The organism is Moorena sp. SIO3I8 (genome assembly GCF_010692325.1).
Classification (GTDB): Bacteria; Cyanobacteriota; Cyanobacteriia; order Cyanobacteriales; family Coleofasciculaceae; genus Moorena.
Genome location: NZ_JAAHHW010000022.1, coordinates 57,672 through 99,716 on the forward strand (window position 1 = coordinate 57,672; position 42,045 = coordinate 99,716).

The 42,045-nt window shown below is 43.7% G+C and carries 40 protein-coding genes, 2 tRNA genes and 2 pseudogenes (1 of these 44 cut by a window edge); 24 read left to right on the top strand and 20 right to left on the bottom strand.

What is annotated here, in order from left to right:
- Positions 1–1,657, bottom strand: the 5' portion of a protein-coding gene (locus F6K51_RS11325) for a HAMP domain-containing sensor histidine kinase (RefSeq protein WP_365939943.1). 74 nt of this gene lie to the left of the window's left edge; the window shows 1,657 of its 1,731 coding nt (coding positions 1–1,657); its start codon is at positions 1,655–1,657; the stop codon falls past the left edge of the window.
- A gap of 294 nt (positions 1,658–1,951) precedes the next feature.
- Here F6K51_RS11325 and F6K51_RS11330 point away from each other — a divergent pair, with 294 nt between their 5' ends.
- The 3 genes from F6K51_RS11330 to F6K51_RS11340 all read left to right on the top strand — a co-directional run bounded on the left by F6K51_RS11330 (position 1,952) and on the right by F6K51_RS11340 (position 5,512).
- Entirely contained in the window at positions 1,952–3,136 is a 1,185-nt protein-coding gene (locus tag F6K51_RS11330; protein WP_293020374.1) for an NAD(P)H-quinone oxidoreductase subunit H, read from the top strand.
- A gap of 215 nt (positions 3,137–3,351) precedes the next feature.
- Positions 3,352–3,696: a hypothetical protein gene (locus F6K51_RS11335; RefSeq protein WP_293020376.1), complete on the top strand. Its 345-nt coding sequence runs from the start codon at positions 3,352–3,354 to the stop codon at positions 3,694–3,696.
- A 547-nt stretch (positions 3,697–4,243) separates the two neighbouring features.
- Positions 4,244–5,512, top strand: a complete 1,269-nt coding sequence (locus F6K51_RS11340) for an MFS transporter (protein WP_293020378.1) — start codon at positions 4,244–4,246, stop codon at positions 5,510–5,512.
- A gap of 9 nt (positions 5,513–5,521) precedes the next feature.
- Here the strand turns inward: F6K51_RS11340 and F6K51_RS11345 are convergent.
- Positions 5,522–5,595: transfer RNA gene (locus F6K51_RS11345), tRNA-Arg, on the bottom strand.
- 75 nt (positions 5,596–5,670) lie between these two features.
- On the opposite strand from F6K51_RS11345, the gene moaC reads away from it, so the two are divergent.
- Positions 5,671–6,165, top strand: coding sequence for a cyclic pyranopterin monophosphate synthase MoaC (moaC, locus tag F6K51_RS11350; RefSeq protein WP_293020379.1), 495 nt, complete (start codon positions 5,671–5,673; stop codon positions 6,163–6,165).
- 111 nt (positions 6,166–6,276) lie between these two features.
- Here the strand turns inward: moaC and moaB are convergent, their stop codons facing one another.
- Positions 6,277–6,798, bottom strand: a complete 522-nt coding sequence (moaB, locus tag F6K51_RS11355) for a molybdenum cofactor biosynthesis protein B (RefSeq protein ID WP_364301162.1) — start codon at positions 6,796–6,798, stop codon at positions 6,277–6,279.
- A gap of 92 nt (positions 6,799–6,890) precedes the next feature.
- Between moaB and F6K51_RS11360 the strand changes: the two genes are divergently transcribed.
- Both F6K51_RS11360 and F6K51_RS11365 read left to right on the top strand, forming a co-directional pair.
- Positions 6,891–7,169, top strand: coding sequence for a 2TM domain-containing protein (locus F6K51_RS11360; protein ID WP_070390954.1), 279 nt, complete (start codon positions 6,891–6,893; stop codon positions 7,167–7,169).
- A gap of 237 nt (positions 7,170–7,406) precedes the next feature.
- Entirely contained in the window at positions 7,407–7,721 is a 315-nt protein-coding gene (locus F6K51_RS11365) for a DUF3181 family protein (protein ID WP_071103773.1), read from the top strand.
- 136 nt (positions 7,722–7,857) lie between these two features.
- On the opposite strand, the gene fba is transcribed toward F6K51_RS11365, so the two are convergent.
- The 3 genes from fba to F6K51_RS11380 all read right to left on the bottom strand — a co-directional run bounded on the left by fba (position 7,858) and on the right by F6K51_RS11380 (position 10,505).
- Positions 7,858–8,937, bottom strand: coding sequence for a class II fructose-bisphosphate aldolase (fba, locus tag F6K51_RS11370; RefSeq protein ID WP_070390956.1), 1,080 nt, complete (start codon positions 8,935–8,937; stop codon positions 7,858–7,860).
- 560 nt (positions 8,938–9,497) lie between these two features.
- Positions 9,498–9,569, bottom strand: a tRNA-Lys gene (locus tag F6K51_RS11375).
- Positions 9,570–9,635: 66 nt separating this feature from the next.
- Positions 9,636–10,505, bottom strand: coding sequence for an aldose epimerase (locus F6K51_RS11380; protein ID WP_293020385.1), 870 nt, complete (start codon positions 10,503–10,505; stop codon positions 9,636–9,638).
- A gap of 2,167 nt (positions 10,506–12,672) precedes the next feature.
- On the opposite strand from F6K51_RS11380, the gene F6K51_RS11385 reads away from it, so the two are divergent.
- Positions 12,673–12,984 carry a DUF6679 family protein gene (locus F6K51_RS11385; RefSeq protein WP_008182036.1) on the top strand — a complete coding sequence of 104 codons (312 nt, stop codon included), beginning with the start codon at positions 12,673–12,675 and terminating at the stop codon, positions 12,982–12,984.
- Between the two features lie 79 nt (positions 12,985–13,063).
- Here the strand turns inward: F6K51_RS11385 and F6K51_RS11390 are convergent, their stop codons facing one another.
- Both F6K51_RS11390 and F6K51_RS11395 read right to left on the bottom strand, forming a co-directional pair.
- On the bottom strand, positions 13,064–14,698 hold the full coding sequence (locus tag F6K51_RS11390; protein ID WP_293020387.1) for an MBL fold metallo-hydrolase: 1,635 nt from the start codon (positions 14,696–14,698) through the stop codon (positions 13,064–13,066).
- Between the two features lie 10 nt (positions 14,699–14,708).
- Positions 14,709–14,870 carry a hypothetical protein gene (locus F6K51_RS11395; RefSeq protein ID WP_158516950.1) on the bottom strand — a complete coding sequence of 54 codons (162 nt, stop codon included), beginning with the start codon at positions 14,868–14,870 and terminating at the stop codon, positions 14,709–14,711.
- Positions 14,871–16,087: 1,217 nt separating this feature from the next.
- On the opposite strand from F6K51_RS11395, the gene F6K51_RS11400 reads away from it, so the two are divergent.
- From F6K51_RS11400 to F6K51_RS11415, 4 genes are all read left to right on the top strand, one after another.
- Complete coding sequence (locus tag F6K51_RS11400) at positions 16,088–17,140, top strand: ABC transporter substrate-binding protein (protein WP_293020390.1); 1,053 nt, start codon at positions 16,088–16,090, stop codon at positions 17,138–17,140.
- A gap of 243 nt (positions 17,141–17,383) precedes the next feature.
- Positions 17,384–18,142, top strand: coding sequence for an ABC transporter ATP-binding protein (locus F6K51_RS11405; protein WP_293020391.1), 759 nt, complete (start codon positions 17,384–17,386; stop codon positions 18,140–18,142).
- 117 nt (positions 18,143–18,259) lie between these two features.
- Positions 18,260–19,090, top strand: a complete 831-nt coding sequence (locus F6K51_RS11410) for an ABC transporter permease (RefSeq protein ID WP_293020392.1) — start codon at positions 18,260–18,262, stop codon at positions 19,088–19,090.
- Positions 19,091–19,177: 87 nt separating this feature from the next.
- On the top strand, positions 19,178–20,065 hold the full coding sequence (locus F6K51_RS11415) for a glycosyltransferase family 2 protein (RefSeq protein WP_293020393.1): 888 nt from the start codon (positions 19,178–19,180) through the stop codon (positions 20,063–20,065).
- A gap of 302 nt (positions 20,066–20,367) precedes the next feature.
- Here F6K51_RS11415 and F6K51_RS11420 read toward each other — a convergent pair whose 3' ends face one another.
- A complete protein-coding gene (locus F6K51_RS11420) occupies positions 20,368–21,090 on the bottom strand; it encodes an SDR family NAD(P)-dependent oxidoreductase (protein WP_293020395.1) in 723 nt (240 codons plus the stop codon).
- 176 nt (positions 21,091–21,266) lie between these two features.
- On the opposite strand from F6K51_RS11420, the gene F6K51_RS11425 reads away from it, so the two are divergent.
- The 3 genes from F6K51_RS11425 to folK all read left to right on the top strand — a co-directional run bounded on the left by F6K51_RS11425 (position 21,267) and on the right by folK (position 22,365).
- Positions 21,267–21,434: a transposase gene (locus F6K51_RS11425; RefSeq protein ID WP_293020396.1), complete on the top strand. Its 168-nt coding sequence runs from the start codon at positions 21,267–21,269 to the stop codon at positions 21,432–21,434.
- 161 nt (positions 21,435–21,595) lie between these two features.
- Entirely contained in the window at positions 21,596–21,763 is a 168-nt protein-coding gene (locus F6K51_RS11430; RefSeq protein ID WP_293020397.1) for a hypothetical protein, read from the top strand.
- Positions 21,764–21,822: 59 nt separating this feature from the next.
- The gene (gene folK / locus F6K51_RS11435) at positions 21,823–22,365 is read left to right on the top strand and encodes a 2-amino-4-hydroxy-6-hydroxymethyldihydropteridine diphosphokinase (RefSeq protein WP_293020399.1); all 543 of its coding nucleotides are present in this window, start codon (positions 21,823–21,825) and stop codon (positions 22,363–22,365) included.
- 95 nt (positions 22,366–22,460) lie between these two features.
- Here folK and F6K51_RS11440 read toward each other — a convergent pair whose 3' ends face one another.
- The 3 genes from F6K51_RS11440 to clpP form a co-directional block, all read right to left on the bottom strand.
- A complete protein-coding gene (locus F6K51_RS11440; RefSeq protein ID WP_293020400.1) occupies positions 22,461–22,925 on the bottom strand; it encodes an NUDIX domain-containing protein in 465 nt (154 codons plus the stop codon).
- Positions 22,926–23,308: 383 nt separating this feature from the next.
- Complete coding sequence (locus tag F6K51_RS11445; RefSeq protein ID WP_293020401.1) at positions 23,309–23,461, bottom strand: hypothetical protein; 153 nt, start codon at positions 23,459–23,461, stop codon at positions 23,309–23,311.
- A 39-nt stretch (positions 23,462–23,500) separates the two neighbouring features.
- Entirely contained in the window at positions 23,501–24,103 is a 603-nt protein-coding gene (gene clpP / locus F6K51_RS11450) for an ATP-dependent Clp endopeptidase proteolytic subunit ClpP (protein ID WP_008182028.1), read from the bottom strand.
- An 820-nt stretch (positions 24,104–24,923) separates the two neighbouring features.
- Between clpP and F6K51_RS11455 the strand changes: the two genes are divergently transcribed.
- The 3 genes from F6K51_RS11455 (at position 24,924) to F6K51_RS11465 (ending at position 27,598) form a co-directional block, all read left to right on the top strand.
- Complete coding sequence (locus F6K51_RS11455) at positions 24,924–25,064, top strand: hypothetical protein (protein WP_293020403.1); 141 nt, start codon at positions 24,924–24,926, stop codon at positions 25,062–25,064.
- Positions 25,065–25,333: 269 nt separating this feature from the next.
- The gene (gene lpxD / locus F6K51_RS11460; RefSeq protein WP_293020405.1) at positions 25,334–26,386 is read left to right on the top strand and encodes a UDP-3-O-(3-hydroxymyristoyl)glucosamine N-acyltransferase; all 1,053 of its coding nucleotides are present in this window, start codon (positions 25,334–25,336) and stop codon (positions 26,384–26,386) included.
- 426 nt (positions 26,387–26,812) lie between these two features.
- On the top strand, positions 26,813–27,598 hold the full coding sequence (locus F6K51_RS11465) for a hypothetical protein (RefSeq protein WP_293020407.1): 786 nt from the start codon (positions 26,813–26,815) through the stop codon (positions 27,596–27,598).
- A gap of 161 nt (positions 27,599–27,759) precedes the next feature.
- Here F6K51_RS11465 and F6K51_RS11470 read toward each other — a convergent pair whose 3' ends face one another.
- Positions 27,760–28,317, bottom strand: coding sequence for a peroxiredoxin (locus tag F6K51_RS11470; RefSeq protein ID WP_293020409.1), 558 nt, complete (start codon positions 28,315–28,317; stop codon positions 27,760–27,762).
- 169 nt (positions 28,318–28,486) lie between these two features.
- Here F6K51_RS11470 and F6K51_RS11475 point away from each other — a divergent pair, with 169 nt between their 5' ends.
- A complete protein-coding gene (locus F6K51_RS11475; RefSeq protein WP_070390973.1) occupies positions 28,487–28,639 on the top strand; it encodes a chlorophyll a/b-binding protein in 153 nt (50 codons plus the stop codon).
- Between the two features lie 423 nt (positions 28,640–29,062).
- Here F6K51_RS11475 and rpoD read toward each other — a convergent pair whose 3' ends face one another.
- Together rpoD and F6K51_RS11485 are read right to left on the bottom strand one after the other, a co-directional pair.
- Positions 29,063–30,184 (bottom strand): RNA polymerase sigma factor RpoD, encoded by a 1,122-nt coding sequence (gene rpoD / locus F6K51_RS11480; protein ID WP_071102452.1) that lies wholly within the window; start codon positions 30,182–30,184, stop codon positions 29,063–29,065.
- Between the two features lie 921 nt (positions 30,185–31,105).
- Positions 31,106–31,774, bottom strand: a complete 669-nt coding sequence (locus F6K51_RS11485; protein ID WP_293020414.1) for a polysaccharide deacetylase family protein — start codon at positions 31,772–31,774, stop codon at positions 31,106–31,108.
- Positions 31,775–31,800: 26 nt separating this feature from the next.
- On the opposite strand from F6K51_RS11485, the gene F6K51_RS11490 reads away from it, so the two are divergent.
- Positions 31,801–32,349: a hypothetical protein gene (locus F6K51_RS11490; RefSeq protein WP_293020416.1), complete on the top strand. Its 549-nt coding sequence runs from the start codon at positions 31,801–31,803 to the stop codon at positions 32,347–32,349.
- An 81-nt stretch (positions 32,350–32,430) separates the two neighbouring features.
- On the opposite strand, the gene F6K51_RS11495 is transcribed toward F6K51_RS11490, so the two are convergent.
- Positions 32,431–32,952 carry a DUF4330 domain-containing protein gene (locus tag F6K51_RS11495; protein WP_293020418.1) on the bottom strand — a complete coding sequence of 174 codons (522 nt, stop codon included), beginning with the start codon at positions 32,950–32,952 and terminating at the stop codon, positions 32,431–32,433.
- A gap of 431 nt (positions 32,953–33,383) precedes the next feature.
- On the opposite strand from F6K51_RS11495, the gene F6K51_RS11500 reads away from it, so the two are divergent.
- Positions 33,384–34,292, top strand: coding sequence for a M48 family metallopeptidase (locus F6K51_RS11500; RefSeq protein WP_293020419.1), 909 nt, complete (start codon positions 33,384–33,386; stop codon positions 34,290–34,292).
- 61 nt (positions 34,293–34,353) lie between these two features.
- Here F6K51_RS11500 and F6K51_RS11505 read toward each other — a convergent pair whose 3' ends face one another.
- Positions 34,354–35,100 carry a metallophosphoesterase family protein gene (locus F6K51_RS11505; protein ID WP_293020420.1) on the bottom strand — a complete coding sequence of 249 codons (747 nt, stop codon included), beginning with the start codon at positions 35,098–35,100 and terminating at the stop codon, positions 34,354–34,356.
- Between the two features lie 585 nt (positions 35,101–35,685).
- On the opposite strand from F6K51_RS11505, the gene miaE reads away from it, so the two are divergent.
- Positions 35,686–36,285 carry a tRNA isopentenyl-2-thiomethyl-A-37 hydroxylase MiaE gene (gene miaE, locus F6K51_RS11510; RefSeq protein WP_293020421.1) on the top strand — a complete coding sequence of 200 codons (600 nt, stop codon included), beginning with the start codon at positions 35,686–35,688 and terminating at the stop codon, positions 36,283–36,285.
- 120 nt (positions 36,286–36,405) lie between these two features.
- Here the strand turns inward: miaE and F6K51_RS11515 are convergent, their stop codons facing one another.
- The gene (locus F6K51_RS11515; RefSeq protein WP_293020422.1) at positions 36,406–37,059 is read right to left on the bottom strand and encodes an HAD family hydrolase; all 654 of its coding nucleotides are present in this window, start codon (positions 37,057–37,059) and stop codon (positions 36,406–36,408) included.
- A gap of 362 nt (positions 37,060–37,421) precedes the next feature.
- Positions 37,422–38,618 carry an NAD(P)/FAD-dependent oxidoreductase gene (locus tag F6K51_RS11520; protein ID WP_293020423.1) on the bottom strand — a complete coding sequence of 399 codons (1,197 nt, stop codon included), beginning with the start codon at positions 38,616–38,618 and terminating at the stop codon, positions 37,422–37,424.
- 130 nt (positions 38,619–38,748) lie between these two features.
- Between F6K51_RS11520 and F6K51_RS11525 the strand changes: the two genes are divergently transcribed.
- Positions 38,749–38,943, top strand: a complete 195-nt coding sequence (locus F6K51_RS11525) for a hypothetical protein (RefSeq protein WP_293020424.1) — start codon at positions 38,749–38,751, stop codon at positions 38,941–38,943.
- A gap of 52 nt (positions 38,944–38,995) precedes the next feature.
- Positions 38,996–39,640: a sporulation/spore germination protein gene (locus tag F6K51_RS11530; RefSeq protein WP_293020426.1), complete on the top strand. Its 645-nt coding sequence runs from the start codon at positions 38,996–38,998 to the stop codon at positions 39,638–39,640.
- A gap of 524 nt (positions 39,641–40,164) precedes the next feature.
- On the opposite strand, the pseudogene F6K51_RS11535 reads toward F6K51_RS11530, so the two are convergent.
- A pseudogene (locus F6K51_RS11535) lies at positions 40,165–40,332 on the bottom strand (IS701 family transposase); the annotation flags it as partial.
- A 207-nt stretch (positions 40,333–40,539) separates the two neighbouring features.
- Here F6K51_RS11535 and F6K51_RS11540 point away from each other — a divergent pair.
- A pseudogene (locus F6K51_RS11540) lies at positions 40,540–41,700 on the top strand (ISAs1 family transposase).
- The last annotated feature ends 345 nt before the right edge of the window (positions 41,701–42,045 follow it).

Below are 42,045 nucleotides of genomic sequence, written 5' to 3' on the forward strand. Positions count from 1 at the left end.
GGGGACGTTGCTTAACAATTAGTTTACCCCCCAACGCCTGGAATAGATTTTTGGTCACATTCAAATTCAAACTGATACTACCGGTTTCTGGCTGGAAAGTCAGCAGCTGACCAAGGGACTTCAATGTCGGGCAATGGTTGTCAGCAATTGTTTCCCGATTAATCTGAGACTGGAATTGTAACTTCAGCTGGTTTCCAGCAGGTGTAACCTGTAACTGGATATGACCCCCTGTTGGAATAGACCGGGTGAAATTTTCCATCAAGCCAGTTAGTACCTGATCTAACAAGGCGGGATGGCTGACCACTGTTGGCAACTGTTGCGGTAAGACTACATCTAGGGTTAAATTACGCCGCTGTGCTTGTTTTTGCCAGCGGGGGATGCTGTTGTGAAAAACCCGAGCCAGAGATATACAGGTCAGGCTAACAGGGGTTTGCTTGGCTGCTGTGGTTTCTAATTCTACTGCCCGGAAAATCAACTCCATGCGGTTGATTTGTTCGCTACACTCATGGTCAATAATTTCTATACGCCGCATGACTTCTGGAGGCAAGTCACGACGTCTAAGCAGTAGTTTAGTCAGGGTGTGAATTGTAGTTAGGGGTGTCCGGATTTCATGGGTCAAAGCTCGGAGCAGCTCAACGTCAGGTGTAGCTTCAGAATTTTCTTTTGGGTGAACAGCAGAGATTCTAGGAAAGCCTCGCGCTTCATTTTTCACCAATCGTTGCCAGTTAGGCTCGCTTCCTTTCTGTTTCTTGGCAAAGGGTGTACTAGAAGACCCATTTTGTGAGTGACTACCAGTTTTGACCGTATCCCTCTGATGCTGAGGTTGTCTTGGCTGAACCATTGTTGACTCGGATATTGTAACCGGTATAGTATGGCTCAGTGCTACTGAAGGCAGTTCTGGTAAATTCTTCAGAAGCCCACGACCAAAGTTCATTACAATGCGGTAATCGGGGGGCTTTGGCACAAATTTTTCGATTAAAGCTTCCAACTGCCTCAGATGATGAGAACTGCTCAGTAATAGTCTACGGCGCAGTGATGCCCAAACACGTTGGATATCTTCTGGATCAAAGGAGAATTGAAAGCCTGGAACCCCAAAGTGGTCTTCCCCAGAGACCATGACTAAGCTAAAGTCTTTGGTAAAAACTAAACAAAACTGCTCGTTAGCTAAGGGGTCTCCTGGAAACAGGGGTAACCTGTAGGTCGTATTTTCTACCAATGGAGTAGTCTCAGGTTGAGCCGGAGGTAGCTGGAAGGGCATAAAAGCCCAAGCATTCAAAGCGTTGTTCGTAAAAATCCCAGTCTCGAAACTTGCCAGTAGCTCTGGATCACTTAAGACTGGAGCAGGACCAGCTAGAATTAATCCTTGCTTCGACGAGTGTTCGGGATTATGGCTTGTTGTTGATGGCTTGCCTGAAACCCCTGGCAACAGCAACTGTTCCAAGGTAGCGATCGCACTTTGCCATTCCCCTTGAGCTTTAGCTGCTGCTGCCCGATGCTTGGGGCTAGCCCCTTCTCTTGTCCTTTGACTGCTAGCACCTACTGAACAAGTGTCAATCACAGTGGCTTGCTCTACTGAAACAGCAACCTTGTCATCGCTTTCAATTAATTCCTGTTGGGATAAAATTTGACTTATACTTGGTAATAACCACCTTGGCACCACAATCCACCCCCGATGCACAGCTAGTGCAGTAATTCAAACTATCAACTCCTTTGATAAAGATGGTAATGTGATTGCTGATAGTTTAAGGATCGTAGAACCGAACTTCTACGTAGCAATTCCCGTTAACCTAGGCATTGGCAAGAAGGAGCTTAAACAGGAATTAACAGTTTTAATCAAGAATATCAAATTTTTCTGGCAAACAAGATAGACTACCTTCCTGCCTCTGTTTTGGTAAGCTAATAGCTAGCGGCTAACAGCTAGCAGCTAAAAGTTGGGGCAATTAATCAAAATATGGCAAAGATCGAGACCAGAACCGAACCCATGGTGATCAACATGGGTCCCCACCATCCCTCCATGCACGGCGTTCTCCGCTTAATTGTCACCCTGGATGGGGAGGATGTGATAGATTGTGAGCCGGTAATTGGCTACCTGCATCGAGGCATGGAGAAAATTGCCGAGAATCGCACTAACATCATGTATGTCCCTTACGTGAGCCGATGGGACTATGCAGCAGGGATGTTCAACGAGGCAATTACAGTCAATGCCCCAGAGAAATTAGCAGATATTCCGGTACCCAAACGTGCCAGCTACATCCGTGTGATCATGCTGGAGTTGAATCGGATTGCCAATCACCTGCTGTGGCTTGGACCATTCCTAGCAGATGTAGGTGCCCAAACCCCATTCTTCTATATCTTCCGGGAAAGGGAGATGATTTATGACCTATGGGAAGCTGCCACTGGACAACGGTTAATTAACAACAACTACTTCCGTATTGGTGGAGTTGCGGTTGACCTACCCTATGGATGGATAGATAAGTGCGAAGACTTCTGTGACTACTTTGACCCTAAAGTTGATGAGTACGAACGGTTAATCACCAACAACCCTATCTTCCGCCGTCGAGTTGAAGGTATCGGTACCATTAGTCGGGATGAAGCCATTAACTGGGGACTTTCTGGCCCAATGCTACGAGGTTCTGGAGTCAAGTGGGACTTACGCAAAGTTGACCACTACGAATGCTACGACGACTTCGATTGGGAAGTACACTGGGAAACCGGGGGTGATTGTTTTGCCCGGTATGTGGTGCGGATTAGGGAAATGCGGGAGTCAGTTAAGATTATCCGTCAAGCATTAAAAGGACTTCCTGGTGGTCCTTACGAAAACCTAGAAGCCAAGAGGATGGCAGAGGGCCGCAAATCCCAGTGGAACGACTTCGATTATCAGTTCATGGGCAAGAAAATTGCCCCTACCTTCAAGATTCCCAAGGGCGAACACTATGTCCGTCTTGAGTCTGGTAAAGGAGAACTAGGAATTTTCATTATTGGTGATGATAATGTCTTTCCTTGGCGTTGGAAGATTCGTGCACCCGATTTCAATAACTTACAGATTCTGCCCCATATCCTCACAGGAGTCAAAGTTGCCGATATTATGGCGATTCTCGGTAGTATTGACATCATTATGGGGTCAGTAGACCGTTAAATTAGCTTCCGGCAAAAGAAGCTAAGGTATTCCTCCTATTCTTTGCTAAAGTGGGAGGAATTTTTGATATTAGGTGCCCTTTCCGCATCTAATTATTAAATTCGCGTGGAGGCGCACCAACGGCAAGCGCACCTTTTGTAAAACTGTGACGTTAAGACAGCATTTAGGGAATTCTAGGAATGTAGCTCCAAAGATGAAGAGTAAATTGGCTGTCTATGAGTGAAAATCCCCCACCTATTAAAGTATTACGTCAGCGCCATGTAGGCTGGGATAAGCCTACCGAGGAAAATCTCAAAACTATTAAAACTATTGAGTTATTATGGAGTAATTTGTTCGAGGCAATTTTTGATCCCACTGAAGATAACTGGTTAGACCATTGGCAAAAGCTATACAAAACGATTTTAGAGCTTTGTTCTGATAACGAAGAGCGCCGCATTACTCTAGTCTACCTGAGCAATGTTAAGGATTTGACAAAAGAAGCTAGAGAATGGAAAATGCTGGTGACTTACCTTGAGAATACTAAAGACTGGGCTAGAAAATCGATTATTAGAGGCTCGTGAACTGTTAAATAAAATAGTCAAAATGGTGACGTTTCCCGTAAGCCACAGGCTCCGTCAAAATTATCTTTGATAAAGTAAAACCTGTAAAGTTAATCACAGCAAGACCGCTATCCCTTCTAAAAACGCTTTCGGGAATACTTTTCTGATAATACTGAGCGCTACATTATGCGCTACCAGTAGCCAAGCTTGAGCTTAGTTATTGCTGCGTTCGCGTAGCGGCTCTTTCAGAGCATCGCAATCCTAATTAATTTGTGAACAAAAACCGGTTGTAATATTCTTCCCCCAACGCCGATCACCCCATCACCCTGTCTAAGCCTCTGGGCAAAATGTTAAGAAGAGTAAACTAGAGAAGTAATATTAAGTCCGGTTAATCACTTCCCAAATAGTTCCTGGATTGTTGGATGTTAGCCCTTTGGCTGATGGGTAATTGACAATTACCCATCAGCCAAAGGGCAAATACTGATTACCCCATAAGGACTATGATGATTATTCAATCGGATGTGATCTAACTATCTCAAGTGCCAGTTTGGTCAGGATTATAGAGCGCGTGAAAGTTTTTCAGACCCTGGAAGGGCAGCAACGTCAAAGTTTGCTGATTTTATTTACTGTTGGTCTACTATTTTGGTCAAGCCTATCGTCTTTGTTGCCAACCCTGCCGCAATATATTCAAGACGTGGGTGGAACCAAGCAACAGGTGGGGCTAGTAATGGGTTGCTTTGCCATTGGTCTGTTGCTGTTTAGAAACCCACTGGGGCGTATGGCAGACCTGCGCGGTCGCAAGCTGGTAGTAATTATTGGTACTAGCGCTGTAGCTCTAGCGCCTTTGGGCTATCTATTTACCCAGTCGATTAGCCTGTTGATGCTGGTGCGAATGTTTCATGGCATCAGTATTGCAGCCTTTACCATCGGTTATTTGGCTCTAGTCACCGATTTGTCCCCTGTTGAGAAGCGGGGTGAGTTAATTGGTTACATGAGTTTGGCAACATCGATTGGTTTAGGTCTCGGACCAGCGCTGGGGGGTTTTCTACAACAAGAGGTTAGCTACACTGTTTTATTCTTAGTGTCTGCGGCTCTAGGTGGGCTGGGTGTGCTGTTAGGGAGTCAGATTCGTGAACCAATTAGGTCTGCTAGACCTGAGCAGGAACAATCAAAATCTTGGTTAAACTCGATTTGGCAGCTATTGGTCAAACTATGGCAGTTGTTAACCAGCCCTGCTCTTGGAATTCCAGCTTTGGTAATGCTGTTGTTCGGTATAGTATTTGGAACAAAAGTTAGCTTTGTCTCTCTGTTTATTCGAGAGACTGGTATTAATCTCAATCCAGGATTGTTTTTCACAGCTGCTGCGATCGCTAGTTTCGTGATTCGTGCATTAACTGGTCAGGCATCTGATCGGTATGGACGAGGACTTTTTATCACCGTTAGTGTGGTTTGCTATATCATCTCAATGTTGATGATTTCCCAGGCTGATACGGAAGTTGGATTTTTACTAGCTGGTTTATTAGAAGGAGCTGGCACTGGATTATTCATACCGATGATGACTGCTTTGATGGCTGACCGCTCCTCTGCTGACGAACGGGGTCAGGTATTCGCTGTCTGCATTAGTGGGTTTGATTTAGGGATTGGCCTAGCTGGGCCGATCTTTGGTTATGTCGCCGACCTGTTAGGATATCGAGGAATTTTCTCCTGTAGTGCTGGTATAGCATTTTTGGCACTGATTATCTTTATGACCCAGTCCAACAAAAATTTATCCCGTTCCCTCAGATTCTCCATCGGTCGTGAACGGGATTTATATGCTATAGACACTAGAATGCCTTAGCTTAGTAAACGGGCTAGGAGGGATTCGAACCCCCGACACCGTGGTCCGTAGCCACGTGCTCTAGTCCACTGAGCTACAAGCCCTTAACTGCTGCCACTTTTCTGTGGCTCAACAGTTACTTATCATAACACATAGATCAAAAATTTTGCAATACTCTTGTGGAAATCAATCGCTCGCTATCCCATCTCGATAGTCAAGGTCAAGCTCAGATGGTCGATGTTTCTGGCAAAGAGCTTACCAAACGTCAGGCAGTAGCCGCTGCTCAGGTACGGATGAAAACCACAACCTTCAACACCATCCAAGCTGGTAATGCCCCCAAGGGTGATGTCTTAGGAACCGCTAGGCTGGCTGGGATTATCGCAGCAAAGCAAACTTCCCAACTGATTCCTCTGTGTCATCCCTTGCCCCTACACAAGATCGAAGTTCAAGTCGAACCTGACCCCCAACTACCGGGATACCAGATTCAGGCATCTGTGACTACTAAAGCTGAAACTGGTGTCGAAATGGAAGCACTAACAGCAGTTTCTGTTGCGGCTTTGACCCTTTACGATATGGCCAAAGCGTTGGAAAAGTCTATCGCGATTGAATCGATTCGCCTGTTGAGTAAGACCGGAGGTAAATCCGGGGATTACCAAATATCAGGCGATTGCTAAGTTAAGGAATGATCTCAAGTTAAGTTGGATCAGCACTTAGCACTCTCCGCACTCAGCACGCTCAGCACTCAGTTAACCATTACCCTTTCAACAGGAAATCTATGGCTAAGATTAGGTTTCTCGCAAACGTGGCATCAGTTCCACGAGATTACAGGGGGAATTGCCCAAATCGAGTTGCTCTTTGATAATCTGCTCCCAACCTGTCCGACAAGCTCCAGAAGATCCTGGCAGACAAAAGATGTATGTTCCGTTAGCCACACCAGCCAGGGCACGAGATTGGATAGTAGAAGTCTTAATCTCTTGGTAGGAAATCATGCGGAAAATTTCACCAAAGCCCTGGATTTCCTTATCCAGCAGGGGTTGAATCGCTTCTGGTGTACCATCTCGACCTGTAACACCAGTTCCTCCTGTAGTCAACACTACCTGTACCGATTCATCAGCAATCCATCGGGAAACCACCTCACGGATTTTGTAGATGTTGTCTGGAACAATAACCTTTTCCGCTAAGTGATGCCCCGCCTGGGTTAAACTCTCAACCAGCAGCTTACCCGACTTATCCGTGGCTTCGGTACGGGAATCGGACACCGTCATGACTGCAATATTTAAGGGAACAAACTGTTTGGTTCGGATCATCTTCAATCCAACATTAGGTTCTAAAATTAAATTAACTGACTAGGGTTGGTATCAGACCAAGCCGTTACACAACTAAAAACTGACAAATATCTATGCCTCCTCGTTGGCCTCGTAAACCTGACCGACGTGATCCAGCCTACCGTCGTCTAGATGACCGCATGAACTTTGCTGTACATGTGGCAATTTTTGCTGCTTGTAATTCCGGAGTGTGGTTCTTCAGAACTATACAGTATGCTCAATGGACTTGGGCATACTGGTTTACTGGTCTGTGGGGATTGATTTTAGTAGGACATGGGGTTTATATATTTGCGATCGCAAACTATACCCCCCTGCCTACTCAAGAACCTCCAACCGAATCCCCTCAAGGATGAAATCACCGAAGATAATTGTAGTAATTGATTTTTTCTTGACTGTTGACGGTTAACTGTTGACGGTTAACTGTTGACGGTTAACTGTTGACGGTTAACTGTTGACGGTTAACTGTTGACGGTTAACAGAAAGCCAGCAAATAAACTTTAGTTAAACTTTCAACTTTCAACTTTCAACCATCAACTTTAGTTATACCTTAGATATCCCAACATGTAATTAATTAGAAACAGCTAATTACCATGGCTAATCCAACTTCTACAGAAGCAATTGAAACTCTCGCTGCTGAAATTGGCGACAAGGTATATATTGATGTAGCCAAATGGCATCTCTACCTTAGGGATGCCCATCTACATACCACTTTGGCTGAACAATTTTATCCCCTACTAATCGATAACACTAATACAATCACAGAAGACCAGATGATGCCAATCCTGCAAAGCATTCAGGTCAAGCTAGGTGGTGGTAAACGGCAAGTTCCCCTAGCAGATTTGCTACCCATGCAGTGTCAGATGGATCTAATCGATATTCTCGAAGAGTATCAAAGACAGCTGTAGGTGTCTTAAAATAGCAAATTTTCTAATAACTAATCACTAATAACAAAAAATTGGGTAACTTTAACAGCTACCCAAATAATTCTGCTTGTTTTTGGTTCACCAAAACAGCAAAGGTTTTCCTGTGAAGCGTTAGAAACTAGGCAGTTACAGCCTTTTTCGCCACAGCACTTAACTCACCGTTGGCATACTTAGTTGCAAAAACATCGATAGTCGCTTGCTTGATCTTGCTAGCATTACCAGCAGTACCAAAGGCTTCGTAACGCTTCAAGCAAACCTGCTTCATATACTTGATAGAAGGCTTGAGGAAGTGACGGGGGTCAAAGTTAGAAGGATCTTTGGCAGCAGCTTCCCGGATAGCAGCAGTGATAGCCAAGCGGTTGTCTGTGTCGATGTTAACCTTACGAACACCGCTCTTAATACCCTTTTGAATTTCTTCAAGGGGTACACCATAGGTTTCAGGAATAGAACCACCGTACTGGTTGATCATGTCAAGCCACTCTTGAGGCACAGAGGAAGAACCGTGCATCACCAAGTGAGTGTTAGGCAAACGCTTATGAATTTCTTCAATGCGACTAATGGCAAGAATTTCTCCAGTCGGCTTGCGGGTGAACTTGTAAGCACCGTGGCTAGTACCAATAGCTACAGCTAGAGCATCAACTTGGGTGCGCTCAACAAATTCAACTGCTTCGTCGGGGTCGGTCAATAGTTGGTCGCGACTCAGAGTTCCTTCAAATCCGTGACCATCTTCTTTGTCACCTTTACCGGTTTCGAGTGAACCTAGGCAACCCAGTTCCCCTTCAACACTAACACCGATAGCATGGGCAACTTTTACTACTTCGGCAGTAACACTGACGTTGTAATCGAAGCTGGCTGGAGTCTTAGCATCAGCTTCCAAGGAGCCATCCATCATCACACTGGTGAAGCCGTTACGAATTGCCGAATAGCAGGTGGCTGGGCTATTGCCATGGTCTTGGTGCATGGCAATGGGAATATGAGGGTAGGATTCCACCGCTGCTGTGACCAGATGGCGGAGGAAGTTCTCACCTGCATATTTGCGGGCACCACGAGAAGCTTGTAAGATTACCGGACTATCCGCTTCTTCAGCAGCCTGCATGATAGACAGGATTTGTTCCATGTTGTTAACGTTGTATGCTGGAATCCCGTAGCCGTTCTCAGCTGCGTGATCCAACAGTAGCCGCATGGGTACAAGTGCCATATTATATTCCTCCTAACTTTGTTTGTTAGCTATTCCGGCGAGAAGCCTCACGTCTGACACTCCCTAGTGACTCGTGAACAGAATCGCCAGTCCAGACATGTCAATCTAGTTGCTTCTAGACAGCGATGCAGCGAGGTCTTGGGGGTTTCCCCCATGAGCGACTGCATCAAGACAGGTTAATTCTTTAGATAATCTTAAGATATTTTGCAGCTTTTATTCAAATTTCTTGATCAGATCATCTAGACAAAGCTTAGTCTATAAAACTTGACAAAAATTACCAAATCTAGAAAATAATCCCCAAGCACCCCTAGTAAAAATCTGGATAAACAGTAAAGTATAGGTAGTTTTGCTAAGAGTTTTGAGAAGAGCTCCTAAGCTTTCTGATGGGATCAAGAATTTAAGGTTCGTTGGCGAGTGCGGGTTCTGACAAGCCCAGGAAGTATCCCTCTTAAAGCACAGAGGCGGTCAACTGCCCATCTTGTACCTAGTACCTAATACCTACCTAGTACCTAGAATTTGTATCAATAGACATATGCGGCTAACTAACAGTTAGCTAAAAATGGGTCGCCCGGGACTCGAACCCGGAACTAATCGGTTAAAAGCCGAGTACTCTACCATTGAGTTAGCGACCCGGTAAGCTTTTTTGAAACATACCTTTACTAAGAATATCACATTGATAAGGAAATGTCTAGGGAAATTTAGAAAAATTTCGCCGTTAGCCTCACCGATGCCTCACTACTCTCTCCGGGAGCTAAGTGAGTTAAATTTTTCCCAGTGTTAAGAGCGTTACGGGGAGCACTCCAAGGTTCAAGGCAATAAAAGTCCTTGCCTTGAACTGTCCAAAAGACCAACGTCGAGAAAACATCAGTGTAGGTCAATGCGATCGCTAATCCCCTTTCGGGATCAGTAACACTGGCACTCTTATCACTAAGTTGCCCAAACGCTACATCAATTTCATCACAGCTAAAATCAAAATTGCCAGTGAAAGGATGTACTGCTTGAGTTTGCTTCTCCTGATACTCCGATGCAGGAATATCAAACTCGAGTTTAGTTTTGTCAGACGTCAAGAAGTAGGGATGGAAACCTGTGGAAAAGGGCATCGGTTCAGCGGAATGATTAGTATAGCGCTGATCAATGTCTAGGGTGTTACCCTTTAATCGATAGGTAAAGGTAACTTCGAAGTCAAAGGGATAGACAGAGCGAGTTTGATCATTACTCTTGAGGGTGAGAGTCAACACTGCCATGTCATTCGTTGCACTATCAGTCACCTGCCAAGGCAAATTACGGGCAAAGCCGTGTTGTTTGAGAGTATAGTCTTTGCCAAGGTATGTATAAGTATCATTAACTAAGTTTCCACAGATGGGGAAGAGGATGGGAATGCCACCCCGTACACTCAGATTGGGATCTTTAAAGCGTTCCGCATCAAGATAAAAAATCTCCTGACCTTGGATATTCCACCGAGTGACAATGGCACCCCGTTCAGGAACCACTTCTAATCGAGACTGGGCATTGTGGTCAGTGAGAATGTAAGTTTCGTATTGGTCTTGACTGCGTACGATCTCAAACACTGGCTTTTCTCCCTTACGATTTAAAATCAGCTTTATCTATTGAGTGCCTAAGCACTTTTGGTCACAGCAAGAGCCTATTTTTGAGTGACTCTGACTGCGACCGATGGCAGGTTGGCAGATTGGCAGTTTTTTTTTCAAAATTCATGCTTAGTGCCAAGCAATTACAGGGATTAGCTTTCGGCAAAAGAATCCCCAAATCGGCGACCCTTGGCACCCTATGGGGGCCAAGCTACGGGAATGGCCACGGGTGCGCGTTCGCGCTTTCTTGTGGGATGAATTTTGCACAGGGTCTTTTTAAAAATGTTATATTCTATTTACTAGCAAGCAAAGCCGAGAATGCTGGTTTGTTTGCTTACAGCAAAACAAGCCCCACATCTCAGTGCTTCGCTATGAGTGTGGGATGCATTTTGCACAGGTTATGCATGGAATTGCTATAATATATGTACTGATAAACAAAGCCGTTCGCGTAGCGTGGCCTACGGCCTTAAATGCTGGTTTGTCAGCACAACAGTCTTAAAAAAAAGACCAAGAAAACAGAGCGGCAGGGTTTGAAGTTACCGTAAGATAGGGTCGCCTTAATCAAAAAGTTTTAACCCTTTTATGCATAGCCGACTAACCATAAAGGCGACCCTATCTAAGGTTTCGTCTCTCGGCAGTCCGTTCTTAAAGCGCAACGCCTCCTCAGCAATAGCCGGATTGGTTGCGTTCGCGGAGCGTGGCCAAAGGCCAAGCCTAAACTAATTCTTTAGAATAAGTTTAGGATCTGTCACTATGTCACAATGATTGGTATTTCAAACCTCTAGACACCTACCAAAATGTTGGCTTCTTGGATCAGAAGGCTTTATCCAGGCCGATGTTAATAAGCAGTAGGATTTATCCTGTTGTATCCTATAAATAGCCAAGTCGGTGAGAAACCTAACAGGTAACAAGACTAAAGGTAACGGCACAGCTCTTTTTGAGCTGAGGTCGTTTCTAGTGTGTTTAAACCACCACAGCAGTATGAGTCAAATCCTACTGTGAACGTTGCTAGTAGCCGGTTTTTAACCGCTTGAGCAACATCCGCTCATAATCCCCTATGTTTAACTTGGGGTATTTTTGAAATTCTTACTCCATTCTCTGGATAGGAATGCTAGTGGAATCTAAGTTTACAAATAACTATAGAGTAACCATACCCCCAAAAACCATCTCTTAAAGACTACAGCACCATTGCTGGCAAGCAGGAGAAATGGGTTAGGGCTCTGTAGGTTAGTGAATTAAGGGATGTAGCGCCGACCTGAGGGGGTTTCCCCAACTCGCGTTCTGCATCAAGACAATGCATAAAAACAATGCATAAAAAAAGTAATCAATGACATGAGCAGCGTTGATCAACTCAAACTCAAGCTCGCTTCTAATGCATGCCTTACTCTCAAGCAATGAACATAAAAGACTATTAAGCTATTTTAATCTTTAACAAGGAATAGACAAACCCGCTTGATTCCATGTTAAGTTAACCAAAAATGATTTCAAGCCAACCCCTACCCTTTAGGGCTGGGGATACGAGGAGTGAGCTACAATTATTGCTAATCCTTTAAATTCTTGGAATTTATTTTTGCTGCTGATGGCGGCTCGACTACTCAAGTAAATGGTATTTTAGTCGCCAGAGCCAACAAACAAAGGATCTGGAGTATTCCTACTCTGGTGGTTCAGGTTTATTATAACCTTCCATTGTATCTCATCATCACAATGATGGAGAGAATCCCGCCAATTATATTCGTGGGAAGTATGTCAAAAGAAAGTTGTTTCTAAAGAAACAGAAAAGCCACGAGCGAGAGTTAGCCACCCTGGCGAGGGATTGCTCGCCAGGGTGGGCGTGGAGCGTATCGGGATTTATCCCGTTACTAAAAGTAGCGACACAGCTAGAAATCAACCTAGCCAAGGTCAGTAGGGCATCTTTGAACGTGCCGCAACGATATGGATTGGAGTCTCTATCCAGGTCATATCGTAAGCGTTGCGAAGAGGCGCGACCCAAGGCGAATCTTATTCGCCATTGGAAAGCGCGCCAAGCGCGGTTTCAAGCCGCGTAGCAACATCAGCTTAGAATCCCCGTGTTTTTAAACCGGGGAGAGTTCAAGCAACCGCTTACTTCACCAGTAAAACGAAGAGTTATCTGCAACAGGAGAAGCCGAATATGCTACACCGCAAGATTTATCAACTCTGCTGCGATGGTCGTGAGGTCTGCGTTTTCTTGCGGGATCAGCAACGTTGGATTGAACACGCCCGCATTGTTGATATCGAGGGAGATTTAGTCACAATTCGTTATGAAACAGACGAAGAGGATGAGATCAGTTCCTGGGAAGAAATGGTCCGCTTGGAAAGCATAGGCTCTGTGAGTCACAAGCTAGCTTCTGTTTTCCGAGGTAATGTTGATCCGATAGTCTCTGATGATTGTCCGGAGGCTGAACAAATTCACCCCCGCTCCCAAGACTTAAATCAGGACTAGATTGTTCATTGTTAATGGACAACTGTTAAGGGCAAATTGATAACTCACAACTAGCTAGCAATTTGCCCTTAACTATTCGTTACTCAAGGGGTTCTATCCGTTCAAAAACTGGACAGTACCCCTCCAGTGTTACTTTAAAACCATAGAGAGCTGAGGCTGGATTCCAGCAGCGCTGGCCTCTTTGGTATAGACAATTACCACAACACTCGATATTAATTGGTATCTTGGCTTTACCCCCTTGTTTGAGTAGTTCTCGTTGTGACAATCCCCGCAAGACCAGTTCTTCTCCTTGCCAGCGGGCTTCTACTAAACCAGTATCAGCGAAATTTTGCCAACGAGGATCCGTTGCGATCGCCCTTGAAAGAGTGATATAGACAAGTGTATCTAATTCATTCAACTCTCCTTCATAGTTCGTTTCCGTTGGTAGAGCTGGTCTGATAAAGGTATCACCAATGGGAAGTTCTACGAGTGTTCCTGCTGCTGGCGTATGGAGGTGATATCGATTTTGTAACTCTTCCAAACCGGCAAGATCAGCTAGGTAGGTAGGGGAGCCGTGAACAAAAATCACATGTTGAGGTCGAAGATTATGAATCAACTGGGTGGTTCCCAGACAATCCCCATGTTGAGCCAGCAGATAAGTTTCAACCTTAAGCCATCCGTAGTCATCCGTTAGATCCTCCAAAGATTTAAGATGTTCCGGTTGCAGGACAACCCAAGAACGGTTCTCTTGCTGCGAGTACTCCCTCCAATCTATGTTTAAGTCAGTGAGGATAATACAGGGAGATTTACCGATAGCATCTCGCTGCTGGGGATCTAACCGCCGCACCCGAGGACGTACCCGCTCATCCCAAAACAAGGCTTGATGTCTGGCAAAATTTTGTACTGAGCTGGGAAAGTGAGACAGCAGTTCTAAGTAAGCATTACAACCAGCAGCCACGGTTCCATTGACCCAAATATCAAGGTCGCGTCCTGTAAAGTTGTGATGAGAGCGCAGGAGCATCAGGATTTCTTGACCTAGGCCTAAGGTAGGCACTGGCAACACAACTGAGTTATTGGTAGCAATGGCCTGCTCAATACGCTCTACTAGTTGATTTTCTTGTTGCCGCCGATGGGGATGTCGAGCAGTGCCATAACTGCCTTCTACAATTACCACATCCGGCTGTGTCCCCCTGAGCGATTCAAGGGATAATCCCTCCACCAGCCGTGAGTTAGACAGGAAAAAGTCACCGGTGTAAAGCAGTCGGTAAGTTCGATGGCGAGTTGTGTAAGTGAGTAAAAATGCTGCTGCTCCTGGCAAGTGTCCAGCTGGGAACAATTGAGCAGTGAGTCCCTCACAGAATTCTACAGGGGTAACCCACGGGAGAGCTTGACAAAATGGGAGAATATCCTCAGGAGGCAGTTCCGGCCAGTTGAGTAGTAATAGTTGAGTCGTTACCTCACTGGCGTAGATTGGTAATTGTGGAAAAGTTTGGTGAAGAGCCAGCAATCCCTGACTATGGTCTGAGTGAGCGTGGCTACACAGGACTAAATCTGCTGGTGGTATCCCATCGATCTGTAGGGGGGAAATGTCTTCTAATCCACAATCAAGGAGAATGCGGTGTGGCCCCATCTGCACCAACAAACAAACCCCTTCTGCACCATGACCAACACCGTAAGGAAAGCAGGTTAATCGGTCATCCTGATCAGAGGATGCTACTGGGCGTTGATTGCTCATGAGCTTCAACTTAAATTTTAGCTAATCTGGCTCCGTTAACCCACGTCTTACTAATCAGGGAAGGGTGAATGATTAAGCCTTGGAAGAGGCAGACAGCATCGGCGATCGCCAACGGAAAATAAGGTGGAACTATTTTTACTAAGGCTGCATCTTCCTTGAACGGAAAATTCAACGGATTCTTCCCCAGTCAAAACAAACGTGGTAGAGTTGTCACTCCGTAGCAATTTAGAGGGGTTTGTATGCTGGATATACCCTATAGGTCACTCTGGAGTCTATGAAAATCCCACACCCTACCCCTTAGGGTGGGTGTGGGTAGTTCTCAACTAGTTTCCCTTCTTTCGAGGTCAGAGTCAAGAGGGGATAAGGGCTGCCAACAACATCACCACAGTAGGGAGTTAAGTAGGCATGGACTGGCGAAGTTCCTATAACCTCTAAGTGAGGATTTTAATTTTTTGACACTCCCGATCCCTAGAAGGCAGGGGCTTGGGAAAACCCCCGTGAGCCCCCTTACACTCCCCGCTCTAAGGCCTTTGGCCACGCTTCGCGATCGGTCAGCATCTAGACTTTAGCCTCTGCTTTGATGCCAGATGCATGGATTTTTCCAAGGCTAAACGATGAAGGCTTTTTGAAAGCTCAGCAGCTGACCGCTAAAGTAAATACTGGAAGCTTAGTGTGCAGAGCCGTTGCCGTGATAATCGTCTGAATCATAAAATCCGTTCTTAGTCCCAAAAAACAGGCACAAAGCAGTAAAAGCAATTGTTAGTACCACTAAAACCAGTTTTACTTCCATTTTCTTAATAACTCCTCATGGCTGTCAGAAAAAACCGTCACGTTCATTGTAACTCCCTCTTTCGTCGAGAACCTACCTCAATCCCCTGCCTAAGCTGTCACGCACTTAATTTTTGGGTTGAGGCGGATGGGGAGATGGGGAAATGGAGGTGGGGAGAGGGTTTCATGGTTTGTTTCATAAGATGAACAGATTCAATTTAGATGCGTGTTAGCTTAAAAGCCATGGCTACTGTAATATTTTTATATTGCTATATGATTATATTTAATTAATTAGAGCGAGTATGGTATTATTTCTATCAGTGTGTTTGTTGGGGTTTAAACGCGAAAGTGATAGTGAGCTTATAAAAAATGGCAAGTACAAAGTACCAGCTTAGTGAGTACAGCTTAGTGAGTACAGCTTAGGGAGTAGCAGCTTAATGCGATCGCTATCGGTAGTAACTTAGGTAAATTACGCACTATCATAGAAGCTGCTAATCGCGAACCTATACCAAACTCAAGGTTTTTCCCTACCAGACCGTTCTAGTTTGCCTAAAGCTGCACCATTTCAAACCACCACAACCAGATCATCTCAATTACTGCTCTAGCCGGTTGAAGTTTTATATGAAAGAAATCTATAAAATTAAGCGTCGCCAATTACTTAAACTTAGCTCCATCACTCTTGGTAGTAGTGTTTTGGCAGCTTGTAATAATCAAACCTCTACACCATTAACTACAGAAAAAAAAGGTAAATTAGATCAAATAAAATTTGCTTTGGGGTGGAAAGCTGAAGCAGAATACGGTGGTTTTTATCAGGCTGTCGCTACTGGCATTTATCAAAATTATGACCTAGATGTTATTATACAACCAACAGGTCCTCAGAGCAATCCCACCCAATTATTACTGGGGGGAGTAGTTGATTTAAGTATGGGACAGGCTGTTGATGCTATTAGAGCAGTGCAACAAGGCATTCCCAAAATTACTGTAGCAAGTATCTTCCAAAAAGAAATACGAATTCTATTGGCTCATCCAGGGGTAGGCAATGACTCTCTGGCACAATTAAAAGGTAAACCAATTTTTATGGCTCCTGGAGCTATCACAACCTATTGGCCCCTACTCAAGGCAAAATACGGTTTTACAGATGACCAGAAACGCCCCTACAACTTCAATGTTAGCCCTTTTTTAGTAGATAAAAATTCAGCCCAACAGGGGATTTTGACCTCTGAACCATACATTATAGAAAAAGAAGGAGGCTTTAAGCCCAATATATTATCCTTAGCAGAGGCTGGTTATAATCCCTATACTTTCACCATTGAAACCACGAAGAAACTCGTTGAAACTAACCCCGATATGGTTCAGCGATTTGTTGATGCATCAATCAAAGGATGGTATAGCTATCTAGAGAATCCCGAACCAGCCAATGAGCTGATCAAAAAAGATAATCCAGAGATGAAGGATGACCTCATTGCCTATGGTCTGGATAAGCTTAAAGACTATGGTATTATCATCTCTGGCGATGCCGAAAAACTTGGCATTGGGGCAATGACCGATGAACGTTGGGAAAGTTTGTTCAATGAGTTAGTTACGGTTGGTGTACTTGATGCAAAGACTGATTACAAACAAGCCTACACCTTGGAATTTGTCAATAAAGGAGTAGATTTTTATACAAAAAATTAGTTAACATTATATATTAGTTATATACATGTTAATATCCAAGTTAATTAGATATTGTTATTATAGATTAATTTATATCTAGTCTTGCCAAGCCAGATTGATAAGTTCAAATATTAACCGATTCTTAAGCAATGATTATACCTCTTGCAAAAGTATTTTTATGATACTGTTTTTATAAATTTTTTTCCGCTGTTACCTGTTACTTCCGACTTCTGCAAGAAGTCTATTGCTACTAACTGACAATAGATGAACCAAAAACCAGCTATTTCTCTTACCCATGTCAATAAAACTTTTGACAATGGTACTGTAGCGCTAAAAGACCTAAATCTCAACATCAATAAGTCCGAATTCATCAGTCTGGTAGGACCATCGGGATGTGGCAAGAGTACCCTGCTACGCATCATTGCTGGACTAAGCACTATGAGTTCGGGAAACATAGAATGGAGCGATCGCGCCCACCAAAAGGAGATAGCTTTTGTCTTCCAAGAAGCAGCACTAATGCCTTGGGCAACGGTAATGGGAAATGTTCGTTTGCCTCTTAAATTGGCTGGGGTCTCTAAAAAAGTGGCTGATAATGCTATTAAAGAAGCGCTCCAATTAGTTGGACTGGAAAGTTTTGCCCAATCCTATCCCCGTCAACTCTCCGGTGGCATGAAAATGCGAGTCTCTATTGCCAGAGCTCTTGTTACTTCTCCCAAGGTATTGCTGATGGATGAGCCCTTTGGAGCCTTGGATGATATCACCCGGACTAAGCTGAACCTGGAGTTACTTGATTTGTGGAGTAAGAAACACTGGACTGTGGTTTTTGTGACTCACAATATTTATGAAGCCGTATATCTATCCAATCGGGTGGTAGTAATGGCAGCTCGTCCAGGTCGAGTAGTGGCGGATATAACTATTGATGAACCATCACCACGTAACGAACAGTTTCGTACATCCTTAGTTTATACCAAATATTGTCAGAAGGTTGCTGAGCAGTTGTCAAAAGGGATGAATTATGAGTGATAATTTATAAATTATTATTTAGACATAACTGATAAATTATGATTATCAAAAATATGAATATAAATTTTACAGCTATAATTTTACAGCTATATTAAACGGTATATAATAATTTTATTTATGAAAAAAAATAAAGCATTCGTTCTGGCAAAGCTAAAATTGAAACGTTTGCTATCTATCGATATTATAGCCCCTGTGGCAGTGGGAATCCTGGTGTTGATGGTGTGGGATATCTCTGTTCGAGTGACTAGTACGCCATCCTATATATTACCAGGTCCTTTGCTGATTATCAAGGTATTAATTAGGGACTGGAACAGTTTATTTCAGCCATTGCTGATCACCATAAAAATCACTGTAGCGGCCTTTATAACAGCAGCAGTTTCAGGCTTGCTAATTGCCATGTTAATGGCTCAGAGTAAGTGGATTGAAAAAAGCTTATATCCCTATGCAGTCGTTCTGCAAACAATGCCTATTGCTGCGATCGCGCCTTTAATTATTATTTGGCTGAGGAACAATACCTTTGCTGCTTTGGTAATTTGTGCTTGGATTGTAGCATTCTTCCCGATTATTTCTAATACGACTTTTGGTTTAAATAGTATCGATTCCAACTTAAGTGACCTGTTCCGGCTTTACAAAGCATCTCGCTGGCAGACAATGCTGTATCTGCGATTACCAAGTGCTTTACCCTATTTTTTAGCTGCATTACGTATCAGTGGTGGATTAGCCTTAATCGGAGCAATAGTAGCTGAGTTTGTTGCCGGTACAGGCGGTGCTAATTCAGGAATTGCTTATCAAATGCTAATTGCTGGCTACAATCTCGAAATTCCCCGGATGTTTGCTGCTTTGTTTATGATTAGTAGTCTAGGTATTTTGATTTTTGTACTCTTGACCACCTTATCCAACTTGGTTCTGGGGCAATGGCATGAAAGTTCTATCACCAGAGATAATTGATATGATAATTAATAGTGATAATTAATAGGCAACCAGCTATGAACCTTAATCTTTTCAGTGATTTAATTTCGATAGAGTCAGAAAACTATGCCTGAGAAAAATAAACCCCTAGTCAGCATTATTATTCCAGCATACCAAGCCCAAAATACAATCGCGCAAGCTATCAAAAGCCTTATAGCACAGACCTATTCAAACTGGGAGGTGGCGATCGGTTCGGACGATGGAGTAGACTACTTATCCTTACTATCTCGCCAAGGAATTAACGATCCACGATTGAAACAAGCATTTACAGGAGGGTGTGGCAGTGGAGACGGTCCCGCCCGCAACACGGCGGTAGCAATTTCTACTGGGGAGGTGATTGCCAACCTAGATGCTGATGATGCCTATGAAGCAAACCGTCTAGCAGAAATGGTTCCTCTGGCCATGACCTATGGTGCTGCAATCGACAACACTGGCGTGTACAACACTGACCTAATTATGTACAAGTGTCCCTTCCGCGATCGCACCACGGTTACCTTTGCTACGGCGGACGACATCCTCAAACCTCGTGTGCCTTTTTTCCCAGTTTTCCGCCGGAAATTTTTGGGTCGAGGTTGGACTAAAGTTCCCTTTGCTGCGGACGTTATGTTCAATCTTGAGCTGTTAAGCCGAGTTGGAAAGATAGCAATCGATCCTCAGCCCCTTTACCAATACTACAAGCGTGAGAATTCTATGACGCAATCAGCGACAGCTTTTGAAAGTGCCGAACTAGCCTATCATAAAATTTTGGCACTGCTGGATGCTGGGGAACTTGATCTTACTGAAGATATCCGCAGCGCAGCCATAGAGGAGTTCTCCCAAAATCTACGCCTCAATCGTGTGTTCCGTCAGTATATGCAGTCGGGAAGCTGCCAAAATCTTGAGGAATTTCTCGATATGACTGAGAACGGACATGCTGACTGGCTCAAGTCTGAATTGGAAATGGAACAATTGTAATTTATCAATTCCTAATTCTCAATGCAATGGGAAAGCTTGACAAACCCAGACGCAATCGCGAAAAATATCCTATCTTTTAATATGATTTTATAGTTAAGATGGTTCAGGAATTTTTCCATAACTTTATCAGTAATTGTATCAGTCATTATGGATAAAACGGAATCATCTATTTTCCCGATAAAGTTCAGGTGCCATCCCCTTAAAAATTTCTGCCACCCCAACTCACTGAGAAAGTGACTATGGTGAAAAATACGGTTAAAAATACAGAGGCGATCGCCCCGCCAGCTATTTAAGTAAATATACTAAATATATTGACCACCATCCAGCGTAATCGTGCTACCCGTTAGAAAATCTTGTTCGAGTAAAAACAGGGCGCTGTCCGTCACTACTTTGGTATTTCCAGGGATTTTTAATGGAATAAACTTACGGGCATAATTTTCCATAAAGGCTTGAGGGTCTGGGTCACCTGGAGGTTCGAGAATTTGTCCCAGCGCTAAACCATTTACTGTAATGCGGGGGGCTAATTCCAATGCCATAATTTTTGTCATATCCCACAAGCCCCGTTTGGTAATTCGATAGGCAAAATGGTTAGTATCTGGCTTGGCAATACCAGCATCGTTAATATTAATAATTTTGCCATTCCTATTTTGGGGAAGTTGCTTGGCAAACCCTTGACTGAGTTGGAAGGGGGCACGAAGGTTAATGGCAAAAATTTTATCCCACAGAGCGACATCAGTCTGGGCAAATAGATCTTCTTCTGGGAAGATAGAAGCGCTATTAATCAGGATGTCGATTTTTCCAAAGGTTTCAACTGCTTGAGGGATAATAGTGTCTGTGGCCACGGGGTCGGCGAGATTAGCGGAGTAGGTAATAGCTCGCACTCCCAAGGAATCTGCTTCGGCTTTGACTTCAGCAGCTGCACCAGCAGAGCGTCCGTAATGAATAAAGACATCGCAACCAGCTTTAGCAAGAGCGATAACAAGAGCACGTCCTACCCGAATGCCCCCCCCAGTTATAAGGGCCACTTTTCCCCTTAAGTCCATTGTGTTACTTAGATGATTTCTATTATCAAACCAGAAAACAAACTCTCTGACCAAAAACAGGAGGGCACAAGCCCCAAGTTTCTAATCTACCTTCCGCACTGTGAAGTCCAGAAGGTATATCATGAGTAAGTTAACACAAACAAGGAGGTAAAGCAAGCATGTTGGTACTGGCATACAAGGCTGTAGTCAAAAAAACTCAAGCTAAAGCAATAGATGAAGCTATTCGGACATCTCAATTTGTGCGCAATAAAGTACTTAGATACTGGCTCGACCATCCCCGTGTTGCTAAGAAAAAGCCACACCACTTACAATACTCGATTATGTAGTGAATATGGATGTTCCAAACACCTGAACAGCCATAATACAGCCGAGAAAGATATTAAAGGCTTCCAATGAAAAATTGGCAAAAAGAAGAAGGGGTTATCGGGTACGAACAAAGCTGGTGAAGTTTATGCTCCCAAGCATCATTGAGTAACAAGAAAAAGAAATGAACACACCAACAGATTCTTCCCGTAACGGCGTTGCCAGAAACGTGCTTGAAACTAGAATCCCCAGCCTTCTAGGCATGGGGAGTGTCAAAAACCCCCATACAATAGAACAGGTAATGGGTTCAACCACTTTGGGAAGGGTGAATCTTCTCGTGAATCCAACATAAGTGATACTCAGTCCCATTGAGGCGTGGTCTAAAGCTGCTGTGTCAACCGATGAAGGTCGATGGTCTATAACTCTGGAAAATTGGTAACCACAAAGCTTTCATTGAGCGCGATCGCTCTTGGCAGTAACCTGGGTGACTCTCGTGCCATCCTAGAAGCTGCCCTCAGAAAACTCGACCAAACCCTAGGCGTTACCGTAAAATTGTGCTCTAGTTGGTATAAAACTGCACCAGTTGGACCGCCACAACCTGATTATCTCAATGGTTGTGCCCTTTTGGAGGTGCAACTAAGTCCCCAGAAATTGCTAGAGACTCTGCTAGGAATTGAACAAGAGTTTGGTAGAGTCCGTCAGGAACATTGGGGACCACGAACCCTAGACCTAGATTTACTTTTATTTGATGATTTGATTCTACAGACACCTGAGCTCCAAATCCCTCACCCGCGTATGAGACAGAGAGCTTTTGTGCTAGTTCCCTTGGTAGAAATTGCTCCTGATTGGGTAGAACCAGTCTCGGGACAGAGTATTTTCCAACTCGTTCAAAAGCTAGACTGTTCTGGAGTTAAGTTGTTGTCTGATACTTCCCTAGTAGGTTTTACCAAGTAATTGCTGCTCTGAGAAACCTACTACAAAAATCAGTAAAATCTATCTAGGATTAATTTAAGCAATATTGCCAAATAAAAATTCTATATGTGGCAGACTTAATCAATTTGCCTTTGCAGATAATCCTCAATCAACACGCGAGTATAGGTATTGAGGGGATACTCCATTGCCTGTTGGGGAGTAACCCATACCCATTCCTCAATTTCTTCGTTGGGGGTTATCGTTTCCCTAGCAGAGAATGCATAGTAGTTGACCATAATGAAATGGGCTTCTCGGACAAAGTTAGAGTCTAGCACCGCTTCTTGTAACAACCCAAAGCTCACTTGGGTTAACTCTAGACCAACTTCTTCTCGAAACTCCCTTAGGAGTGCCGATTCTAGCGTTTCGCCCCATTCTACTTTACCTCCCGGTACACCCCATAAACCCTTCCACTTAGTAGTTTTGACAATTAAGACTCTTCTACTAGGATTGACAACAAGTGCCCCTACAGTAGTCAAGGGAAACTGCTTCTGCACGGATACTGGTTTGATTGTGGTTTTATTTGGTGTGCTTTTATTTGGCATCGCTTTGCTTAGCTGATCCTTCCCCAGTCTTATGTAACAGATCGATAGATTTTAAATTAGTTTCCTATTACCAGAAAACCTGGATTGCTTATGGCTAAAATTGTCTCATACTTTTAACTATTCAACGTGATTTCGATAGAACTCAGGTGTCGGTAGATTTAAGGAGCTTCGAGCCAGAAGCCATGAGTCATTATCATTGATAAAATCAATTTTTTAGGATATTATAATAAGCTATTTAACGACGTTCAATTCTGTATTATAACCAATAATTATGAATTCTTATCCTGACTCCTGACTACTGTCTCATGGATTGGAGTCAAAACTTCTGAATTTCTGTCATCGAACTCAGGTTAAGATCATATTCATCACACCAATACCGCCAACTAGTAGGGAAATAACAGAAATCCCTGACAACATAAGCGCTTACGGTAGGTGATTAACTGCCGATTGTTAATTTCGGGAGTCACTTCAGTAATAGTCCGGACTTGGTTAGCGATCGCTTTAGCATCTCCCCAAACTAACGTCTTAGTTGACACTCCCCGTCTATGGGCGAGCAGGGAGTGTCAACTAAGACATTAGTTTGTTGGGAGAGGGGTTGCTATGGGACGTCGCTCAATGACCTGGTCGATTAAACCATAGTCCTTAGCCTCAGTCGCTGACATAAAGAAATCCCGCTCGGTATCCTCCTGAATCTTTTCCAGTGGCTGACCGGTATGTTCTGCTAAATAATTGTTTAGCTGCTGCTTGTGGTACAGGATTTCTTTTGCTTGGATTTCTATATCGCTTGCCTGTCCCTGTGCTCCTCCCAGTGGCTGATGAATCATAATCCGGGAGTGAGGCAAGCTCATGCGTTTACCCTTAGCACCAGCACTGAGTAAGAAAGCCCCCATACTAGCTGCTAGTCCAACACAGATAGTGCATACGTCCGGAGCAACTTGATTCATCGTATCGAAAATGCCCATGCCCGCAGTCACTGAACCGCCAGGAGAGTTGATGTACAGGTAAATATCTTTTTCCTGGTCATCGGCTTCTAGAAAGAGTAATTGGGCAACCACTAAGTTAGCTAAGTCAGAATCAACCTGTTGTCCGAGGAATACAATGCGCTCTCGCAACAAACGAGAGTAAATGTCAAAGGCACGTTCGCCACGACCGGATTGCTCGATAACTGTAGGAATCATAAAAAATAAGCGTGAAATTTGCAAACCCCGTGTATGGGCGACTGGGGAGGAAAAACAAAGGAAAAGGGCGGTTAAAACCGTCTTGGAGCTAATGTGGGGAGAACAGATGCAGTTCATACCCGTTCCTGTTAACAGCCTTCATAGCCTATCGAAGCAGAACCTCATGTTTGCCTCGCGGCTTGTTATCGGTCGGTAATATCCTGTCAGAATGTAGAATGTAGAATTTAGAATTTAGAATTTAAAATTCTTCATTCTTCTGATGGCACTGTCTTACCCCTAGTAGGACTGTTTAACGATCTAGTTAATCAGCTTCGGACTGGCATCCCATCCTAAGGTAGGAACTTTAACCCTTGCCGATAACCTAGACTTCCCATAACCTAGACTTCGCAGGTCTTAGGCTGGTCAGCTATCTTGAATGACTAGGCGAGGGAGTCCTCTCTAGGCAAGAGTAGGGTACTGACCCCAGGTGGGTGCTATATTGGTTTTTCTTTACATTGTAGCGACTAGCAAACTCTTGCTTTGGTTCTAATCTCGGCTACCCCCAATCTATTAAATTACACAGAATGACTTAGGAGCAACCCTTTGCACTGTGCCACTCACTTAGGCGGAACATATAACTTGGCACTTATATGGTTGCTTAAATAAACTGGTAGAGTTAATTACCTTCACGGGTGTATCAATTTTAGAAAGTTCGTATCTCAGTCAAGTAGCATCGTTCTCTTGATGCAAAGCGCGAGTGGGGGAAACCCCCGCATGAAGGCGCTGCATCGTTTTCGATGGTTTCAGCAATACTATATATTAGGAATGAGGAGTGTGGCTCGTGTTTAAAAAAGTTTTTCAGGCACTTACTATCACAATATTGCTCAACTTACTAGTCTATATTAGTCCACCAGATCCTGAACAGTCTGATGGTGTACCGCCGTCACGGCCAACTCCAAAAGTGTTATTAAGTTTACGGTAGCACCACTAAACATGATTGATTAGTCGTTAGTCATTAAACGTTTGAGGTCTTAATTAGTTCCATCTATGGATGGAACTAAAAAACTTGTAGACTAATGACTCAATCATCTAAGAGCAATCGGACTGATGGAATAACTTAAGGGCTAGGAAAACCCCATATAACTAAGGCATGGTGAATCCCATGTAACTAACTCAATAGCAATGGCGGTTAGTGACCAATTTATCCTATCATTCCAGATGTCCAATTCCACACCCACCCATTGCTGAGCCATGAAATTTAGTCTTTTAATAGAACACCTGGGTAATACAGCGTCTTTGTGCCATAGCCTGAATAGCGATACAGAGCTTAACCCTGAAATTACCGGAGTTGCTCCCATCGATAAAGCCACCCCAGGCACTCTCAGTTATATTGAGGGACCCAAGTTTGCCCACATGGTAGAAAAAACCCAGGCGAGTGCCTTAATTTTGTCTCTGGATGAAGCATTACAGGCAAAAGCGACAGAAAGAGGTATTGCTTGGGTAGGGACATCTGAACCGAGATTACTATTTGCTCATGCGATCGCATGTTTCTATCAACCTTTTCAACCAGAACCAGTCATCCACCCCAGTGCAGTGATTGACCCAGATGCTCAGTTAGGAAATGATGTCTATATTGGACCCAACGTCGTAATTTTAGCAGGGGTAAAGATTGGCAATCAGGTTTGTATCCATCCTAATGTAGTAATATATCCTGAAGTAGACATAGGCGATCGCACTGTCTTACATGCCAACTGCACTATTCATGAACGGAGCCACATTGGTAACGATTGTGTGATTCATAGTGGTGCAGTCATTGGTGCTGAAGGGTTTGGCTTTGTTCCAACCCCCCAAGGGTGGTATAAAATGCAACAGTCTGGCTACACGGTCTTAGAAGATGGGGTGGAAGTTGGCTGTAACAGCACTATTGACCGTCCAGCGGTTGGGGAAACCCGCATTGGACGCAACACTAAATTAGATAATTTGGTACATATTGGTCACGGCTCCGAGGTGGGACAAAACTGTGCCTTGGCAGCCCAAGTCGGATTATCTGGAGGAGTGAAAGTGGGTAATCAAGTGCTGCTGGCGGGTCAGGTAGGAATTGCGAATCAAGTGAATGTTGGGGATGGAGCAATTGTGACCGCTAAATCTGGAATCCACAAAGATGTAGAACCCGGAAGTGTAGTGTCTGGCTATCCTGCTATTTCCAACAAACTCTGGCTAAAAATATCTGCCATCTACAATCGGCTTCCAGAAATGTATAAAATCTTGAAGCAACTTGAGCGAAACTTTAACTATAAAAAATAAATAGGAAAACTTTAAAAAAGCTGAACAATCTTTGCTGTTCCTTTTGCTCTGATTTTGGAACAGTAAGGAATTAACCTGAATTGAACAGATTCCTTGACAAAATATTGACATTGGAAGCTTAGTGACAAATCAAAACTATAATTTTAATTTTTCAAGGTTATAGTTAATCGTTTCTTCTCGGAAACTTAATGAATAAATATCCAAATATAAATATCTTGTAAAGATTACCTAGATACATTGACTTTTAAGGAAACAACCGTGTAAAAATTTACACAATACGTTCATTAGTCATTAGACGATCATCAAACTGATCAGATTAATCAGGGTGTTCATACGGTTGGTGCTCATGTCAAAAGTTAAGATTGCCTCTGATTTTTCTGGAATCATCGTCGTTTCAACCTTTAGCGTTCTAGAAAAATTAATTTTATGTCCACGTCTCAAATGCCAAAACAGTCCACTTTAAGAAAAGACATCAACTATCTGGTTGACTCGTCTAGTTTTTCTAGTGCTGAGCAACCAGTTAAACTAGTTAATGGTGGCTTTGAAGAAGGACTTAAAGGCTGGCAAAAGTTAGGACCAGGTGGGATCAAAAGAGCTAGTTTTGGCATTACTCCAACAGAGGGAGAAAAGCAGCTTTTACTAAGAACTAGCAATAAGGAAGTCACCAGAACAGGCCAGCCAAAAGCCCCATCAGCCTCTAAACTAGAGGAGTTTTTATACCTGTCCACAGGAACTCTCGATTGTATTGCCCAGAAAATTTTAGACACCGTTGGCATATGTGGTACTTCTAGCAAGGTAGTCAGAGGTGCTGCTATCCAACAAATGATTACCCCTGGTGTTGGTGATAGCTTAACCTTTGATTGGAATTTTTTCACCAATGAAGACGTGGGAGATGAGGCTATTGTTGCCGACTTCGCTTTCTTCTGCCTTAGTTCTCCCAAGTCCCAAATTGTCTATGAACTAGCTAACCCAATCCTAGGGGTCTTTAGTCAAGCACCGAACAACTTTTACAACCAAACCGGATTTAAAGCATTTACTCATACCTTCACTACTGCTGGAACCTACAGCCTAGGCTTTGGTGTTGTGAATGAATTGAGTAATCAAACTCAGTCTGGACTCATCATTGACAATGTTCAGCTAACCAGCCCTACTGTTGATGATCCGGCTTCAGTACTCAGCCTACTTTCAGTAGCCTCCTTCAAGGATGCTTAAATAGGACTTAGGCACTCAAGCTATATGTACAGCTATATCTAGAAATGAGTTGATTTGGTTAAACTCTATCTATATAAATTAGACCAGAGATATTACACCAGAGATTAGACCTCCTCAGGGCATAAATCTTGTTAAAGCTTAATCGTACGTGGGAAATCAACTCAGAAAGAAGTAGACATTAACTCATCCAGACGAGCCAGTACTTCCTGGCTATGAATTGCTGGTATCACACCAAGGAATATTTCCCGTAGAATGCCTTCTGGATCAATGATATAGGTATGGCGTAGGGACATAATACCTAACCAAGAACCATAAGCCTTGCTGACAGAGCCATCGGTGTCAGCTAAAAGTGGGAAATGTAAACCCTCTGAGTCACAAAACTCCGCGTGAGAATCGACATCATCCACGCTCACCCCTAGGATCTGCGCATTTCTCTCCATATATTTGGGCAAATCTTGCTGAAATCGCTGAGCTTCCAAGGTGCAACCACTAGTAAAGTCTTTGGGGTAGAAATAGAGTACGACCCATTTACCCTGATAATCGGACAGGGACACCTTACCCTTACCAGTATTGGTTGGTAAGGTGAACTCGGGTGCGGGTTTATTGAGAGGAGGTTGTTTGCCACCGAGAGCATGGACAGGGTTGGCAAAATTTATCCAAGCTAGCAAAACTATAAAGCTAGCCAACAGACTGCTGAGAAATGTGCGACGAGAGATCATGATGAAAACAGGAAATTATGCTTCACATAAGTTTACATCATTGATGAACTAAGACTTTATACACAATTCATCCCGCTTGCCTATGCAGATAATTGACATTTAGCCAATAATTTGTTACATTTTTTAATATAAACGGGCTACACAGAGTAAATTCGCGGAGCAAAGAACAATGTCCAATCAAGAGTCTAACGAAGCCAAGTTCGGTTTCACCTCTAAAGCAGAAAACTTAAATGGTCGTCTAGCTATGATCGGCTTCATCGCTGCTTTAGTCACAGAATATATTACTGGTCAAGGTGTACTACACTTTTTGGGCTTAATGTAGTTCCCAATAGTTAGTTAAATTTGTCAATCTCAATAAATAGCTGGAGTTCTAGTGTTGAACTCCAGCTTTCTTATGTGTTTTTAGCTGATTCCATAGTTTGTTCTACGGAATGTCAGCTAAAATACCAAAACGGTGCGACCCGGTAATTTAATTCTTCAAAGGTCAAGCGCACCGGAACTGATTTCTGGATAGGAATTGGGGTAAGGAATGTGATAGAATGCCTGTTTGAATACTTATCATGTTTGGTTGATAGCCAAGTGAAAATTGAAAATTAAAAGTTGTTAGGTGTCAATTGACAATTAACATGCATGGCACCAACCGTATTATATGTGATTAACCAGACTTCATAGTGACTCCCTATTCCCCACCCAGTAGATACAGCGATAACAGAAAACCCTGATTGCTATCAAGCAGCAGGGTTTTCTATCGGATATATTCCTTGAGAATGCTATTGCGATTTGGATGGCGTAGTTTGCGAAGGGCTTTAGCTTCAATTTGTCGAATCCGTTCCCGCGTCACGTTAAAGATTTGGCCAATTTCTTCCAAAGTCTTCATCCGTCCATCATCTAATCCATAGCGTAGACGCAGTACGTCACGTTCCCGGGGACTAAGGGTATCAAGGACACTTTCTAGATCTTCCCGGAGTAGATTTTTGGAAACCTGATCTTCTGGGGTTTCACCATCGGCTTCAATAAAGTCTCCCAAGCGGGAGTCTTCTTCTTTACCAATAGGTGTTTCTAAGGAGATGGGAAGTTGGGCTGATTTGGCAATGAATCGCAACTTCTCGATGGTCATTTCCATCCGATCTGCAATTTCCTCTTCTGTGGGCTTGCGACCCATTTCTTGAGAAAGGAGTTTAGTAGTTTTCTTGATCCGCGAGATGGTTTCATAAAGGTGAACGGGTAAGCGGATAGTCCGGGACTGGTCAGCAATGGCACGAGTAATAGCTTGACGAATCCACCAGGTAGCATAGGTGGAAAACTTGTAGCCTTTTTCGTGGTCAAATTTTTCCGCAGCCCGGATTAAACCTAGAGAACCTTCTTGAATCAAGTCTTGGAATGAGAGTCCTCGATTCATATATTTTTTGGCGATGGAAACCACCAAACGGAGGTTAGACTGCACCATTTTTTCCTTAGCCCGCCGACCGACGTGTAAGCGGTAACGGAAAGCTGGCAGCTCCATATCGACCTCTGTTGCCCATTCCCGATCTCCAGGTTCCCGCTCTAACTGTTCAGACAAGCGCTCCCGCACTCGTTCTAATTCCAACAAATCAGCAATTTTACGGGCTAATTCAATTTCTTCATCAGCTCTGAGTAGACGAATCCTGCCAATTTCCTGCAAATAGAGGCGAATTGAATCTTCTGTATAGTGCTTCTTTTTGCTTTGGGTTCGGCGACGGTTAGATCGCCCCTTACCAGGCTTAGTATTTTCCTCATCCGGTTGAGCGTCCACCAAATCATCTCGGTTCACGTCATCCTCAATCAAGACTTCTAAATCGCTCTGAGGTTGAGCGATTGTTGCGAGTAATTCATTTGCCTGGGTCATGTTTTTTCCTCATGCTCCTTCAGTTTCAGACCAGTAGATGATGTCCGTTGATCTACTTAAGATAGCTTAGTCAGTGAGAACCTTGTTTGTTGCACCCTATGGTGGGTCAATCGCTTCAGCGGTAGGAATTAGATCGACTCTATTTCCTTGGACTTAACTTGCAGTGAATCTACTATCCATTTAAGTGTTAATACTGAATTTTGGGAAGACTTTTTGATTGTAGCCTTATTTACAAAATTTTGCTCTAGTGTTTATCTGAAAAATTTAGCTTATTTATCTAGTCAAAAGCTTTGAGAAAGTGTAGCAATCATTACCCACTTTCCCTTATGCCTATAATATAGTCACTATTTTAGTACTAATGTTCTATAAAACCCAACAGTTGGACTTCACTAGGTTAATTAACTTGTCCTGTATGATAACCATTGACAAGCTCTGGCTCTAGGTAATGATTATTTTGCATTACTCTTGTAACACATAACCCTAGCCAATGTAGTAACACGCTAAGTGAAAGTACTGCCAAGTAAGTTTATTTAACCAGCTCCTAATTCGGTATTCCTCCGTAAGGGAATGGTGAACCAGGGCATCGGAAATACTCCAGAGAAAGACGATAGGAACATTGCGTAGGGGAAGCAAGTCTCCTAGTCCGATGGAGCTTTCGGTTGATCATTATTTTAATTTCTAATTTTAATTTTTACAGTTTGCTCATTGTTTTTAAAATTGATCAGATTAGCTGACCACTACATATAGCGTTAAACTGGATAGTCTACTCTATATGAAGTATATAGAGGAGGTAATTGGATCAAGTAGTTCACTTCACTACAGGAGTAATGAGATGGAAAACCGGTTGCGTCTAGCAAAGCAGTTGTTATAGGAGTTTACGGTGCAGTGAGTGAGAACACCGTAAGTCAATTAACAAAACTACTAATTTTCCTGCCATAGCTGGTCAATGCTAACAAATTTGTAACCTTGGTTCAATAGCTGAGGAATTAACTCAGCCGTAGTTTCAACCACATCTTGTCCTCCATAATAACCATCATGTAGGACGATCAGGGAACCGTTTTGAACCTGCTTTAGGACTCTCTCCACGATTATACTGACACCAGGACGTTTCCAGTCTTCTGGAACAACACTCCACATTACTGATCTATAGTTCCACTGGTGCAGTATATTCAAGGTTCGGGGCGTAAATAATCCGTTAGGGGGACGAACGTCTTGTACCTTGTCTGGGTGAATCTGACAAGCTTTAGCGATCGCGTCTTGGGTAAGGAGCAAACTCTGCTGAAGGGCATCCCGTTTTAAAAAGGGAAAAGACTGATGGTAATATCCATGAAGTCCTAACCAGTGACCTTGTTGGTAAACTTCTCTGGCGACACTGGGGGCTTGGTTTACGCAAACACCCAACCAGAAAAAACTGGCTCTGACTTGGTAGCGGTCTAAGACTTGCAGTAACTTGGGAGTGTAGTGTGGATGGGGTCCATCATCGAAGGTCAGTGCGATCGCAGGTGAATCCCTTGCTCCTGACCACAGGCAATTGGGAAAGGCAGGTTTGATAATTTGGTACAGAATAGGGTAGAGGGGAGCAAATTGCATTTAGTCGTAAGTTTGGATGGGGTGGAGTGAATTTGACTAGTTTCCATGTCCTACTTGATCGCATTTTGCGGCGTCGCCAGATTATCTTGATGTTGATCGGCTTTTGTGTAGCAGTAGTGCTTAGCAGTTGTAACACTGTGATTATTACTGAGTATGAAGCTACAGCACTGACCACCTTAACCTGGCGAGTTGAGTATTCTATTAATTCAACAACTGATAGAGATCCCGATGTTGAGGAGTTTGCTTCCAAGTCCGTAGTCAACCGCAATGGTGAGAAACCAGAAGGTGCTGTAACAGGACCTGATGACAAGGGCTTATGGTGGCCAGTTGTCCCACCAAAACCAACCATTGATGAAGTAGAACAGCGTCAGCCACTTCATCATAAGCCTAGCAAGCCAGAGCTGTTGCGTACAGTTAAATACAATATCACCTATAAAGAGGGGGCACAGACAGTTACACTACCTACTAACTATGACGTTTACCGGCAAGTTGCTAGAGCCTATCCTTACCGGAAACCTCTAAGGCTTACCCTGGGAATCAATGATGCTTCGGTGGAAAAAGCTGATACTAAATGAACTCAAGACCTCCCTTGCGGGTGCGAAGCGTGTGGGGTCTATGGTATAAATTCTTAGTTCAATTGACCCCATCACTCGTGATTATTCTACTCTGACATTAATCACACTGGCGTTGAAGTTATAATCTCTACCTTCTAACTCTACCGGGGTACCAATTTTAATCTTGCTATTGCCCAACACTACTCCATCTTTGGTGATTGTTGCTTTACCACCTAAGGTCAGTAACATATTAATCCCATAAAAGCTAGGTCTGGGATCTGGTAGTTCTTTGATAGAGCCATCTGGTTGTGGCACCAGGACACTTCTACGCAGAATTTTGACAGATTTGACGTCAACCTGACCATAGGGTTGCTTACGAATCACAATATTAGTCTTCTTGGTCTCCTCCAACTGATTGACCAACACATCTGGTTCAAGCAAGCTTAACCCCCGGACAATGATATCTACTTCTACTGGTTTGGTGCTATTGAGTTGGGCAACGGAACCAGACTCACCAGGAAAGAAGAAAATTCCTACAACTACCAACAAAATCACCAAGGCAGCACCGAAGTCGATAATGCTCACCTTGCCAAACAAACGTCCTTTAGAATCTACAATAGCCATAAACTTGCTTAGGTGTTTTTGCGAAAATTGTATAGTGTTAAAGATAACTCCTTAAGGTTCGCTGGCTCTAGGTTGAATGGCTAAGGGGTTTCTAACCTAGTTATCAAGGGCTATTCTTAAAGCAAATCGGCTGTTAACTGCTTTTGATGTACCTAATACCTCATAACTAATACCTATAATACGAGTTATCCATAACTGGTGAGTGAGAATAACAAACACCAGGTTCGTCTGTGGAACATATTACCCTATTTGGGGTTCAACCATAACGAGGAATTTTACTGGTTAGTAATTATGGCAGACAACTCCTAGTAGAGAGTTGACTTATGATGCTAAAGACAAGGCTTGTCTACAGCAAGTCATGGCTGCAAACCCTTTTTAGCAACAAATAGCTAAAATAATCTCTTTTGGATTTAATAATTCATAATTTTGCTATGTTAAGCAATATATTATCGATTTACTCCCGTTATCGACGTCGTTTGTTGTATCCGTTAATCAGCATGCTTCTATCCCTGAGTCTGGTGGTGGGAACAGCTCAGGTTGCCCAAGGGGTTCCCTGGTTAGAGCTGCTATTGCGTGGTATTCAGATTATCCAGTTATCTAATATGTCTGATCAACAGGAAGTCCAAATTGGTCAGCAAATTAATCAGCAACTTGTTAGCAAGCAATTTAAGCTCTATCGCAATCGGGAAATTAATCGCTATGTTGATCAAATTGGTCAGCGACTAGCTAAAAGCAGCGAACGCCCAAATATTAACTATACATTCCAGGTGGTCGATGATGCTAATATTAATGCTTTTGCTACTATGGGAGGATTTGTTTATATTAACACGGGTTTAATCGCAGCAGCAGACAATGAAGCTCAACTGGCAAGTGTGATAGCTCATGAGATTGGTCATATTGTAGCTCGTCATAGTATCCAGCAAATTAGGCAAGCCGCGATCGCTAGAGGTTTAGCAGAAGCGGCTGGAGTTGATAGCAGCACGATGGTTAATCTGGGCGTGGAATTCGCACTACGTCGTCCCAACAGTCGTCAGCATGAATTTGAAGCTGATGAACTAGGTATCAAGAACTTAAAACAAGCAGGCTATGCTCCGATAGGATCAGTAGACTTTATGAAAAAACTCCTCAAGCAAAGAGGCTCTATTCCAGGGTTTTTGAGTACTCATCCGTCAACAGCAGACCGAATTGATTCCTTGGAGCAGTCTATCGATTCAAATAGTGCTTATGTTGGTGATGGATTAAACAATCGGGCTTACAAAAACAAAACTCGTGTAGTCCGCAACCAGAAAAAAGCTGCCCTCAAAAGGACAACAGGTCGTCGAGGGCGAGTGCTCAGATAAGCACAGCTAGCTCAAGAGCAGAAAGCTTGATCAATAGTCTTTTTGTTAACCTATATCACCTTCACGAGGTACTCAATACTTGACGTCGGCATATTTTACTAGGTTCTATCTTGGTCACGGCTTCTTCCAAGGGGAATTGGCGAACATCACCCCGAAAGACGTTAACTTGATAAACAAGATTATTGGTAATGTCTAGACCTGTCATCCAACCACTTTTCGGATGATAAGCACCAGTGTCTATATCTAGCCAACCACAACCTTGGGCTATGGTACCGGGAGCCACTCCTGGTAAGGTGAAAGTCATGGTGTGACCCGTGATGATCAGCTTGTCGAGAAAGTAAGGTTCACGCATACTGTGAAATTCATCCCGAATCCAACAAAATTGCTCAACGGTTTGCTCCTCAATGGTCATGCGAGGATTAACCCCGGCATGAACTAGCCAGGTATCTCCTAAATCAATGTAGGTTGGCAGTGTTTTGATCCAATCTAGGTGATCTTGGCAGACTTTTCCACCATAGCTGTTGATAGTACTTTCACCACCACTATAGAGCCAGGCTTGTCGTGTTGAGTTAGGTACTAAATTGTTACCGATAATTTCTAGTAACATCAGCTCATGATTACCTAATAAACAGGGGTGAGCGTTTTGCTTGACAAATTCGACAACCTGAGAACTCATTGGTCCTCGATCAATCAAGTCTCCAAGAAAATAAACGGTGTCGTCACTAGTGGGTGCGATCGCATCCAATAAGGCCATAAGAGAATTATAGTGACCATGAACGTCACCGATAACAATACGACGGTGTGTCATTACTTTACTTATCCAAATCTAATTTCGTTAAATATCAGGTAGACCCCTTCATATAAAATTTAAGGTTAATGGCTTTAGGCATCAGAGTTCTAGGTTAAATGGCTAAGCGGTTGCGGTTTATGACCAGCCTATGAAGCACACCTCCTCAAGCACAGAGGCTATCAACTGCTTTTGTTGTACCTAATACCTAATACCATTAGCCTCATACCTATTTATAGATATATGCACCAATTCTTTCAGAGTGGTCTTCCTTTTAAGGTATTTGCTATTCCTGAATAGAGTCGTTAAGTGTAATAGTTTGAGGAATAGGCTCAAGTAGCTAGTTTAACTTGTCTTATAAGTGTCTATGCGTAGTGTCTATGTAAATTTATCATGAACTACCCGGATTGGCTACGGGTAAGTCGGGGTTTGAGACCCAACTTGTTGCTACAAAAGCGGGTATTGAACCAATTTTTTGACGAGATTACACCTGCACCTTAACAAGACGGGGATTGACACGATTCAGTTAAAATTAATAGTATCGTCTACCGATACCAAAGCCTGTCTGCAATGAACAAGCCAACTACTTTGATTTGAACAAAAACTGTGTCTTCTTCTGGTCTGCCTTTGATTAATACCCTCAAACACCCTACTAGCCAGGCTTGGATCGAGCAAGCCCTTGGGCACCTTGATGTTATTTTACTCGACCATTCCCATTGTGAACGTAAAGCAGCTGGAGTAGCACTGAATTTAATGTTTCGCTACCCATCCTACAGTAAACTTGTGCGTCAGCTGACGGTCATTGCCCGTGAGGAACTAGAACATTTCGAGCAAGTTAACCAGTGGCTAGAAAGACGTAGCATTCCCTTAGGTCCCCTTTCTTCACCACCCTATGGAGCTGGATTGAAAGCTCAGATTCGCCGACACGAACCAGAACGGTTGTTGGATTCTTTACTAGTTGCTGGACTGATCGAGGCTCGTTCTCACGAACGTTTGGGATTACTAGCAACTCACTGTTGTGATCCATCCTTAGCAAAATTTTATCATAGCTTGATGGCATCTGAGGCTCGTCACTATGGTGTTTACTGGGTACTGGCTGATACCTATTTTGAGCGAGTAATGGTAGCTCAGCGGTTGGATGAGTTAGCAGTTAAAGAAAGTGAGTTGCTGGTTACCCTTTACCCAGAACCAAGAATTCATAGTTAGCAGCCAATATCCTCAAAGAAGCAGTCACACTATACCACAGCAACAGCTATCAAGCAGAAACTGGTGTGGAAACCAATTGGTGCGTTCGCGTAGCGGCGACCTAGGAGCATCGCGTTTAAGTTAAGTCATTGGTTTGCGTTTGATCAAAAATGCTCTCAAGCCAGCTGCCTGAGCACCTTGATAGTCTTCTTTAAAACTATCACCAATATGAAAAGCCTCCTGAGCACTACAGTGATGTTTTTGTAAAGCAGCAGCAAAAATCTGTGGATCAGGCTTGGCAAAGCCAGTTTGGGTAGAAATTGTGATGGAGGAGAAAAATTCTTCTAATTTTAGAGCTTTTAAGACAAGATGGAGACGGGAATCAAAATTTGATACGACACCCAACTCAATACCAATATGCTGCCATGCTTTCAGAGCTGGGATAACATCCGGATAAATTAACCAAGGTTGACCAGTGGCAAAGTGGGCATAGAGTTCGTCAAAAAAATCAATGAAATCGGTGAACTGGTCAAGTACACCAACTTGTTCAAAGGTGCGGGAGGCAATCACCCACCACCATTCAAATTCTCGCTGGGGAATTTCTTCAGGATCTGTTTCTGGAAAAACCGCTGGTTCTGCTGAGGCGAAGGCTTTGACAAAGGCTTTGTCCAAAGCTGAAGCAGGTACTGTAACCCCAAATTGATTAGCGATCGCACTATAAACTTCCCCTACACTCCCTTGAACACCAAATAGTGTACCGACAGCATCTAGAAAAATTACTCGCGGTTTTTCCATGGTTAATGGTTAATTGTTAATGGTTAATTGTTCATTTAATTTCAATTTTCCATTTTCCTGTATGTATGCCGATACTTTTTAGCTACCAAAACCTACCAAAGGCAAATTCTGGCTCGCCAATGCAAGATGCAATAGCATCCAGGGGGTATCTCCGCGCTTCTCTGACGGAATATCCCGCGAGCGCCATAAAAATGTCAAAAAAGTCTAACACCGGGATCTAAGTGCAACTACTAAACCCTTGGTTTTCGGCTTTAATTTAAGTTACATAATAATCCCTGTCGGTGTTACCCTAATTTAAGTTTAACAAATAATAAGAGTTTTTGGTAGACTCTGCGACATTTTCTTGTGCTGTTTACTAACCTTTATGTTCCAGACAGCAGATCAGTTAATGGTCGAGTAATCCAGTTCATGCCAACTTTCAGTTGGTGCTCTATAGTTGGCATCCGATAAAGATAGGCAAGTCGCCGCACTATGTGGGCTAAAGGACCATCCAGCTTGACACCTAAACCAGTAAGAGTTGCATTGTCTTTCCCCAAAGTCATCATCTCTCCCAACTGCTGGTAACGGAAGGGGAGCAGGGGACGCCCAGTTAAAGAAGCCCAGACATTCCAACCCACATAATCAGCTTGCTGAAAAGCGGATTGAGCTGTATTGGGAACTGGTTGATTATCAGCATCTCGGCAATCGGCTAGATCACCTAGGGCAAAAATTTCGGGATGGTCAACCGCTTGTAACCTTTGGCTGGTGATCAGCTGACCACGGTGGTTTTGTTTGAGCGGAAGCGATCGCACAACTGGTGTGACTCTTGTGCCTACTGTCCACAGCACCAAATCTACGGGGATAGTATCAACCTGTCCTTTATACAACAGAGAAATGGTGTCAGCTCCAATGGACTCAACACTGGTTTCCAAATCAATCCAGACCTTCTGTTCATTCAAAGCTTTGCGTGCTGCCTCTCGGTTAAAGTCGGTCGATGTTCTTAGAATCACATCACCGAGTTCAATCAACCGCAACCTTCCGCGCTCTCCCAACCGTTCGGCTAGATGGCAAGCTAGTTCCACACCAGAGTAACCTGCACCAACTATAGCGATCCGGATTTTATCTGTATCGGATTCTTCCAAAATCCGTAAGCGTTCTTCCAGGTGATAGGCATCAGTAATAGTTCGGAACGGGATACCATACTCAGCCACCCCAGGCACCTGCTCTAGAGGGGTTTCTCCACCTAGGGCTAACACCAGGCGATCATACTGAAATTCCGATCCAGTCTCTAACTGTACCTGCTGGTGTTCTACATCAATGCCTGATACCGCTGCCTGAGTAAACCGTACACCTGTGTTTGCTAACAATTCTTCATAGGGTGGAGCAATTTCCCAGGTTTGTAGTTCGCTGGTGATCAGTTCATACAACAGCGGTGAAAATAAGAACCGATCATTTTGATCAACCAAGACAATTTCTGGTTGTTGGGGCTTTTCCCAAGGCAGCTGGCTTAAGCGTAGGGCTGTATAGAGACCCCCAAAGCCTCCACCGAGAATGCAGATTCGGGCTGGTTGTTTAGTCATGGTTGATTGAATCGGGGATGTCCTATTAGGGGAACTTCTTTTAGGATAGCAAGGCTATTACAACAGGGTAGCTGGGTTTCGCCTCCCCCACAGTTAATACCAATTCTTCAAAGTAGGACTACAGATGCAGATGGGGAGATCGCGAGTGTCGGTAGTGTCGAGAGTGTTGGGAGTGTCGGGAGATGGCCAAATTAAATTGATCTATAGCCCTAATCCGCCAGAATTGGGATATAAGCGTGAAAATGATTTCAATTTTTATTTTCTAGTTTCTATTTTTTTACTCTTTTATCCTGATCAACCACGCTCCACCTTGAATATGGATTGATGTAACTGTTGCTTTAGACAACAGCTAGAAGCATTGTTTTGACCGAAGCCAAATGAAAAGTTTTCAACACTATCTAGCTCCTGTTTCGATTGCAGCAATTGTCGTTGGTTTCAGTAGCTATGGTTTGGTGAGTGATAACAATCCTGGTTCCCAGAAAACTCTTGTAGGGAATCCATCTCCTGAACCAGCCACCGAGGCTAGCTCTACCACTGGTGTAGCAACCTCTAATACTACTCTACCTAAGATTACTGTACCTACGGAAGAAACTCAACCAGGAACCAAGGTTGGTAAGGTCGCGCTTAAGGCTACAGTCAGCCAAGGTAATAATAATAGCAATCGAGCTAACCCAGTAATTCTTAATGTCTATCGGGCTGACAGTCAGTGTCAGTCTCTGGTGTCTGAACAGGTAGCTGTACCAGTAGGAAATCCAGTTAATACAGTTATAGGAAAAGTTTTAGAGACTGGTAACTCCAGTGACTTTAATGTATCGGGATACCGCGTGAAGGTCAATGCCAATACTGGTGTAGCTACCGTCGATTTGCGCCTATCACCAGATTCCCAGCGGCAGTTTATCTCCCTCTCCACTTGTGAGCAATTTGCCCTTTTCGGTAGTTTGCGTAAAACTCTTACCGCTAACTCTGAGTTAAATATTAAAGATGTTCGATTCACAGAGCAAGGAGAAGATATCTATCTTTGAAGTGTTCGATAAAACTTACAAAACACATCAGTTTGTAACCATTTCAGAGGCAAACCCCATCTAAATTACAAAACCCTGATCCAGTAAGGATTTCATCAATTGATTAAAAACCAGACTCGATTGCTGAAATCCTCACCCCGCCAGCATGTACAAAAATAAGATGCGATAGCCGCAGCCCTGTCGGCTCATCCCACGCCGACGCTACTGATTTCGGACGTGGGATGAATTGCGGCGGAAGCTAACGATTGACACTCCCATAACTAAATCAAAGATTATAGTGAGGGATTCTTAAGAGTTTTTACACCCTTAACGGCTGAGCCAAACAGCCTAATGACCCTCCAATAAAGTTATTGGGCTTACTTTTAGATTCTTGGCTTATGCTTCTAGCAGAGGCTTTTCAGCTTGCGCACAAACCGCTACTCTTTTCGACCTAGGAGACGCTACGCGAACGAGCGCATTAATTTTTCTATTCTAGCTCAAATTATCAAGGAAACGCAATAGTTCTAGCGGGACTTAAACAAGTTTCAAGCCCAAATCAAGCCAAACCTGGCTTTATGAGCGGCGAATACGTCCGTGTTTTGGTTTAGCCAAGCAGCAAAACGATAAGATATCCCTGTACGAAACGCTTCTAAAGCTTCAGTAAAAGTCTCCAAACGTTGATTCGCCCATCTTCGTCTCAATCCACCTGTTAAGCAGGGTAATCGCATTTTGTTTGGTATAAATTGTACTTGACAAAAAGCGGGATATGTATATTAAGGGGTTTTGCCGTTCCATGTGTCTCACAGACACCCCAGCGGTTAACCTAAGGATCAGCAACAATTTTGATTTCCCGGTAAGGTTCCATGACAAAAGGTTTTAACCAGCCCGTTCTTAAACCTCAGCAGGAGCGCGAGGCTCAGATCCTCAAAAAGAGTGTGCTCAATCATTTTCAGGATCTCGAGGATCCCCGGGTAGGCCGCAGAAGCGACCACAATCTGGTGGCAATTGTCACCATTGCAATTTTGGCTGTGATTGCGGGAGCCGATGGGTTTGTGGCCATTGAAACCTACGGTAAAGCTAAGCAAAAGTGGCTGGAGACATTTTTCGACTTACCCCATGGGATACCATCCCACGATACCTTTGGTCGGGTGTTTAGCCTTCTTGATCCCACCGAACTTGAAACCGGCTTCCTGAGTTGGGTGGACAGTATCACCCAGAGCTTAGATATTGAACTCATTCATATTGATTCTTGACGACCAAAGGTTCCTATGATCGCCAGAAGCACCTCAAAGCGCTGCACAGCGTGAGTGCCTGGAGCAGTGAACATGGGCTGATGTTGGCACAAAAAAAAGTCGAGAGCCAATCGAATGAAATCACTGCGGTTCCACTGTTGTTGAAGTTGCTTAACCTCAAAGGAGCGATTGGCCGTAGGCCACGCTGCGCGAACGTGACTCTTGATGCGATGGGCACCCAAATTGACATTGCACGACAAATTAAGGAAGCCGGTGGGGACTATGTCTTAGCCCTCAAGGGCAACCAGGGCAAGCAAAGCGGCGGAGGTGGAAGCCTGGTTTGTCCAGGCCCAAGACCAGAACTGGCAGGGGATTGAATTGAGTTACCATCAAACGGTTGAGGCTGGGCATCATCGCAGAGAAACCCGTCAGGTGTGGGCGGTGCCTGTGAGCCAACTCCCCCTGTTGCATCGCCAAACACAATGGCAGGGTTTAACCAGTGTGGTGATGGTGAGGCGAAGGCGGTATTTATGGAACAAAACCACGATCCAGACTCAGTTTTACCTGAGTACCCTGGCGGCGGATGGCTCGCAGCACAACCGTGTGATTCGCTCCCATTGGGGTGTTGAAAACAGTCTACATTGGGTACTTGATGTCACTTTCAATGAAGATTCCAGTCGGGTTCGCCAGGGCTATGCTGCTGAAAATCTCGGGCTGCTACGCCGCCTGAGTGTTAATCTACTCAAGCGCGAACCCTCCCACCAGAGTCTGAAGATGAAGCGCTACAAAGCAGGGATGGATAATGACTTCATGATCAAAATCCTGGCTGCCAGTGCCGCAGAGGGATAATTTGGCATCAGTCCAAGATTGTTGACGACCCATCGAAGAAGGTGATCGACTGAATCTATTAATTGAACCGGCGTTAGGTTCCAGGAGCCTTCACTGATAGGACTGGTACACATAAACCAGAGCCTAAAACGTTTCTGAGGGAACAATCTCAATTGTACATTCAAATTTTAGACCAGGGTATGGTAATTTCATAACTCAACTAAGATGCGATTACCCTGTGAGTTTTATCCCTTTTACCCATAGCCTTTCGCCTATAAAGGCTTCTTTATTCTAAGGTTTCATCTCCGGCCTTATTTCAGATAACTTAAAAATATTACCCATAACCTGTCCCTATAAAGGCGACCC

Coding starts and splice junctions, on each gene's coding strand:
- F6K51_RS11415 (WP_293020393.1), top strand. CDS start 19,178: ATGCCTGAGAAAAATAAACCCCTAGTCAGCATTATTATTCCAGCATAC.
- F6K51_RS11400 (WP_293020390.1), top strand. CDS start 16,088: ATGAAAGAAATCTATAAAATTAAGCGTCGCCAATTACTTAAACTTAGC.
- F6K51_RS11365 (WP_071103773.1), top strand. CDS start 7,407: ATGGCTAATCCAACTTCTACAGAAGCAATTGAAACTCTCGCTGCTGAA.
- F6K51_RS11360 (WP_070390954.1), top strand. CDS start 6,891: ATGCCTCCTCGTTGGCCTCGTAAACCTGACCGACGTGATCCAGCCTAC.
- F6K51_RS11530 (WP_293020426.1), top strand. CDS start 38,996: ATGAAAAGTTTTCAACACTATCTAGCTCCTGTTTCGATTGCAGCAATT.
- F6K51_RS11410 (WP_293020392.1), top strand. CDS start 18,260: ATGAAAAAAAATAAAGCATTCGTTCTGGCAAAGCTAAAATTGAAACGT.
- clpP (WP_008182028.1), bottom strand. CDS start 24,103: ATGATTCCTACAGTTATCGAGCAATCCGGTCGTGGCGAACGTGCCTTT.
- F6K51_RS11440 (WP_293020400.1), bottom strand. CDS start 22,925: ATGCCAAATAAAAGCACACCAAATAAAACCACAATCAAACCAGTATCC.
- F6K51_RS11525 (WP_293020424.1), top strand. CDS start 38,749: ATGGGGAGATCGCGAGTGTCGGTAGTGTCGAGAGTGTTGGGAGTGTCG.
- F6K51_RS11335 (WP_293020376.1), top strand. CDS start 3,352: ATGAGTGAAAATCCCCCACCTATTAAAGTATTACGTCAGCGCCATGTA.
- lpxD (WP_293020405.1), top strand. CDS start 25,334: ATGAAATTTAGTCTTTTAATAGAACACCTGGGTAATACAGCGTCTTTG.
- F6K51_RS11505 (WP_293020420.1), bottom strand. CDS start 35,100: ATGACACACCGTCGTATTGTTATCGGTGACGTTCATGGTCACTATAAT.
- F6K51_RS11500 (WP_293020419.1), top strand. CDS start 33,384: ATGTTAAGCAATATATTATCGATTTACTCCCGTTATCGACGTCGTTTG.
- F6K51_RS11390 (WP_293020387.1), bottom strand. CDS start 14,698: ATGAGCAATCAACGCCCAGTAGCATCCTCTGATCAGGATGACCGATTA.
- F6K51_RS11330 (WP_293020374.1), top strand. CDS start 1,952: ATGGCAAAGATCGAGACCAGAACCGAACCCATGGTGATCAACATGGGT.
- F6K51_RS11405 (WP_293020391.1), top strand. CDS start 17,384: ATGAACCAAAAACCAGCTATTTCTCTTACCCATGTCAATAAAACTTTT.
- F6K51_RS11430 (WP_293020397.1), top strand. CDS start 21,596: ATGAACACACCAACAGATTCTTCCCGTAACGGCGTTGCCAGAAACGTG.
- F6K51_RS11520 (WP_293020423.1), bottom strand. CDS start 38,618: ATGACTAAACAACCAGCCCGAATCTGCATTCTCGGTGGAGGCTTTGGG.
- moaB (WP_364301162.1), bottom strand. CDS start 6,798: ATGATCCGAACCAAACAGTTTGTTCCCTTAAATATTGCAGTCATGACG.
- folK (WP_293020399.1), top strand. CDS start 21,823: ATGGTCTATAACTCTGGAAAATTGGTAACCACAAAGCTTTCATTGAGC.
- F6K51_RS11465 (WP_293020407.1), top strand. CDS start 26,813: ATGTCCACGTCTCAAATGCCAAAACAGTCCACTTTAAGAAAAGACATC.
- F6K51_RS11515 (WP_293020422.1), bottom strand. CDS start 37,059: ATGGAAAAACCGCGAGTAATTTTTCTAGATGCTGTCGGTACACTATTT.
- F6K51_RS11475 (WP_070390973.1), top strand. CDS start 28,487: ATGTCCAATCAAGAGTCTAACGAAGCCAAGTTCGGTTTCACCTCTAAA.
- F6K51_RS11385 (WP_008182036.1), top strand. CDS start 12,673: ATGCTACACCGCAAGATTTATCAACTCTGCTGCGATGGTCGTGAGGTC.
- rpoD (WP_071102452.1), bottom strand. CDS start 30,184: ATGACCCAGGCAAATGAATTACTCGCAACAATCGCTCAACCTCAGAGC.
- fba (WP_070390956.1), bottom strand. CDS start 8,937: ATGGCACTTGTACCCATGCGGCTACTGTTGGATCACGCAGCTGAGAAC.
- F6K51_RS11495 (WP_293020418.1), bottom strand. CDS start 32,952: ATGGCTATTGTAGATTCTAAAGGACGTTTGTTTGGCAAGGTGAGCATT.
- F6K51_RS11485 (WP_293020414.1), bottom strand. CDS start 31,774: ATGCAATTTGCTCCCCTCTACCCTATTCTGTACCAAATTATCAAACCT.
- F6K51_RS11425 (WP_293020396.1), top strand. CDS start 21,267: ATGTTGGTACTGGCATACAAGGCTGTAGTCAAAAAAACTCAAGCTAAA.
- F6K51_RS11470 (WP_293020409.1), bottom strand. CDS start 28,317: ATGATCTCTCGTCGCACATTTCTCAGCAGTCTGTTGGCTAGCTTTATA.